The following is a 51,898-nucleotide window of genomic DNA, read 5'->3' on the forward strand; positions in this document are numbered from 1 at the left end:
GACGTAGACCTCTGGGTGGCCGAAGAACCAGAACAGGTGCTGCCACAGCAGCGCGCCGCCGTTGGCGGGGTCGAAGACGTGCGAGCCGAATTTGCGGTCCATTTCCAGGGCGAACAGGGCTGCCGCCAGGACGGGGAAGACCAGCAGGATGAGCAGCGCGGTCAGCAGCACGTTCCAGGTGAAGATCGGCATCCGGAACATGGTCATGCCGGGTGCGCGCATGCAGATGATCGTGGTGATGAAGTTGACGGCGCCCAGGATGGAACCGAAGCCGGACAGCGCCACACCCATGATCCACATGTCGGCGCCGACCCCGGGGGAGTGCACCGAGTCCGACAGCGGCGCGTACGCGAACCAGCCGAAGTCCGCCGCGCCCTGCGGGGTCAAAAATCCGCAGGCCGCTATCAGCGAGCCGAACAGGAACAGCCAGAAGGCCAGCATGTTCAGCCGGGGGAAGGCCACGTCGGGCGCGCCGATCTGCAGTGGCATGAGCCAGTTGGCGAATCCGGTGAACAGCGGCATCGCAAAGAGCAGCAGCATGATCGAGCCGTGCATCGTGAACGCCTGGTTGAACTGCTCGTTCGACATGATCTGCATGCCGGGACGGGCCAGTTCCGCCCGCATCAGCAGCGCCATGAGGCCACCGACGACGAAGAACACGAACGCCGCGACGAGGTAGAGCGTTCCGATCTTCTTGTGGTCGGTGGTCGTCAGCCACTCCACCACCGTGCTGCGGGGCGCCACGGCGGCCCCTTCGCCGGCCTGGGGGCGCCCCTGTGCGGGCTCCCTCCCCTTCGTACCCACCGTGTCCACTGCTGGGGGACCTCCGCTCGCATGGTGCTGAAGACAACGGCCGCGAAGGACTCGGTGAGGGGGAGCCATGACTCTTCCCGGCCGCCGTCACATGATCAACCGCGCCGGAAGGGGGCCGGATGAGGCGAAAAGTCCTTCGAGCAGGGGCCGATGGTCCCGGCCGGTCCCGCCCGGAGCAGGGAGGGCCGGTACGGCGAGGGCCTGGTCGTAGGGCAGTTTGGCCACCGAGAGGGCGGAGGCCGCCATGCCGTGGCGGTCCCGGCCGTTCATGGGGTTGGCGCCGGGCGCGAAGGGAGCACCCGCCCGCCGCCCGTCGGGGGTGTTGCCGGTGTGCTTGCCGTAGACGACGTTGGAGGTGATGGTGAGCACCGACTGGGTGTGCTCGGCACCGCGGTACGTGGGGTGCCGGCGGATTTTGGCCATGAACGAGGCGACGAGGTCGCAGGCGAGGCAATCCGCGCGCTCGTCGTTGTTGCCGTAGGCCGGGTACTCGCCTTCCACCTCGTAGTCGACCGCAAGGCCGGTACTGTCGCGGATCACCCGCACCCGCGCGTGCCTGACGGCCGAGAGGCTGTCGGCGGCCACCGACAGGCCGGCGATGCCGCAGGCCATGGTGCGCCGCACGGGGTGGTCGTGCAGGGCCATCTCCAGCCGCTCGTAGGCGTACTTGTCGTGCATGTAGTGGATGACGTTGAGCGCGTCGACGTACGTCCCCGTCAGCCAGTCCAGCATCCGGTCGTACGCCGCGCGCAGCTCCTCGTAGTCCAGGTACTCGCCGGTCAGAGGTGGGCAGGGCGGAGCGATCTGCTCGCCGGTCCTCTCGTCCCGGCCGCCGTTGATCGCGTACAGCAGTGCCTTGGCGAGGTTGACCCGCGCGCCGAAGAACTGCATCTGCTTGCCCACCGTCATGGCCGACACGCAGCAGGCGATGGCGGTGTCGTCGCCGGTGCGCGGCCGCATCAGGTCGTCCGACTCGTACTGGATGGAGCTGGTGTCGATGGAGACCTGGGCGCAGTAGCGCTTGAAGCCCTCGGGCAGCGCCGGCGACCACAGAACCGTCAGGTTCGGCTCGGGGGCCGGGCCGAGGTTGTACAGGGTGCGCAGGAAGCGGAAGGAGGTGCGGGTGACCAGGGGCCGGCCGTCGGTCCCGATGCCGCCGATCGTCTCCGTCACCCAGGTCGGGTCACCGGAGAACAGCTCGTCGTACTCCGGCGTGCGCAGGAAGCGCACGATCCGCAGCTTGATCACGAAGTCGTCGACGAGCTCCTGGGCGTGGCTCTCGTCGATGCGGCCTTCCGTCAGGTCGCGTTCGAGATACACGTCGAGGAACGTCGACGTGCGGCCCAGGGACATGGCCGCGCCGTTCTGCTCCTTGACCGCCGCCAGGTAGCCCAGGTACAGCCACTGCACGGCCTCGTGGGCGGTGACGGCGGGGCGGGAGACGTCGCAGCCGTAGCCGGCCGCCATGCCCTTCAGCTCCTGAAGCGCCCGCAGCTGCTCGGCGAGCTCCTCGCGGTCGCGGATGACGTCCTCGGTGGACGGCACGCCGTCCAGCCGTGCCCGCTCGGCCCGCTTGGCCTCGATGAGCCGGTCCACTCCGTACAGCGCCACCCGGCGGTAGTCCCCGATGATGCGTCCCCGCCCGTAGGCGTCCGGGAGCCCGGTGATGATGCCCGCCTTGCGGGCCCGGCGCATCTCGGGGGTGTAGGCGTCGAAGACGCCGTCGTTGTGGGTCCTGCGGTAGGTGCCGAAGACCTTGGTGATGAACGGGTCGGGCTCGTAGCCGTAGGCGCGCAGGCCGTTCTCCACCATCCGCAGGCCGCCGTTGGGCATGATCGCGCGCTTGAGCGGGGCGTCGGTCTGCAGGCCGACGATCAGCTCGCGGTCCCGGTCGATGTATCCGGGGCGGTGCGAGGTGATGGTCGAGGGCGTCGCGGAGTCGACGTCGAGGATTCCCTTGCGCCGTTCCTCCGGGAACAGCGCGGTGACGCGGCTCCACACGGCGCGGGTCCGTTCGGTCGGGCCCGCCAGGAAGGAGGCGTCCCCCCGGTAGGGGGTGACGTTCGCCTGGATGAAGTCCCGTACGTCGATCCGCTCGCGCCAGTCCTGTCCGGCGAACCCGTGCCAGGCGCCGGCGGCGGCGTCGGCTGCGGGCTCGGTCACCACGGTCATCACTCTCTCCGATCGTTCAGGACGTTTGCTCGCCGGTCGGTTCTGCGAGGGTCACGCGTGAGGGACCACGGCGACGGGGCACAGCGCGTGGTGCAGCGCCGCGTGGGCGACCGACCCGAGCCGCCGGAGGTCGTGACTGCCGGGCAGGCGGCGTCCGACGACCATGAGGGCGGCGCCGGAGCCGTTGGAGAGCAGGACCTCCGCTGCGCTGCCGATCTCCACGTGCTCGACGACCTCGACCTGCGGGTACTTCTCCCGCCAGGGGCGCAGGGCCTCGGCCAGCCGCTCGCGTTCGAGCGCCTCCAGGCCACCGGCCTCATCGGCCAGGTACATCGAGCCCGGGCTCCAGGCGAAGACCGGTGGAACGGTCCAGGCCCGTACGGCCCGGACGCGCGCGTCGCGGGCCGCCGCTGCGGCGAAGGCGAACTCCAGCACCGGCCCGCCGGTCTCCTCCGTCTCCTGCACGCCCACGACCACCTCGTCCCTCGTCGGCCGGGGCTCGTCCGGGCGCGCGGGGCGCACCACGACCACCGGCCGCACCGCCTGGCGCAGCACCTTCAGGGAGACGGAGCCCAGGAGGTGGCCGACCACTGCTCCATGGCCCGGGGAACCGAGGACGAGCAGATCGGCCCGGGCCGCCTCGGCCAGCAGCGCAGGCACGGGATCGGCCGGAACCAGCTCGCTCGTCACCGTCAGGTCGGGGAACGCGGCGCTCAGCCTCTCCTGCGCCTCGCGCAGTGCTCCGGCAGCCCACTGCTGCTGCACGTCCGCGTCCGCGGCGACGGCCGCATCCAGTGGTTGCCACGTCCATGCGTGGACGAGCCGCAGTGCCGCGCCGCGGCGCGCGGCCTCGGCCGCCGCCCAGTCCGCTGCGGCGAGGCTGTGGTCCGTTCCGTCCAGTCCGACGGTGATCGTGCCGGGCATGAGAGCCTCCGGGGAAAGAGCCGATAGGGCAGGGATGATGCGCACCCTTGCCGAGACCACTGTCTGCCGGCGCCCTGCCACGCGGCGAGGGACCGAAGGTCCCCGGCACGGGGGCGAGCGTCCCTGCCCGGCCCGGTGCCGTCACCTGTGCAGCCGCTTCGACCAGAGCGGTTCCACGACCCGCCACTCGGCGGCCCACTGCTCGTACCGCTTGCGGTCGATCGCAGCGACGAGCCCGGCCCGGGCAGCGAGGTAGGCGAGCAACAGCACCAGGGCCGCCACCATGCCGGTGAAACAACCCGTGGTCAGCGCCTCCTGCCGGGTCGTCGGAGGCGGGACGATCCTGTCCTTCCCGTCCACCCACACCTGGACCGCTGCGCCCTGCGCGGTGTCGCCGGGGACGTCGGCGAGGCCGAGGTGGGGGACACCCCGGGCGTCGGTCCAGCGGACCTGCGCCCACTGGCCGCCGAACCCGGAGGAGGTCCCCTGCACCTCGGTGGCCGCGTGCGCGGTGACCTGGTGCCTGGCGGCCGACTGCTCCACCGCCGTCCGTATCGCGGCGGCATGGGTGCTCCTGCCCACCAGGAACGGGACGACGGCCAGGGCGAGGACGAGAAGGATCAACAGACAGGCGCAGAGCCGGTCCTGGTACCGGTCGCAGGGGCGCCGCATCCGGTGGTGCCGGCGGGACGTGCGGTGCGTTGTCATGGTGTGCCTCCGCGAGCGGGAATCCGTACGGCTCAGCGCGTTCCTCCCACCGTCGGATCCCCGGCGAGCCGCAGTCACGGGGTCGAAGGTCCCGCGGATGCCGACGGACGCCGGGCCCGAGGGGGACCGAACGGCGGCGGTCGCCTCCCGGTGCCGTTCGGCCCTGGCGCCAGCCGCGGGAGAGAGCCAATGTCGGTGGCGTGGGCCCGGCGGACGGAACCGGGCCCGGGGAGGTCGTGATGACCGGATGCCTTCCACTGCCCCGGCGGGTACGGCGGGAGTGGGCCGCCCTGGCCGCCCCCACGGCGTCACCGGCCCGGTTCACCCCGGACATGACCGACGGTCTGCCGTCGCCCGTGCGGAGGTGGCTGGCCCGCGCCATCGCACCGGGCGCGCCCCTGCTGCAAGCGGTCGAGCTGGTCATGCACGGCGAGATCCGGATGGGCACCTGGCGGCGCTTCGGTGCCCACCAGGTGCTCGCGCCGCCGCGGGGGCTGATCTGGGCGGCCGGGTCGCGCCTCGCGGGACTGCCCGTCAGCGGCTTCGACCGCTACAGCAGCAGCACCGGCGAGATGCGATGGCGGCTGCTGCACGCCGTGCCCGTCATGTCCGGCTCCGGCCCCGACATCACCCGCAGTGCGGCCGGCCGCCTGGCCTGTGAATTCCCCCTCGTGCCGCCAGTGGCCCTGGGGCCGGCGGTGCGCTGGGAGCCGGTCGATGAGCAGCAGACGGTGGCGCACATCCGCATAGGTGTGGAGGAATACCAGCAGGACTTCGCCGTCACCCTGCGCGTGTCGCCTTCCGGCCGCCTGGAGTCGGTCGCCGTGCCCCGGTGGGGGAACCCCGATCGGCGCGGGTACGCGGAACACCCCTTCGGCGCCGTCTTCGAGGGGGAGACCCGCTTCGGTGCGTTCACGCTGCCGCGCACCATCCGTGCCGGCTGGTGGTTCGGCACCGACCGGTGGCCCGAAGGGGAGTTCATCCGCTTCACCCTCGACGAGGCCGCGCACCGCTGACGGCGGTAGGCGGCCGCGCACGGGGCCTTCACGCGGTGGCGTCGGCCAGCCACAGGTCGGGGCCGAAGACCTCGTACGTGATGTCACGCGCCGGCACCCCGACGCGGAGCAGCTCGTCGCGGACAGCGCGCATGAACGGCAGGGGGCCGCACAGGTAGACGCGCGCGTTCTTCGGCAGGTCGCCGTCGTCGAGGCTCATGAATCCGGTCGGGGCCGTCGGCTCCTCGGCGCCGGGACGCTCGTACGAACGGTTCCCGGCCAACTCCGTTCCGGCGGGACTGCAGCCCTGTCCGGTGGGGCACCCGGGAGTAACGTTCCCTTCCGCATTGATCGAACAGAACATCGACAGGAGGGCACATGAAAATCCGCTTCCGGGCCGCAACCGTGGGCATGGTGCTCGCCCTGGCGGGTGCGGGTGCCGTGACCGGCGCAGCGCCCGCTTCCGCCTCGACTTCCGGCACCACCGCCACGTCGTCCTTCTCCTGCGATGCGTGGCACTACCAGAGGGGCAGCCGTGGGCACGGCGCATCGATCACGTGCCACGGCAGTGCGTTCACCGGGTACGTCGTCTGTCACCAACCCGACGGCTTCGTCTACCTCGGCTTCGGCAACCGCGCGCGTTCCGGTGGCACCTCGACCGCCTGGTGCGAGCTGAATGCGGAGGTCGTGGAGGCGGGGGCCTTCCCGGTCTGACCGGGCAGGGTACGCGGCCGGACGGCGGGAGGCACGGGCCCTGTGGCCCATGGGCCACAGGGACGCCATGCCCTGTGATGGGTGCCGTCAGCGACTTGAGGAGGCAGCCGATGCGCCCGCTCGCCCGTGTACCCGACCACGCTTGCCCGGTCCTGCCCCCGCGCATCCGCGCGGTCGTCCTCGACGCCGACTCGGTCGTCACCGACCTCGTACACGTGCAGGCGGCCACCTGGACCTACGTCCTGGACGAGTACCTGTGCACGCACGCACCGGGTTCGGGGGCGGCGGGCCCCGATCCGCAGACGGAGGTGGCGCGGTTCCTGGACGGGAGCCACCTGCTGAGCGCGGTGACCTCGTTCCTCGAAGCACGGGGACTACCGGTGGGCGGTTACGACGCAGCCGCGCGGATCACGCACGGCCTCGCCGTCCACCAGCAGGAGATGCTCCGCAGGTACCTGCACCACTACGGCATCGGCATCCGGCGGGGAACCGTCGAACTCCTCACGGCGCTGCACGCCCGGGGCATCGCCTGCGCCGCCGTGTCGGGCACCGCCCGCGCCCGTGGTCTGCTCGCCGCACGAGGAGTGCTGCCCCTGCTGGACGTGGTGCTCGACGGGGACGACCGGACCCGCCTGCGCCTGCCCGCGCGACCGGACCCGGCACTGCTGCACCACGCCGCCCGGCTGCTGGGCGCCGGCCCCCATGGGACGGCCGTGGTGGACGCCTGCCCGTACGGGGTCGCAGCCGCCGCACGGGCGGGCTTCGGCCACGTCGTCGGGCTCACGCCCGCCGGGGACGTCCGGCGGATGACGCAGATGTTCCGCCACGGTGCCGACGTGGTGGTGCACGGTCTCGACGAGCTGGCCGCGATGTCCGCAGTGGCGGGCGCCGTGGCCTGACCTCCAGTGGTTCGGCGACCGCTCTACGACCAGGTCCAGTCGGTGATTTCGGGCATGTCGGTGCCGTGGGCCCGTGCCCAGGCGTGGTGGCGGGTGCGGGCGTCCGCCGGGGAAGGAGTCATGCCAGGCCCCCGAGCGGGGCGAGGGCCGCCCGGAAGCCGGTCCCGGGACCTTCGGCCCGTCATCCCACCGGCCGACCGGAAGCTTTGCCTCACATCAGGGCGCGTTGTGGCTCGGGAGAGGCCGGTGTGCGCTTCCGTGCGCCGGGGTTGCGCCTCTTCGCGCTGTAGCGGATGGCTCCCACCCTGATGCCCACCGAGCCAGGACATCAGCGGAAGGCAGCCTCTCATGACCTCGCCCACAGCTTGCTCCACAAGCCGGGTGGACCTGCCGGGCATTCACCAGGCCGTCGATGCCTGCCTGCGAGGTTTCCTCGACGACAAGGCGCGCGCTGCCACCGCCCAGTACCTGCCGACAGAAGTCGTGGCGATCCTCGGGGAGTTCGTCCTGGGCGGCGGCAAGCGGCTGCGCCCCTTGCTGTGCGCGTGCGGCTGGTATGCCGCCGGCGGTACGGGTGACGACACGGCGGTGATCAAAGTGGCCGCCTCACTGGAGGTGTTCCACGCCTTCACCCTCATCCACGACGACGTCATGGACCGCTCCGCCATCCGCCGCGGTCGCCCGACGGTGCACCGTGCCTTCACCCACCGCCTGCGCCCCGGCCGCTCCCGCGAGGTGGCCGAACGCCTGGGCTCCGCAGCCGCCGTGCTCCTGGGAGACCTCGCCCTGGCCTGGTCCGACGAAATCCTGCACACCGCCGCTCTGCCACCCGCCCGTCTGGCATTTCTCTGGCCGGTGATCGACGCGATGCGCACAGAGGTGATGTACGGCCAGTACCTCGACCTGATGACCACGGGGGATTTCAGCGGCGGCATCGAGGTCCCGCTGAAGGTGATCCGCTACAAGACCGCCAAATACACGGTGGAACGCCCCCTGCACATCGGCGCCACCGTCGCCGGTGCAGGACCCGGCACTCTGGACGTCCTGAGCGCCTACGCCGTGCCACTGGGCGAGGCGTTCCAGCTGCGCGACGACCTGCTCGGTGTCTTCGGAGCCACCGAGGCGACCGGCAAATCCCCCGTGGACGACCTGAGGGAGGGCAAGCACACCGTCCTGCTTGCCCTCGCGCTGCGCAATGCCGATGCGGCGCAGCGGGAAACACTGCGGCGACTGACCGGCAGCCCGCGCCTCGGCGAAGAGGGTGCCGAGCGCATCCGCGCCATCCTCACCGCCACCGGCGCGCGCCCAGGTCGAGGACCTGATCAAAGCCCGCCGCAGACAGGCATGCCAGGCCCTTCGCCGGGGCGGCTTGCCCGCGTCCGCGGTACGGGCCCTGCGCCGGCTCGCCGATGCCGCCACCGCCAGGGACTCGTGAAACGTCGCTCCACGATGCGAAAGGAGGAGACCGGATGTCAGCGAAGGCACCCGAGACCCGCTCGGCGATGTTGGTCGAGGTACCCGGAGCTCCTGTCGTCGGGCATGTACTGCAGTTGCTCCGGGACCCCCTGGGGTTCATCGGCAAGGTGCATCAGCAAGGCGATATCGCCCTCATCCGGCTCGGTCGGCGTCCGGTCTATGTGATCAACGCCCCCGCGCTGGTGACACGCGTGCTGTTGCAGGACGCCGGACTCTACGCGCCGGGGCGTCAGTACGAGAAGGCCATGCCCACCGTGGGCGCGGGACTCGGAACGTCGTACGGCGAAGCGCAGCGGCGGGAGCGCAAGAGGCTCCAGCCTCATCTGCGGCAGTCCCACGTCGGCCGCTACACGGAGGACCTGTATCAGGTGGCGCGGAAACGGACAGGGACGTGGCGGGACGGTCAGACCGTCGACGTGAACGCGGCTTTCCGCACCATCACGTTGGAGAACCTCAACCGGACGCTTTTCGGCGAGAAGTTCACGGCAGCCGATGCCCAGGAGTTCTCCGAGACCTTTCCGGTCGTGATGGGTGGACTCCTCCCGAGGGCGTTGCTCCCTGGATGGGCGGCCAGGCTGCCCTTGCCGCCGAATCGCCGTTACGACACGGCAGCCGCCCGGATGGACGCCACCGTCCATCGTCTGATCAGCGCGGCCCGGTCCGGCGGCGACGATGACGGGACATTGCTGTCCGCGCTGGTGGGACACAGGGATCCGCTCACTCGCCAACCCCTCTCCGACAAGGAAATCCGCGACTATGTGATGGCCCTGATCTGGGGTGGAAGTGAGAGCGTTGCCACCACCATGAGCTGGGCCGTCCATCTCCTGGGGCGGCACCAGGACGTCCAGGCCCGGCTGTGCCAAGAAGTCGATGGGGTCCTGGACGCAGGACAGGCGGACGACCGCCGTGTGCAGCAACTGGGTTATGTACGGCGGGTGATCGACGAAACCTTGAGGATGTACCCCCCGTTCTACCTCAACTCCAAGCGTGTGGTGGCCGACACCGAACTGGGCGGAGTGCCGCTTCCCGCCGGCGCCATGGTCCTGCTGCCCTATCACGCGCTGCACAACAACCCGCTGCTGTTCGCCGACCCGGACCGGTTCGATCCCGACCGCTGGCTGCCCACGTGCCCGCGTCCGGTCAAAGGCTCCTACCTCCCCTTCAGCGAAGGCGGACGACGGTGCATCGGAGAGCACTACGGCATTCATGAAATCGCGGTCGTGCTCGCCGTGATTGCCGAGCGGTGGACCGTGCATCCGGCCCCGGGCAGCTCCGTCGTACTGCGCCCCGGCGTGTCCCTCTTCCCCGACAGGCTCCGAATGATCGTCCGCCGCCGTCACACGGAGCAATAAACCGTCTGACCCCCAGGGGAAGGAGACGACGTTGCCGGCCACCACCCGTACCGACCACACCATAGAAGAGCTGCGCTTCCGCCACCCGGAGGCGGGGGAACTGCGGGTCCCCCGGATCCGGTATCCGTACCCGCTCGAATTCAACCGCCACTACTCCGAGGTCAAGGACCGGCACCAGGCGTGGTACCTGTCCTTCGGCACCAGCGAGACGGAAGATCGCGCGAAGGCGGACGTCGCGCAAGACCTTGCGGCCATGTGCGCCCTCGCCTACGCACACTGCCCCCCGGAAAAGCTGCGCGTCATCGCGGACTACTCAGCGGCGATCGCCCTGCGGGACGACCGGTTCGACGATGTGGTCAACGCGGAACGCACCCAGCTGCACGACGCCTGCATACGTTCGTTCCGTACTTCCTACGCGGGGGACGACACGGCCTGGGGCAGGATGTTCCGTGACATCGACACGCGGTTCACCTCGGAACTGACCCCCGTCCAGTACCGGCGTTGGAGAGGGAACTTCCAGAACTACATGGAAGGAGTGGTCGGAGTCCTCGACGACCAGGCCCATCGTTCGCTCGCCGATTATGTCGCCTATCGGCGCAAGTCGGTCGGGCAGCGCATCGACACCAGCTTCGTGGAGTACAGCATCACCGGGCTGGAACTCACGGAGGACGTCATGCGTGAACCCCTCGTCCAGGACCTGGTCGGCTGCCATGTGGACTGCGTATGGATCATGCAGGACCTCCTGTCCTGCGAGCCCGAGTTGTTCACCGGCGTGGAGCACAATATCGTGCGCCGGATTCAGGTTGAAGAACAGTCGTCGCTCCAGGAAGCGATCGACAAAGCCGCCGCCATTCTCCACAACACCATCGACCGATGGGTCGACCTGAGGGAACGGGCCCGCGTCCACACATCCGACCGGCGACAGCTGTCCCTCTTCATCGACGGACTGGACAATTTCACGGTGGGCTGGGGGGAATGGACCCGCTGGAGCCCTCGCTACCATTCCCGGTACGGGACGCGTCCGCACCGTGTGGACTGGGCGGCCCGATACGGCCACTTCGCACCCCGCACAGCACAGCCGCCTGCGATGAGAACGGGGGCCGGACGTGAACCCCGGCCCTGACGCCGGCATCCGAGCCGCCGGCTGGGCGGGACTGAGCATTGCGCCGCTGTGCCTGGCGATCCTGCCCCTGACCGGAAACTTCCCGCACCTGTTTCCCGTGGTCGCCCAGTCCGACGCGTCGATCGCAGCGTGGTACCACCGCCACGACATCGCGGACCTCGTACAAGTCATGGCCGTCGACATCGGCGTGATGTTGGCGATCCCCTTCTCCTTCGGGCTCGCCCGAGCCATCGGGATCCCACCCCGATCGGACAGAAAATGGCTGGTCGTCATCCCGTTCACGCTCATGGCCGGCAACTACGTCATGGCCAACTCCCTGTGGCTCACCGCCCACCGCATGGCGGCGGACCCGGCCCGGTGGGCAGCCATGCGAGCCTTCATGGAAGGCGCCATCGCGGTGCTCTTCGCCACGAGCGCTCCCCTTGCCTTCGCCCTGGGCTTCGCCGGACACCACATCCTGCGCAGCCGGCTGTTCCCCCGCTGGATCGCGTGGTACGCCTTCGTCGCAGGCGGGGTCAACTTGGCCGCTGATTTCCTGATCCTGGTGCGCCGCGGCTGGGCCGCCCCGATGGGACCCGCCGCCTGCCTGCCCTATGTCCTGCTGTTCTCCTGGGTCGTCACGACCAGCATCATGATGATCCGGTCGGCCCGGTTCGCGGACGGCAGCCGATGAAAGCCGCTCCCGGAGGCCTGCCCATGCTGGGGCACCTCATCCCGCTCAGCCGTCACCCCCTCGATCTCCTGGCATCCTTGAGCGGCTGCGGCGACGTGGCCGAGATCCGGCTCGGCCCGCACCGCGCCTATGTGGCCTGCCGGCCCGATTCCGCCAAAGAGGTGCTGTTCAACCCACGGACCTTCGACAAAGGCGGCCCACTGATCGAGACCTCTCGGCTGCTCGTCGGGAACGGCCTTGCTTCCTGCAGCTGGGACGAACACCGCGGACAGCGGCGGCTTTTGCAGCCGCTTTTTCACCCCGTCCACATAGCGGCCTATGCGCCGGTGATGCGTGACGAAATGGAGAGCATCACCGCATCCTGGGCGCCCGGCCGGACGGTGGACATCAGCGCTGAGATGTACGCCTACGCCGTCAAGGTCGCCGCCAGGACCCTCTGCGCCGGCCCCCTGGGGGCCGACGCCGTCGCGGAAATCCAGCATGCCCTGCCCGAAGTCCTGCGCGGCCTCTACTGGAGAATGCTCGTACCGTGGGGGCTGTCCTATCCGGGACACCGGCGCTTCGCCGCCGCACTGGGCACCTTGCGCCGCGTCATCAAGGACATCATCCGGATCTACCGTGCCTCCCCCCGGGAACACGGTGACCTGCTGTCGCTGCTGCTCGCCCACCGGGACCCGCAGACCGGACAGGGACTGACCGACCGCGGCATCCACGACCAGGTGATGACGCTCCTCGTCGCGGGAACCGAGACCTCGGCCAACACACTGGCCTGGGCCCTGTACCACGTGGGCCGGGACCCGACGGCGGAGTCCGCCTTGCACGAGGAGATCGACAGGGTCCTGGCCGGCACGCCGGCGGACGCGGCCGTCGTTCCCCGACTGGTCTGCACGCGACGCATCCTCACGGAGACCCTGCGCCTGCACCCGCCCGTCTGGGCGGTCACGCGCATCGCCACCACCGACACCCGGCTGGCAGGGCATCTTGTCGCCGCGGGCACCACCGTCGTGTGGAGCGCTCATGTGCTGCACCGCAACCCGCGGCTGTTCCCCGATCCGCACCGATTCGCCCCCGAACGCTGGCTGCCCGAGAACGCCGCCACCATCCCACGCGGTGCCTTCCTGCCCTTCGGCGCCGGCAGCCGCAAATGCATCGGGGAAGCCTTCGCCATGACCGAGACCACCCTCGCCCTCGCGACTCTCGCCGCGCGCTGGCGGCTGCGCCTGCCTCAGGGAGCGCCGGCACCGACCCCGCAGCCGAGAATCACGCTTGGCACGGGTCGGCTGCCCATGCGGTGCACTCCCCGCCGGCGCGGATGAGCAGGGCGACAACCTGCTCATCCATTCGAGTGAAGGTGGGCGGGCGGGTTCTTTGTCCCGTACGTGGAGTGGCCAGATCTGTCGGCGCCCCCGCGTCGTACGTCCCGAACGGAGAACCCCACCGTGCCCCTGCCCTCGGCCATCGACCACCGCTGCCGTGGCTACAGCCTCGAGGGCTTCGAGAAGGTGCGGCGCCACCGCACACGGTTCACGCCGCCCTTCCCGCTGGAGGACACCCAGGCGTACACCGTCGCCAGCCACCACATGATCGTCACCGCCTTCCGCGGCACGGAGCCGGCCCAGATCCGCGACTGGCTCTCCGACGCCACCACCCCGCCCCGGCGTTCCGCTTCGTCAACAACAACGACATCGTCCCGACACTGCCACCGGAGCCCGCCCACACCCACGTCGACACCCTGCGCTACATCGCCGCGCTGGAGAAGAACCTGGCCTGACATCGCGGCGTCGGTGCCGGGTGCCCGCCGGGGCACACAAGTGCGCTCGGACAGGTGACGGTGCGACGCCGCGCCCACCCTGCTTGATCACGATGCCCTAGCGTGACCGGGACGGGGCCGCCCCGGCGGTGTGTCCAGCGTGATGCGAGGTGTGGTGGGCGAGAACGAGCAGGAGCAGCAGCCGCGGGACGGCGTGCCCGGGCCGTCCCTGGACGAGGGCCTGGAAAGCATCGCCGAGCAGGTCGGCCAACTGGGCCGCGCCCAGGGAAGGATGCAGGCGCTGCTGGACGCAGTCCTTGCCGTCAGCCGCGAACTGGACCTGCCCGTGGTGCTCCGGCGCATCATCACCGCTGCGATGGAGCTGGTCGACGCCCGCTACGGCGCCCTGGGCGTGCTGAACGAGGAGCGCACCGCACTGGAGGAGTTCATCCCCCTCGGGCTGAACGACCAGGAGCGGGCGAATCTCGCGGGAGTGGACCTGCCGCACGGGCGCGGACTGCTCGGTCACCTCATCGAGCATCCCGAACCACTGCGCGTCGACGACCTCCCGCACCACCCCGGATCCGCGGGCTTCCCCCAGGGCCACCCCCCGATGCGGACCCTCCTCGGTGTCGCCATCGGCGTCCGCGGGCACGTCTACGGCAACCTCTACCTGTCCGACCGCCGCGACGGCAAACCCTTCGACGAGCAGGACGAGGCCGTCGTCCTCGCCCTGGCCGGCGCCGCCGGCGTGGCCATCGAGAACGCCCGGCTGTACGACCAGGTCCGCTCCGGCGCCGAGCAGTTCCAGCGCCTGCTCCTGCCCCGGCTGCCCGACCTGGCGCCCTTCGGCGCGGCCGCCGAGTACCGCCCCGCCACCGCACCGGGCCACCACCTGGGGGGCGACTGGTACGACACGCTGCTGCTGCCCGACGGCGCCTGTGCCGCCGTCATCGGGGACGTGGTCGGGCACGACCTGAAGGCCGCGGCCACCATGGCCCAGACCCGCAACATGCTCCGCGCCCTGCTCTACGACCGGCGCACCCCGCCCAGCTCCGTCCTCGGGCAGCTCGACGACACCCTCCTCGCCATCGCCGAGTCACCCGTGACCACGGCCTGCCTGGCCCGCATCGAGCCCGCCGCCGACGGGTGGACCCTCCACTGGTCGAGCGCCGGCCACCTGCCGCCCCTCGTCGTCGCCCCGGACGGCCGGACGCAGTTTCTGTACGCCGAGCCCGGGCTGCCGCTCGGCGTCGACGCCGATCTGCCGCGCCCCGACCACGTACATCCCCTGCGGCCGGGAAGCACCGTGGTGCTGTTCACGGACGGCCTGGTGGAGCATCCCCGGCACTCCATCGACACCGGCATGGAGCAACTGGCAGCCCTCGCCGCGCGCCATGCCCGGCTCCCCGTGGAGCAGCTGTGCCGCCTCCTGGCGGAGGAACACCCCAGCGACGGCCACGACGACCTGGCGATCCTTGCCGTCCGCACTCCCGGGGCAGGGGGACCGACGGGCCCATCGGCCCCCGCCCGTACCCCGTAGGCCCTGCCCGGCACCGGGGAACACCGGTCAGTGTGGGAGCGGCAGGCAGCCCTACGGGCGGGGCCTCGCGGAAGGAGAAGGCACCATGCAGCGAACCGGTGTACTGCAAGCCATCCCTCAGGGGCCGTGCAACCGACTCCTGCAGCGGGGCCGGGAGGTGACGTTCCCGGCGGGCACCCGCATCTTCGCGGAGGGCGCACGGGCGGACCGGTTCTGGGTGATCCGCGACGGCACGGTCGACCTCGACCTGCACGTCCCGGGCCGGCGTGCCGCCGTCGTCGAGACCGTCGGCGGGGGAGGGCTGCTCGGCTGGTCCTGGCTCTGCCCGCCCCGCCGGTGGCACCTGGGCGCCGAGGCGAGGAGCATCGTGCGGGCCTGGGAATTCGACGCCGCCGACGTGCTGGGCCTGTGCCGGCGCGACCCGGAGCTCGACCACGCGCTGCTCACCTACGTGATCGAGGTGATGGGCCACCGCCTGCGCTCGGCCCGGACACGGCTGCTCGACCTCTACGGCCCGTACGGCAGCGGCCCGGCGCGGTGACTCACGTGCGCGGCAGCAGGCCGCGGCCCGATTCGTCGCCGGCTCCGGCGATCCGCGGCTGAGGCGGCTGGGGGTTGCGGTCGGTGACTTCGACGGTGAGTTCGTCCGTGCGCAGCCGTACGCGCAACTGGACGGGACCGGCCGCGTGGCAGATGGCGTTGGTCAGGACCTCTGAGGTGAGCAGCTGGGCGTCGTCGAGGGCGTCGTGACACTTCCACGTGGTGAGGGCGGCCGTCAGGAACCGCCGGCCCGTGACGGCCGCCGAGGGCTCGGACGGCAGCTCGATGCCGGCGCAGGCCAGGGGCGCGGGCGGCAGCCGGACGAGGAGAAGGGTGACGTCGTCGTTGTGGCCCGCGGTGAGAACTGCAGGTTGCTCGTCCGCCACTCCAGCGCGTGCACGATCCGCAGCGGCGCGCCCCGTGCCACCGCGTCCTGCGCCGCCCAGGCAGCGGCGGCCAGGCTCTCCTCGGAACCGTCCACGCCCGCGACGACCGGTCGTACCACCGGGACCACCTCTCACCGCTGCCCGGGCAGCTCCTCGGTCGCGATGCTGCCGAGCAGGACGACGCCGGGAGCGGTACGCCCGGCCTCGTGAGCGAGCCGGGCGTACGCCTGGGCAAGCAGGGGCCGTTGACGGGAGGGCTCATCCGCTTCTCGCGGATCCTCATTGCGCGGTGCACGGCCGTCAGCCGCTTCCCCGCGTCTCCCGAACCCTGCAGCGGAGCGGGACCTTCGGGCCCGGCCGGGACCGTACGGCCCCGGGCGCGCCGCGGCGCGCGACGGAAGGCTGGACGCGGGCTCACTCGGTGACGGGCCCGGGGCCGGCGCCCTCGCCGGCCCCTTCCCGCCCGTCCGGGCCGGCCTCCTGTTCCAGCCCTTCCGCGCTTGGAGAAGACCATGGCTCTCACGGACGCCCCCACCGCCGACCGCGTCGTGGTCGGCTTCGACGGGTCGGATCCCGCGCTGCGGGCCCTCGACCACGCCGCCGGGGAAGCCCTGCGGCGCGACGCCGCCCTGGAAGTGGTCTGCGGCTGGCCGTGGGGCCTGCACACGCCGAAGACCGCGGCCGATCCGCACGAGACGACGCCCCCCGGCGAGGCGCAGACGCTCTACCGAGCCGGACGCGCCGTCACCGACGCCGCCGCCGAACGCATCGCCTCCCGCCACCCGGAGCTGCGGACCGTCCCGCACCTGACCACCGAACCCGCCGCCCGCGCCCTGCTGCGGGCCGGGCGGACCGCCGCGCTCACCGTCGTCGGCACCCGCGGCCACGGTGGCTTCACCGGCCTGCTGCTGGGCTCGGTCGGCCTGCGCGTGGCCGCCCACTGCACCCGCCCGATGACGGTGGTACGCGGTCAGGTGCGCGAGCCGCACGGCGTCGTCCTGGTCGGCATCGCCTCCGAGGCGGACGCCGACGCCGTCCGCTTCGGCTTCCAGGAGGCACGCCGGCGCGGCGCCTCCCTGACGGTGCTGCACGCCTGGCAGTACCCCTCCCTGCCGGGCGTGCTGCCGTCCGCGGAACTGTACTGGGAAGGCACCGACCAGCAGCGCAGGTGCGAGGCGGCCGTGCCCGCCTTCGCCACGGCGGTGCTGCGCGAGGAGTACCCGGACGTGGACGTCACCACCGAATCGACCTACGAGGGCGCCGCACGGGCGCTGGTCGAGGCGAGCACCCGGGCCGACGTCGTCGTCCTCGCCGCCCACCGCCCCCGCCACGCGCTCGGCCTGCAACTGGGCCCCGTCACCCACGCGGTGCTGCACCACGCCCACTGCCCCGTCACCCTCGTCCCCGTCGCCTGACCAGCGCGTCGCCCGACAAACACAAGGAGGCACCATGCCCGCCCCCATCACCGCCGGCATCGACGGCACCGACCACGGCCTCACCGCCGCCGACTGGGCGGCCGCCGAAGCGGCACGCCGCGGGGCCACGTTGCGCCTGGTGCACGCCTGGATGTGGCGGCCCTTGGACGTCCCGGTCGCCGGCGACGCCGAGATCCAGCAGAAATGGGCGGAGGACGTCCTCAAGGAGGCCGAGCAGCGGGTCACGGCCGCCCACCCCGAACTGGAGGTCGCCACCCGGCTCGTGCCCGACGACGCCGTGCCGGCCCTGGTGGCCGAGACCGCCCGGGCCGGTCTGCTCGTCCTCGGCTCACGTGGCCACAGCGTGCTCGTCGGCCATTTCATCGGCTCCGTCGCCCTGCGCGTGCTGCGGCAGGCCGTCGGCCCGGTCGTCCTCGTGCGCAGGCCGCGCGAGGACGACGCCGGGTGCCCCGGCAGCGGCGAGGTCGTCGTGGGCGTGCCGGACGTCGAGGTGGAAGCCGCCGCACCCGCCCTCGACCTCGCCTTCGAGACCGCCGCCGCGCGCGGGGCCCGCGTACGGGCCGTACGGGCCTGGACGATCCCACCGCTGTTCGCCTGGAGCGCGGGCTCGTACTACCTCGCCTCCGAGGCGGGCGGCCTGGAGCAGCTCGAACAGCAGCGCCTGGCCGACCTCGTGCGCCCCTGGCGCGAGCGCCACCCGCGGATCGACGTCGTCGAACACGTCGAGCTGGGCGGCGCGGCGGAGGTGCTCCTGACACAGAGCCGGCACGCGTCCCTGCTGGTTCTCGGCCGGCACGCCACGGGGGAGCACCACGCCGTCCGCCGCATCGGCTCGGTCACCCACGCCGCCCTGCACCACGCCCCGTGCCCGGTGGCCGTGGCCGCCCCCAGCTGACCGCCTCCCGGCCACCGGCCGCGCACCGTCCCGGACGTCATCCGGCGTCCGGGACGGTGCGCGTGCGGTCACCGGCCGACAGGCTCGCGCCCGGCCGTCACCGCGTTCCGCGCGGCCCTGGGCGGGGGAGCGCCGTCGGGCCCGTAGTCGAAGCGGATCAGGAACTGCGGCCAGCCGCGCCCCCCGGCCAGGGCACGGCGCAGGTCCGGCCATTCCAGCGCCTGGTACAGGGCCGAGGTGCGCACTGCGCGCACCGCCGCCAGCAGCAGCACCCGCTGCAGCCCCTGACCGGCACGCAGCCAGTCGCGCGGCCGGTCACGGCACGTCAGGCCCAGGGCCAGCTGGGCGGGGCACATCAAGGGCACCTCGGGCGGGTACTCGGGGTGGCCCGGGCCGAGGAAGTCGCGCACCGGGATGCGGCGCGTCGGCCCCGGGGGCCCGGACACGGGGGACGCCGCGCCGTAGCGGCGGGCTCCCGGCGGGGGCGACCACGTGCCGCCCTGCCGTGCGCGCAGCGTGGTGCGCCGGCTGCGCTCCTCGCCCTCGGCGGTCAGCGCCAGGATGCGGTGCGCCGCGGCGGCGTCCGGTACGTACAGGCGCGGGCCCTCCGCGCGGGCGGCGGCGGTCATCTCCGCCACCACCGGTTCGGGCGCCGGCCGGCCCGTGAAGGGCAGCCGGTGCGAGCGGCGTCGGGCGAGGGCCTCGTGCAGGGCGGGGTCGCCCAGGACGCCGGTGCCGACGGCGGGTGAGGCATGCAGGGCGACGAGGGCGAGCAGCCGGGGATCGTCCGGCTCCGGCAGCAGCCGTACGACCGGGTGCCATCCGAGGTGCGTGGCGGCCACCCGGAGGTTGAACACTGCGGCCCCGGCACACAGGTGCTGGGCCCGGCGGGCCGGGTCGTCCACCGGCGCCGCCCGGTCGCCGACCGCCCGCACCTCAAGGCTCCGGCACAGGGGGTCCGGCTGTAAGCGCCAGGGCCGGGAGCCGCGGATCGAGGGTGCGGCGAGCGCGGCGGTGACGAGTGTCTGCACGGCAACGGCATCCGGCTCGGGTACGTCCATGGGATCCGTCCTCTCTATCACCGGGCGCGAGCGCGGGATCAGCCGTCGAGGTTCAGGTCCACGTTCACGACGCCTTCGACGGCCCGTACGAGGCGGATCAGGAAGGGAGCCATCGCCGGATCTGACAGGCGGCCGGTCAGGGTGACCACGCCCTCCTCCACCCGGATGCCGAGGGGCGGTCGCCGGTGCGGGAAGAGGCGCGAGACGATCTGGTCGCGCACCTCCCGGGCGATCTCGTCGTCGCCGCGCAGGTAGACCTTGAGCAGGTCGCTGCGGCTGACGATGCCGGTGAGCCTGCCCTCGCCGTCGATCACGGGCAGGCGCTTGACGCCCTGAAGGGCCATGATGCGGGCGGCCTCGGGCAGGGTGGCGTCGGAGCGGACCGTCACCGCGGGGGCGCTCATCAGCTCTTCCGCGGTCCGCGCCCGCGCCTTGGCGAGGTCACCGGGTCGCCCGGGCAGGGGAACGTCCGCCGGGCCGCCGCCCTTGTACTCCTCCTTGGCCAGCAGGTCGGCCTCGGAGACGACGCCGACCACGCGGTCCTCGCCCGCCAGCACCGGCACGGCGCTGACCTCCCACTCGGCGAGGGTTTTGGCGATCTCCTTGTAGGGTGCGGCGCGGCTGACGGCGACGACGGTCCGCGTCATGACGTCACCGACGGTGCTCTGCTTGTCGTGCATCCTTCGTCTCCTCGCCGGTGCCGGTCGGGTCAGCGCACGCGAGCGCCGCTTGCGGTGTCCTGTGTCCTGCAGGTGATGTCCTGGCGGACGGAGACCACTCCGTCGACGGACCGGCTCAGGTGCTCGACCAGCGGGATCATCCCGGGGGAGGCGACGGTGCCGGTGAGCGTGACCTGGCCTTCGCAGACGGAGACGGCGACGTCCGAGGGCGCCAGGCCCAGCGTCTCCTCCAGCAGGTCGTGCCGGATCTCGGCGCCGATGGCGCTGTCCTCGCGCAGGAAGACCCGCAGGACGTCGGCGCGGCTGATGATGCCGACGAGTTTGTCGGTCCCGTCGACCACGGGCAGCCGCTTGATGCCCTGAACGGTCATCAGCCGGGCGGTCTCCACGACGTTCCAGTCGGGCCGGGCGCACACCGGGGGAGCGGACATCAGCTCCTCCGCCCGGGTGGCCTCGGACTTGGCGCGCTGCCAGGCCTCGAGGTGCGGTGCGGGGGCGCGGCCGCAGGGGTCGGGCCGGCCGGCCGGTTTGCGCATGAGGTCGGCCTCGGAGACGACGCCGACGACACGGCCGTCGTCGTCGACGACCGGCACGGCGGTGATGTCGTGCTCGGCGAGGGTCCGGGCGATCTCCTTGAAGGGCGTTGCGGGGCCCACCCGTACGACGTTCCAGGTCATCAGATCGCCGACGGTGCGGTGCTGCAGCATCGTGAGGACTCCTTCTGCGGCTTCCGGTGCCGCCGGCCGACCGGTCGGCGTCGTCCTCCTCAGAGTCCCGCCACCACCGCAGCGGGGCGAGGGCCGCTCGGGATCCGGTCCGGGGACCTTCGGCCCGTCATCCTCCGGCGGCACCCGGCGGTGAGCCGCGCAGGGTGGCCAGGCGCCTGGCGTACTCCTCCTCGTCGATCTCCCCGCGGGCGTAGCGCTCGGCGAGGATCTGCTCGGCGCTCGTGGCGGCCGGGCCCCGCTGCCACCCGGTGAACCGGTCGCCCTGCGGCGGGCGGGCGAGCGCGCGGAGGAGCAGGACGACGGCGGTGATGATCAAGGCCCAGAACAGGACCATGCTCACCGTCATCGCGAACAGCCCCCAGCCCCCGACGCCGTGGCCGTACCAGAACATGGCCGTCTCACTTCCCCAGGTCGTCCCGGTGCCGGGCAGGGGCGCCCGGCTGCCTCACTTCCAGGATCCCTCGCGCCGCGCGGCTCGCAGGGCGGCTGTGCTCATCCCGGTGCATGTTGCGTTCGCGGGAGACGCGGATGTGCTGTGGGCGGACGCCGCGGTGCAGCAGCTCGCGGGCGGTGGCGCGGATCATGGCCTCGGGGCCGCAGACGAAGGCCGTGGTGTCGTGCGCAGTGAGCGCCGCCTGGTCCAGCAAAGTGGTGACGACCCCGACGTTGCCGGTCCATCCGGGGCCGGCCCGGTCCACGGTCACGCCGCAGTACGGGCGGGCCCAGTGCGCAAGCTCGGTGCCGTAGAGCAGGTCCGCGGGGGTGCGGGTGCCGATGACGACGTTCAGGCGGCCGTACGCGGCGGACCCTTGTTCCTCCAGGCGGTGCACCATGGCCCGCCGGGCCTGGTCGGGGTCACACGGTCAGCAGACCCGCCGGGCCAGGACCTGTCCCGGCCAGGAGCCGGACAGGAAACGGTCGGTGGGGGTGAAACCGTTGCGCTCGTAGAACGCGACCAGTTCGCCCCCGCCGCCCGCCCAGCAGTCGACCCGCAGCAGTTCCACTCCGGCCCGCCGGGTCTCCTCGGCGGCATGGGCCAGCAGCGCCGCACCGATGCCCCGGCCGGCGTACCGCCGGTCGGAGACCAGCAGCCGGACGTACCGCTCGGGTTCCGCGGCCGGCGCTATCGGCATCTGCGGGCTGGGCCCGCGGTCCAGCACCATGGCTCCGACAGGCGTGCCGTCCCACTCGGCGATATACGGCACGTTCTCGGTCGTGTACCGCTCGACCCGCTCCACACCACCCGGCTTCTGCGAATACGGTGTCGTGCCCCACTGCTCGGTGTTGCCACGGCCGTTCATCCAGGCGACCGCGGAGTCGAGCATGTCCAAAATGGCGGGCGCGTCGGCCAAACCGCCCGGCCTGATCTTTATGCCATGCGTGGTGTCGTTCATGCCGGAAGCTTAAGCAGGCACCTGTCCGGCGGATCTTCGTTGCGGGACACCACAGCGCCCCGTCAGGGGCGCGGGGAACTGCGCGATCGGCCACCGACGGCCCGCAGTCGACGCGCCACCCCGAGGCCCGGGCGAAGCACGGCACCCTGTCTGCGGGCGCGTGGTGGCTTGTCGCGCAGTTCCTCGCGCCCCACGGGGCACCGCACGATCCGCTGGACAGGCCCTAGCGGGCCGACGCGCTCGGCATGTCGCCGTGCTGGGCCTGCTTGATGCGCTCCACCGTCATCCTGGTCACCGCCATGAGGCGGTCCGGGGGGACGTTCGTCCCCTGCTTCCAGGTGTACTTGACGCCGGCGATCACCGAGCCCTGGCGCACGTGGAATCCACGGCCTTGCCAGGAGCCGTCCGCCGGGACCTCGAAGCTGTCGATCTGGTCACCGGGAGGGTTCTTCCCCGCGTCGTCCACGGCCCCGCCGCCGACGAAGAGTGCCGCGGCCGCCTCGGCTGAAGGGAAGGAGATGAGCTGCACCGAAAGCTCTTGGTCGCGGGCATTGGTGTACGCGGCCAGCCCGAAGGCGACGGCCTTGGAACACCACGCGGACGGCCATTGCTCGGACCGGCAGACGGCGGTGTCGTGGGAGTCCCACGCCTTCCTGGTGCGGGACTGCGAGACGTCCGCAGGAACGCTGAACCGATCCGGCAGCGCGGTCTCGAGCCGGCCCGTGTCCAGGACCGTCTCGGCCGAGGGAAGAGGTTCGGGCCGCTTGGCGGGCCCCGCCACCGGACCGGAACCGGAACCGTTGCCGGAGCCGCAGCCGGTGGTCAGAGTCGCCGTCGCCAGGGACAACGCCAGGGAGGCGATCAGGGCCCGGGCAGCCGTTCTTTGTCGGTGTACATGCATGATCGCCAACCATAGCGAGCGGCCACGTCACCGCACCGGCGTCACCCTATGCGAGAGCCGCGGCCAGTCCGTTCAAGCGCAGCCGCGTGCCGCCCCGTACGTGCAGCAGATCGTCGCTCCCGTCGCCTGTCGGCGCGACGAACGCGACCTGCTCCGTCCACGTCAGCACGGTCTCGTCGGCACCGGTATTGGCACCGGCACCGGCAGCGGCATCCGCACCCGCATCGGTGCGCAACTCGACCGTGACGAGCGAGGTCCAGCGCAGCACCCCGTCCACGTGCGACTCGTAGGCGTACACGATGCGCCTATCGGCAACGATGTCGAGATACCGCGACCGGTACGCGAGTTGCTGCGGCTCCATGGCGAAGGTGGCGAACGTACTGGAGGCGGTCTCACCGCCGCCGACGCGGAAGTCGTGCTCGTACCTCGCCCCGCTGCCCGGCAGCTTGAACCACCGCCGCCGCACGTCGGAGTCGGCGAAGGCGCGGAACACGTCGGCGGGGGCTGCGGACAGGCGCAGGCTCACTGCGAACGTGTCGTGCAGGACGGGGCCGTCCTGCCGTATCGCATGGTCTCGGTTCTCGGTCATGGAGGCATCATCCCGCCTGCACCCGGCAGGCCCGCGGGCGCGTCCGGGCGTGCAGGGTCGCGCGCAGGGGAGTGGCCGGCTGGAGGAGGAGGCCGGGGTACGGGGTGACAGGGCCGGGGGCCACGTCGAGGCGGAAGCGCTGGGCCACGGTGGCCAGCACGAGGACCGCTTCCACCTGGGCGAACCGCGCCCCCAGGCAGGTGCGCTGGCCGCCGCCGAAGGGGAACCAGGCGTGATCGGGCACGGGCGCCGTGGCCGCCGGGTCCCAGCGTTCGGGGCGGAAGGCGGTGGGGTCGGGGAACCAGCGGGGATCCCGGTGGGTGGCCCACTGGCTGCACCACACGATCGTCCCGGGGCGTACGCGCGTACCGCCGAGCGCGGCGGACGGGCCGGCGACGGCCGGGATCAGCCAGGCGGGCGGGTACAGCCGCAGGGCCTCCTTGACCACCCATCGGGTCCACGTCAGCCGCTCGTGGTCGTCGATGGCCGGCGGCCGTCCGCCGAGCACCCGGTCGAGCTCCTCCTCCAGCCGCGCGCGGGCGGCCGGGTGGGTGGACAGCAGGTACCAGATCCAGGTCAGGGCGGTGGAGGTGGTCTCCTGGCCGGCGGCCCAGAGCGTGACCGCCTCGTCCCGCACCTCCCGGGCGCTCAGCGGCCGGCCCTGTTCGTCGCGAGCCCACAGCAGCCGGGTCAGCAGGTCGTCGCGGCGGGCGGCGCCGGTCCCCTCGGCGCGCCGGGCGGCGATGAGGCGGTGGACCTCGGCGTCGATGGCGGCGACGGCCCGCAGGACCCGGCGGCGCGTGGGGGTGGGCACCCATCCGGGCAGGAAGAGAGCGGGGCTGCGGATCTCGTCGCCCGCCGCGCGCTGGGCGACCCCCATGGCGTCGCCCAGCGTACGGGCCCGGCGGCCGAGATCGTTGCCGAACAGGGTGCGCAGGACGATCCGCTGGGTGATCAGCGACATCTCCCGGTGGACGTCCACCGACTGCCCGTCCCGCCAGCCGTCGGCCGCCGCGCCGGCGCAGTCCGTCATGACGGCGGCGTACGCGCGGACCTGGCGCGGGCGGACCGTGGGCTGGACGAGGGCCCGCTTGCGGCGCCACTCCGCGCCCCCGCTGAGGATGACGCTGTGCCCGGTCACCTGCCGGAACACCCAGCCGATCTCCAGCGTTTCGAACGTGACCTCGACCGCGCCGAGGAGCTCGGCGATGTGCTGCGGGTGGAAGAGGAACAGGCCGCGCCGCGGGCCGAGCGACCAGCTCACCACGTCGCCGTGGTCGTCGCGCAGGCGTTCCAGGAAGCCCAGCGGGTCCCGGCCGAATGCGGGCAGGTTCCCCAGCAGCGGCAGGCCCCGAGGGCCGGCGACGGGACGGACGGGCGGGACGGCGGGGGCGGCCATGGGTGGTGCCTTCCGGACAGCGCGAGGACATCACTGCGATCACCGCGCACGCCTGTTCGTCATTCCGGGCAAAACGCCGTGATCTATGCAAGTGATGACTACCCGTCCACCGCCGCACCTCATACCCGGCATTCCGCGCCGGGGAGCCGGGTCAGGGAAGCCGGCGCAGGAAGACGTCCCCGGTGCCATTGGTGTCGCCGGGAACCAGGTTCCCCGCCCAGCTCTCGAAGGCCACGCGACGCCCCGACCGGTCGACGGAGGTCCCGCCCGCGAGGCTGTCGGCCCCCGTGCCGTCCGCGGCGACGTCGATGCGCTCGACGGCGCCGGTGCGCAGGTCCCGCGCGTAGATCGCCGAGAACTCCCCGGCGCCGCCCGGCAGGAGATTGTGCGCCCAGGAGGTGAAGAACACCCGGCGGTGGTCGGCGCTCATCACCACCGCGAAGGTGTGGCCGTCGGCCGGAGCGCCGTCGGGGGCCAGGGTGACCATCCGGGTGACGCCCGTGTGCAGGTCCTTGGCGTAGCACTGCTGGATCGTGCCGGTGTGGCCGGGCACGATGCCGGGTGTGGAGGAGCAGAAGGTCGCGTACCGCCCGTCCGGAGTCAGGCCGCGCTCGGTCACCACGGACGCCGGCGTGCCGTCCTGCCGCTGGGCGGCGGGCCGGGTGCGCCCGGTGCGCAGGTCGTGCACGTAGAAGCTGCTCTCCCGCGGCGCCGGCCGCGGGCCGCCGGCCGTCCCCAGGTTGTCGGCCACCGACAGGAAGCCGACCTTGCTGCCGTCGGCACTGATGACCGGCATGTGGGAGAGGCCGTCGGCCACGGCGCCGTCGGAGGCGACGCTCACCCGCCGGGTCGTGTGCCGTGCGCGGTCGTGCACGTACACCTGAGACTCGCGCTTGCCTCCGCCGGGGACGAGGTCGGTCCGCAGGGAGTCGGAGGCGACGTAGCGGCCGTCGGCGCTGATGACGGGATGGCCGGCGCCGCCCGGTCGGCCGTCGTCCAGGAGCGCCTCGGTCCGGCCGGTGGCCCGGTCGCGGACGTGGAGGTGGGTGTCGACGACGTGCCCGGGGCCCATTTCCTCGGCGGCGGAGGCGAAGACGACGTACCGCCCGGTGGCGCTGAGGGAGTACGCGTACACCCACCGCAGATCCGGGTTGCCGTCCTCGGACACGTTCGCCCGCTCCAGAGCGCCGGTGCGCAAGTCCTTGAGGTAGAGATGGTTGCCGCGCGGGGTACCGGGCACGAGAACGGTCGCCCGCGTCAGGAAGGCGGCGTACCGGCCGTCGGCGGTGATCGCGGGGGTGTGGGAGGCGACTTGGGCCTGCGTGCCGTCCGCGGCCACGCTCACCCGCTCCGTCCGCGGGCGCGGCCGCTGCCCGCCGGAGGCGGCGGCCGGCACCGCGGCCGCCGCCCAGGTCGCCAGGACCGCCGTCAGGACCACCAGTCGTCTCGAACGCCGCATGATTCCCCCCACGCCCCGCGCCGGTCGTACGTTCCGGGGCGCAGCCAATCGGCTGCGGGCGGCGCGGGCAAGACGACAACGGGCCACGATGGCCCGGGCCTCGCCGCATCAGCGCAACCATCGCCCGTCGAGCGCCATGGTCTCGAGCCGCTCCGGGCTCAGCGGCGGCTCCGGGCGGGTCACCGGGCCGCTCTCGGCGTAGGAGTTGATCTCGCGGACCAGGACGCGGCGACCGTCCGGGCGCAGCGTGTCGGCGGACCGGACGACGGCGGAGCCACCCTTCTCCGAGGGCTCGCGGGCGACCTTGATCCGGGTGCCGTCGGGGAGGGTACGGCTGCGGCAGTCGGCGTCGCCGGAGCCCGACGGGCAGTCCATGTGCCCGGCCAGCGCGTCGGTCATGTTGCGCTGCACATCCACCTCGATCATGGCCTTGCCGTGGCCGTCGTCGTAGACCAGCTGGACGAGGCCGGGGCCGGAGTTGCGGTCCGTGATCCGGCCGCCCGGCGGCAGCAGCGACGTCAGGACCTCGGTCAGATGCTCGCCCGGGACGCCCTGCTGCCGGGGCGCGCCGGAGGCCGGGGCCGGCACGGCGTCGACGGCCTTGCGCCAGGCCGGACTGCGGACGATCGCGGCCAGCTGCTCCAGGCCGAGCACCGGTTCGGCGCCGTCGTCCGACCCCTTCTCCTCGCCGCCCCCGAACTCCTGCAGGAACAGCACCGCCCCGTCCGGGGTGACCAGTTCGGCGTACCAGCGCCGCTGGCCGGTGTTGCCACTGGGGTAGGTGAAGGACTTGGTGGTGTAGAGCACGGAGCCGTCGGGCAGTGTGCGGGCCTCGCACCGGTCGTACGGCCGTACCTGCACGGGAAGGCAGCCGTCCGGCCGGTCGCCGGGGGCCAACCGGTGGACGGCGATGTCGATGCCGGAGCTGCCGTGCGCATTCGTGTACGTGAGCTTGGCGGTCGGGGCCGTCTTCCCGGAGCCGCCCGAGCCGGTGCCCGAGGCGCCCGAGACCGTGCCGTCCTTCGGCAGCAGGCTCGTGAGCGTCGCGGCCATCTCCTCCCCGCTGACCGGCGTGGCGGCCGGCCGCGCGGTGCCGGACGCCGCGGGGGAGACGTCCCGGGGGGCCGGCGCCCCGCCGGCCCCGCCGGTGCCCAGGAGCGTGCCGCCGAGCGCGACCAGCGTCAGCGCGGCGCACCCCGCCCCGACCTGGAACGCGCGCACCCGGCGCAGCCGGCGGCCCCGCGCGCTCGCGCGGTCGACCAGGTCGGGGGAGTGCGGGGGACAGGCGCGGACCGCGTCCTCGAAGGCGGCGGTCAGCCGCCGCTCGAACGCGTCGTCGTGGTGGTCGAGTGACATGGGGGACAGCTCCGTTCGTACGTACGGCTCGTACAGCGGTGAGGGGGACGGCGGTGCGCGGCCTAGCGGGCCGCGAGCTCGGACAGCTCGTCGCCGAGCAGCTCGCGCAGGCGCTGCAACGCCCGCAGGCTGCGCACGCGCACCGCTCCCTGGGAGAGCTTCATGACCGCGGCGGTCTCCTCCACCGTGCGGTCCTCCCAGTAGCGCAGCACCAGCACGGCACGGTCCTTGGCGGCCAGTCGCGCCAGACCGTCCAGCAACGTCAGCCGCAGCGCCGCGTCGTCGCCGTGCCCGGCGGCGTCCGGGAACCAGTCGCTCGGCCGCTCGCCGGAGCTGCGCAGGCGCCGGTGCGAGAGGAACGTGCGCACCAGCACGGTGTGCGCGTAGGCGACGGGCGCATGATTGCGGTTGATCCGCCGCCACGACCGGAACATCTTGGCGAGGGTCTCCTGGACCAGGTCCTCCGCGAGGTGCCAGTCGCCACCGGTGAGCAGGCAGGCCGTACGGAACAGATAGCCGCTGCGCGCGGTCGCGAACTCCAGGTAGTCGCCGGGTGCTTCCCCCACCGTGTTTCCTTCCGTGATCTGACGTCACTCCATACACGCGGTGGGGAGCGGGCCGCGTTACACGCACATGTCACGCGACCCGCCGAGGACGTCACGACAGGAATCGTCCCGAGGGGCCGCCCTAGAGGATGACCTGGTCCGGCCCCGCCTCCAGTCGGGCGATCGCCGCACGGCAGGCGTCGGTGAAGCGGCGGAAGGCGTCGTTGGTGGTCCGCCCCCGCCCTTGGCGGGTGAAGGTGCCGAACAGGCTCTGCCGCAGCTCGGTGGTGAGCTCCAGCTGGGCGCCCTTGCCCAGCAGGGTGCGGTTGCAGATGTTCTGCGGGTCGTCGCCGTCGAGGGCGGAGATCTTCGTGCCGTCGACGGTCCGGAAGCCCGCGGCGCCCAGCTCCTGGTGCAGGTGGCGCCGGAAGTCGGCGTTGCGGCCGCCGACCACCACCGCCTCGGGGCGGGAGGCGGGGACGCCGGCCTGGGCGGCGGTGCAGCCGTGCAGGCTCAGCACGTTGAGGCTGCCGGCGGCCATGGCCAGGGCGACGCGGTCGTCGCAGTTGCGGGAGGTGACGTGCAGCTCGTCGTTGTCCTTGCTGCGCAGGCCCTCGAACATCCAGTAGTCGTGCACGGCCCCGTCGGCCTGCATCCGCTCCAGCGTGGCCGGGTGGTAGCCGGCGACGGCCAGGCACAGCTCGGACGTACCGGCCTCGATGCCGCCGCCGTGCAGGGCCATGACGGTCGTGCGGGTGAAGGGGAAGCGTCCCTCCAGGCTCGGGTCGGCCATCTCGTGCCGCTTGTAGCGGCGCGCGAAGTCGGTGCCCTCGCCGTCGGGGAGCCGGGTGTAGAGGTCGGTGTTGGACGCGAAGCGGTCGTCGGCGCCCGTGGCGTGGGCGGTTCCCGTGCCGAGCGCGGTGAGCAGGGGCGCTCCCGCGGTGGCCGCCGCGAGGGCGGTGAGGATCGTCCTCCGGCTGGCACGGGACGGGGGCGGCGTGGGCTGGGACATACGGCTCCATTGGTTTTGTTTGGCCGGTTATCAACCGTCGAGTTTGTCCCTGGCGATGACCCGGCGTCAAACAAATGTTCACCATCTGTCGTGCGCCCCGCTGCGGGGCCGCGAGCACGGCCCCGCACCCACCGGCGTGATCCACAATGGTTGCGGGAGAAGCGACCGACGAAAGGCAAGCCCCGTGTCCCCCGAAGAGATAGTCGACGGCCAGCTCGCCGCCTACAACGCCCGTGACCTGGAGGCGTTCCTGGGCTACTACGCCCCTGACGTCCCCGTGCACGCCTTCCCGTCCGGCGAGGTGCTGGCCGACCGTTCGGGCCCGGCGTTCCGGGAACGCTACGCCGCCCTCTTCGAGGCGAGCCCCCACCTGCACGCCGAACTCGTCTCGCGGGTCGTCCACGGCCGGCTCGTGATCGACCAGGAGGTCGTCACCGGCTTCCCGGGCGACGGCGTGCGCACCGCGGTCGCCCTGTACGAAGTCGGCGCCGACCGCATCGAGAAGGTGTGGTTCGCGGTCTGACCGCGCAGCCACCCCTGCCACCCCAACGCGTCGAAAGGACCCACCACCCGTGATCATCGTCGCCGGGGAAGCCCTCATCGACCTCGTCCCCGCCGGGCCCGCAGCCGACGACGAGCTGCCCGCCCTGCTGCCCCGGCGCGGCGGCGGCCCCTACAACACCGCCGTCGCCCTCGCCCGCCTCGGCTCCCCGACCGCCTTCTGCTCACGGCTGTCCACCGACCACTTCGGCGAGGCCCTCCTGCGCGCCCTGACCGCGGACGGCGTGGACACCTCCCTCGTCCAGCGCGGCCCCGAACCCACCACCCTGGCGGTGGCCCACGTCGGTGACGACGGCTCGGCCACGTACACCTTCCACGCGCAGGGCACAGCGGACCGCCTCTTCCAGCTCCCGGCCGCCCTGCCCGCCGCGGCGCGCGCCCTCGCCTTCGGCACCTGCTCCCTCGTCCTGGAGCCGGGGGCCACCGCCTACGAGGAGCTGATGCGCCGCGCTTTCGACAGCGGCCTGTTCACCGCGCTCGACCCGAACATCCGGCCCGGCCTCGTCCCCGACCCCGCCGCCCACCGCGCCCGCTTCCGCTCCTGGCTGCCCCGCACCACCCTGCTCAAGCTCTCCGAGGAGGACGCGGCCTGGCTGGCGGAGTCCACCGACACCGCCCGCGCCGTCGAGGAGTGGCTCGCCTCGGGCCCGTACGCCGTGGTCCTCACCCGGGGCGCCGCCGGCCTGACCGTGCGCACCCGCGACGGCCTCGAGGTGTCCGTCCCCGGGGCGGAGGTGGACGTCGTGGACACCATCGGGGCGGGCGACACCGTCAACGCCGCGCTGCTGCACCGCCTCGACCACCACGGCGCCCTCACGGGCGCACCCGCCCTGGACGCGGACCGGTGGCACGACGTCCTCGCCTTCGCCGCCCGCGCCGCCGCGCTGACCTGCTCCCGGGCCGGCGCCCGGCCGCCGTACGCCACCGAACTGACGGGCGGGCAGGCCCCGGTCGTGCGCTGAGCGCGCCCGCGCCTCGGCGGGATTGTCGGTGCCCCCTGCCATGCTGGGACCCGACGCGCTCCTGCAGCCGGAAGGACACCCCATGCTGACGTCCACCCATGTCCCCGGCGGGCCGGCCTGGCTCGACCTCGGCACCCCCGACCTCGACGCCGCCATCTCCTTCTACGGCGCGGTCCTCGGCTGGGAGTACGCCTCGGCAGGCCCCGCCGTCGGCTACGGCTTCTTCCGCCTGGACGGCAAAACGGTCGCCGGCATCGGACCACTGACGGAGGAGGGCGCCGGCCCCGCGTGGACGGTGTACTTCCGCACGCAGGACGCCGACGCCACGGCCAAGGCCGTCGAGCAGGCGGGCGGCGCGGTGCGCATCCCGCCGGGCGACGTCTTCACCGCCGGCCGCATGGCCGGCTTCACCGACCCCACCGGTGCCGAGTTCGCCGTCTGGCAGGCCGGTGACGTGGCCGGGATGGACCTGGTCAACGCCCCGGGCTCGGCCAGCTGGGTCGAGCTGTACACGACGGACCTGGCGGCGGCGAAGACGTTCTACCGCGCGGTCCTGCCGTGGGAGACCCGCGACCTGCCGGTGGGCGGCGACCTCGCCTACAGCATCGCCGGGCCCGCGGGCGGGGGAGTGGACACCATGCACGGCGGCCTCATGCAGCTGCCCGAGGAACACCTGGCCGCGGGTGCCCGCTCCGAATGGCACCCCTACTTCGAGGTCACCGACTGCGACGCCACGCTGGCGGCGGCCACGCAGCACGGCGCCACGGTCGTCATCGCGGCCATGGACGCCCCCGGCATCGGGCGCATGGCCATGTTCCTCGACCCCGCCGGAGCCCCGTTCGCGGTCATCACGAGCGCCGACGCCTGACGGGCCGCCCGTGCCGCAGCGCCCGGTCGGCGTAGGGTGGGACGCGTGTGCGGTCGATATGTGTCCACTCGCGCTCCGCAGGATCTCGCCGGCCTGTTCCGGGTGACCTCCTGGGAGCCGCAGGAAGCCCTGGCCCCGTCCTGGAACGTCGCGCCGACCGACGACGTGTGGTCCGTCCTGGAAAGGCCGGACCGGCAGACGGGCGAGGTGGTGCGACGGCTGCGGCCGCTGCGCTGGGGCCTGGTGCCGTCGTGGGCGAAGAGCCTGGACACCGGCGCGAAGATGATCAACGCCAGGGCCGAGACGGTGGCACAGAAGCCGGCCTACCGCAGCGCGTTCGCCAAACGCCGGTGCCTGCTGCCGGCCGACGGCTTCTACGAATGGGTGTCCGTGCCGGCCGAGGGGAAGAAAAAGGCGTACAAGCAGCCGTACTTCATCACCCCCACCGACGGCCAGGTCATGGCGATGGCCGGGCTGTACGCATGGTGGCGCGACCCCGGCCTCCCGGACGACGACCCGGCCGCATGGGTGGCGACGTGCACCGTCATCACCACCGAAGCCACCGACGCCGCCGGCCGGATCCACCCCCGCATGCCCCTGGCCGTCGCACCGGACGACTGGGACACCTGGCTCGACCCCGCCCACGACGAGCCCGCCGAGCTCCACACGCTGCTGACCCCACCGGCCGCCGGCCACCTCGACGCCCGCGCGGTGTCCACGGCCGTCAACAACGTCCGCAACAACGGCCCGCATCTGCTGGACCCTGCCGAGGAGACCTGAGAAGGACGTCGGCGAGGAAGGCCACTGCCTGACGGGCCGTGCGAGGATGCCCGCATGCACGATCTGCGCTTCCGCCTCGCCGACGACACCGACCTCGCCGCCCTCGTGCGCCTGCGCGACGACGCCGCCCGATGGATCCTGGCCCGGGGCGTCACCGACCAGTGGCGGCCCGGCGAGCTCGATACGGACCACTTCCGCCGGGTCATGGACGACGGGGAGGTATGGCTCGCCGAGATGGCCGGCCGCGTGGTCGGGGCCTGGGAGCTGTGGTGGCAGGACGAGGACGCCTGGGGCCCGCAGCCGCCGACGGCCGGCTATGTGCACCGGCTGATGGTCGACCACGGCAGTGTCGCAGCCGGGACGGGACGCCGGCTCCTGCAGGCCGCGGAGCACCGCGTGGCCGAGGCGGGCAGGACGCTGGTGCGTCTGGACTGCCTCGCCGGCAACGCGCGCCTGAACGCCTACTACCTCGGCGCCGGTTACCGGGCCGTCGGCCGCAAGGAGGGCAAGCCGCAGCCGGGCGGTGCGCCGAAGTCGTTCACGCTTCTCGAGAAGCCCGTGCCGGTGCACTCCGGCCGTCGATGAGCCCGGTCAGCCCGTCCAGCATCGCGGTCAGGCCGAGTTCGAAGACCTCGTCGAGGTCGAGATCGTAGCCCTCTTCACCGAAGGCGCCGATCACCTTGGTGAAGGTGGGGTAGGCGCCGGACGCCATGAGGGAGTCGAAGGCCGCCGACTGGGCGTCCATCCACTGGTCCTCCGACATTCCGGTGGTGCGCCGGGCCCGGTCCTCGCGCTCCAGGTGGACGGCCGTGCCCTGGACGTGGCTGTAGAGCAGCACGTTGATGTTGAACATGGCGGCCGGGCCCAGCCCGTGCCCGTCGAGGGCGCCGAGCATCCACTCCGAATAGGCGATCAGGTTCGGCACGGGCACCGGGCGGGTCAGGGGAGCGATCCGGGCCAGCCACGGGTGGGCGCGGTGCAGGGCCCACAGCGCCCGGGCGCCGGCTTCGAGACGGCCGCGCCAGTGCGGCGGCGCGTCGGCCGGGTAGGACGCCTCGGCCAGGACGGCGTCGGCCATGAGCAGGAGGAGATCCTCCTTGCCAGTGACGTGGCGGTACGGCGACATGGCCGCGACGCCCAGCCGGGCGGCGATCGTCCGCATCGACAGTGCGGCGATCCCGTCCTCGTCGGCGATCGCGATCGCCGCCCGCACGATGCGCTCCCGCGTCAGCTCGCCGTCCGCGGCGGGCACCGGGGACGGTGCACCCTGCGGTACGGGCGCGGCGGCGGCGCCTCCCGGTCGGGCCGCCACCACCGTGCCGGCCCGTGGCCGCGCCTCCACCAGACCTTCCTGGCGCAGGGCCGTCAGCACCTTGGTGGCGGTGGCCAGGGCGACGTTCCACTCCTTGGCGATCTGCCGGGTGGACGGTACGCGCTCCCCCGGGGCGAGTTCGCCTTCCGCGATGCGGCGGCGCAGCTCGGCGGCGATGCGCAGATACGGCGGCATCTCGTGAGCGACCATGGATCACACCCCTTCCTTCTGTCCTAGTACAGATTAGCGCGCAATCAGGGCCTCCCCTTGTCCTAGGCTGTGCGTACGCTGTACATTCAGTGCGTACGGCGTAGCCGCGCCGCCACGGCCCCGACGGCCACAACGGCCCCGACCCAGGAGCATCCCGTGAAGAACGTCCTCGTTTCCGGTGCGAGCATCGCCGGCCTCACCCTCGCCCACTGGCTGCGCCGCAGCGGATTCGCCGTCACCGTCGTCGAGCGCGCACCGGACGTCCGACCGGGCGGCCAGGCCATCGACGTACGCGGCGTCGCCCTGGACGTCCTGGACCGCACGGGCATCCTCGACGAGGCCCGCGACCTGCGGACCCGCATGCGCGGCATGTCGATGCTCGACGCCCGGGGAGTGGAGCAGTGGCGCTCCACCGAAATGACCTACAGCAGCGGCCGGCTGGACAGCGACGACATCGAGCTGCTGCGCGACGACCTCGTCGGACTCCTGTACCGGCAGGCGCGCGAGGCAGGCGTGCAGTTCCTCTTCGACGACTCCATAGCCGCCCTCGACGACCAGGACGGCACCGCCCTGCGGGTGGGCTTCGAGCGGGGCGCGGACCGCACGTTCGACCTCGTCCTCGGCGCCGACGGACTGCACTCGAAGGTCCGGCAGCTCGCCTTCGGGCCCGAGGAACGGTTCATCCGCCACCTCGGTGCCTACGTCACGGTCTTCAGCACCGACAACTTCCTCGACCTGGACGACTGGCAGGTCTGGCTCAACGACGAAGCCGCCACCTACTGCGTCTACCCGGTCCGCGGCAACCGCGAGATGCGGGCCACGCTGGGCTTCCGCTCCGAACAGCCCCTCGCCTACGACCACCGCGACACCGAGCAGCAGAAGGCCCTCATGACCGCCGGCCTCGCCGGCACCGGCTGGGAGACGCCGCGCCTGCTCCAGGCCATGCGGGAGGCGCCCGACTTCTTCTTCGACTCGATGGCCCAGATCCACATGGACCGCTGGTCCCGCGGACGCGTCGCGCTCGCAGGCGACGCCGGCTACTGCGCCTCCCCGCTCTCCGGCCAGGGCACGAGCCTGGCCCTGGTGGGCGGATACGTCCTCGCCGACGAACTCGCCCGGGCCCAGGGCGAGCACACCGTCGCCTTCGCCCGCTACGAGGAGCGCATGCGCCCCTTCGTCGCCCTCAACCAGGCCCTCGCCCTCGAGAACCAGGGCGGCACACCGGCCGACGAGTCCCTGGAGAAGGCCAAGAACGCCCTCACGCTCGACGCCTGATGCCGCCTGGCGCCTGTCCCGCGCCCCTTCGGGGCACCACGGCGCCCCGAAGGGGCGCGGGGAACTGCGCGATCGGCCAGCGACGGCCCGCAGTCGACGTGCCACCCCGAGGCCCCGGGCGAAGCACGGCACCCTGGCTGCGGGCACGTCGTGGCTTGTCGCGCCCACGCGGCGGCAGCCGCAGATCATGCACCGCCCCGCGCCCCTACGGGGCACTGCACGATCCGCCGGACACCGCCTAGGGTCGCAGCCAGGCGAGGACCTGCTCGGCGTGCTCGCCCGGAGGGAAGACGGGATGGAAGACGTGCTCGATCACGCCGTCGCGCACGATCAGCGTCAGCCGCTTGTACAGCGTCAGCCCGCCGGCCTCGAACGTGGGCAGCCCGAGTGCTTGGCCCAACCGCCGCTGGGGGTCGGAGAGCATCTCGAACGGCAGCCGCAGCCGCTCGACGACCTCGCGCTGATAGACGGTGTCCTGGCTCGACAGGCCGTACACCGCGTCCGCCCCCGCGGCGAGCAGGTCCTGGTGGTGGTCGCGGAACCCGCAGGCCTGCGGGGTGCAGCCGCGCGCTCCCGGAATGGAGTCCCAGCCCTCGGGCAGGTCGGCGTCGGGACGACCGGTGAGCGGGTAGACGTAGAGCACCGTCCGGCCCGCCCCGAGCGCGTCGAGCCTGATCGTTCTCCCGCCGGTCGCCTGCAGTTCCAGGCGTGGGATCCTCATGCCGGGCAGGTGCGCGGCCGCGCCGTCGTCCAGAGGGACGGGCGGGGCGGCGGGCGCATGCGCGTGGTCGGGCATTGGCTCGGGCATCGGCATCGGGTGCTCTCCTTCGTCGGCCGGGGGAACGCGGATCGGTGAAAGACGGCTGTTGCGGTGGGCGGCATCCCGCAGATGCGCCATCAGCAGCGCCCGGCGGGCGGTGAGTCCCTCGATCCTGCGCGTGAGGTCGTCGATGGCGTCCCGGTAGCCGGCCAGCGAGGCCGGGCAGTCGTCGGCGTGCCGATGGCCGGCCGTCAGGCAGTCCAGGAACGGCCGGGTGCCCTCGACGGGGATGCCGAGACCGCTGAGCGCCCGGATCTCCCGTACGAGGCGGACATCCTCCTGCGTGTAGTCCCGGTAGCCGTTGGCCAGCCGTTCGGGCGTGAGCAGTCCCAGCGATTCGTAGTACCGCACTGCCTTCGTCGTCACGCCCGCCCGGCGGGCCAGTTCACTGATGCGCATGCCTCTCACCTCGAAGGACGTTAAACCTTGCCCTTGAGGGCAAGGTCAACCCCGGGGGCGCAGGCCCGCACGCGGACCGCTCACACGTCGCGGCGTCCCACGACGAACACGGCCAGTGCGACCGTGACCAGCGGCCACAGCGCGTACACGAGCCACGAGCCGGGGACCGAGGCGGTGTACGCCTGGGAGTCGGGGCCCGGCCCCCAGGGCTCGACCAGGCGCTTCCAGGCGGATGACACCATGGCGTGCCTGATGCCCGCCGACCAGCGGTTGCTCTCCGAGAACATGGTGGGCAGCATCAGCAGGACGAAGACGCTGGTGACCATGGTCGCGGCGGTGTGCCGCAGCACAACGCCCAGGCCCAGACCGACCAGTGCGCAGACCGGGGCCAGCAGCGCGGAGGCCACCAGTGCCCGGAGCACTCCGGGGTGGGTGAGCGCGACGCCGGCGTGGCGTCCGTCCAGTACGGCCTGGGCCATCAGGAAGGAACCGAGGGAGGCGGCCGTGCCGACCGCGCCCCACACGGCGGCGGTGACGGTCGCCTTGGCCACGATGACCGAGCCGCGGGCGGGTACGGCCACCGTGGTGGTGCTGATCAGGCCGCTGCTGTACTCGCCGACCACGGTGAGGGCGCCGACGCAGCCGGCGACGAGCATCAGCGTCCAGTAGCCGGCCGGCGGAAAGGCGTCGAAGGGCAGGAACTCGGTGGGGCCGGATCCCGCGGCGCTGTCCGCCATCGCGGCCACCGCCGCGGACCCGACGACGAACAGGACGGTGAGCGCGATCGTCCACGGGGTGGAGCGCAGGGACCACACCTTGATCCACTCGGAGGCGAGCAGGTCACGGAAGCGGGCGGGCGGCCCGGCGACGGCAGTGGCGGCCGGGGGGAGGGAGGCGAGTGCGGTCATCGGTTCCGTCCTGCCAGGTATTCGGCGCTGTCGCCGGTGAGTTCCATGAAGGCCGCCTCCAGCGAGGCGGTGCGGGTGGTCAGTTCGTCCACCCGGATGCGGTGCTCGAAGGCGAGCGCGCCGATCCGCTGCGCCGGCAGCCCGGTCACCACGAGCCTCTCGGCACCGGCCGGGCCCTCCGGCCCGACCGAGGCGCCCGCCGCGGTCAGTACCGCCGCCAGCTCGGCGGCCTGCGGCGTCGCCACCACGACGCTGCGCCCGGTACCGCGGGCCGCGAAGTCCCCTACCGGCTCGGCGGCGATCAGACGGCCCCGGCCGATGACGACGAGCTCGTCGGCGGTGTTCTCCATCTCCGACATCAGATGGCTGGAGAGGAACACCGTGCGCCCCTCGGCGGCCAGGCGCCGGAAGAGCCGGCGTACCCACAGCACACCCTCCGGGTCCATGCCGTTGACCGGCTCGTCGAAGACGAGCACGGGCGGGTCGCCGAGCAGGGCGGTGGCGATGCCCAGCCGCTGCTTCATGCCGAGGGAGAAGCCGCCGATACGGCGGCCGGCCACCTCGGCCAGGCCCACCTCCTGCAGCACCTCTCCCACCCGGCGCCGCGGGATGCCGTTGCTGCGGGCCAGGGCGGACAGGTGGGCGAAGGCACTGCGGCCGCCGTGGACCCGACCGGCGTCGAGGAGGGCGCCGACGTGCCGCAGCCCGCGCGGGTGGCGGCGGAAGGGGACGCCGCCGACGGTGGCGGTGCCCGTGGTGGGCGCGTCCAGGCCGAGGATCATCCGCAGGGTGGTGGACTTGCCGGCTCCGTTGGGGCCGAGGAATCCGGTGACCCGGCCCGGCCGCACGGTGAAGGACAGATGGTCGACGGCCGTCCTGCGGCCGTAGCGCTTGGTGAGTTCGCTGACTTCGATCACGACGGCAACCCTGCCGGGAGGCACCCCGCCGGGGCTTGGGGCCGCGGGCGGCAATCGTGCGGCCGGATGCGCCCGGGGGCGTACGCCCCCGGGCTGATGCCGCGCAGGTGGCGGCCGGTTAGTCTCCCGGCGTGAACACGAGAACGAAGACCGTGGCCTGGGCCGGGGTCGCCGCCTACCTCCTCGCAGTGGGTCTGCTGGTGGGAGGCGCGCCGCGGGCGTCGGGCACGGTCCACGGTGTCGGGGCGCTGCTGGCCGCGAGCCTGCTGCAGGGAGCGGTACGACGGGCACCGCTGTCGGCCCTGGCCGTGGCACTCTTCGGGTCCACCGTCGTGGTGGCCGGCACCCCGGCTGCCGTTCACCCGGGCCTGGCGGGCCAGTTCCTGTCGTACCTGGCGGTGGACATCGTCCTGGGCTGCATCGTCGCCACCTGCGCACGGCGGGCCTCGACCGTCGCCGTCGCCGTGTCCTTCGTCGTGCAGTTCCTGATGATCGCGATCTTCACGCACGGCGACGCCCTGACCGTCAACGAGGTGATCGCCCTCCTGGCGATGGCCGCGTCCTGCACGGCCGGACTGCTCGGCCGTGAGCGCCGCCAGCACGCGGTGGCACTGCGGGCACAGGAGACGGCCGAGGCCGTGACCGCCGAACGGCTGCGGATCGCACGGGAACTGCACGACATGGTCGCGCACAGCATCGGCATCATCGCCATCCAGGCCGGCGTGGGCAGCCGGGTCATCGAGACCCAGCCGGCGGAGGCCCGCGAGGCCCTGCGCGCCATCGAGGCCACCAGCAGGGAGACCCTCTCGGGCCTTCGCCGCACCCTGGTGTCGCTCCGTCAGGTGGACGCGGATACGGCCGCCTCGCCGCGTACACCGCTCGCGCCCGCGCCGGGGCTGGCCGACATCGAGCGGCTGGCGGCGGCGACCGCGGACGCGGGGGTCCGCGTCGAGGTGCACCACGGCGGTCGGCAGCGTCCGCTGCCCGCCGACATCGAACTGTCCGCCTACCGCATCGTGCAGGAGGCGCTGACCAACGTGGTCCGCCACGCGGGCACCGGGCAGTGCCGGGTGACCGTGGACCACGGGGACGAGGAGCTGTCCGTGGAGGTCGTCGACGACGGGCGCGGTGCCCCGGGGAACGGCCCGGCCCACGGCTTCGGCATCGTCGGGATGCGCGAGCGCGTCGGCCTGCTCGGCGGGCACCTCAGCGCCGGTCCGCGCCCCGAAGGCGGCTTCCGGGTGGCGGCCCGGTTGCCGCTGCCCGCACCCGTCGGCGTACCGGCGGAGGCCGCCCGATGACCGTCCGCATCCTGCTCGCCGACGACCAGCCGCTCGTACGGTCCGGCCTGCGCGTGATCATGGCCGACCACCCCGACCTGGAGGTCGTCGGCGAGGCCGCCACCGGCGGCGAGGCGGTCCACCTGGCCGGCGAGGTCGACCCCGACGTCGTGGTGATGGACATCCGCATGCCCGGCATGGACGGCATCGAGGCCACCCGCCGGATCACGGCCGGCCCGACGAGCGCCCGCGTCCTGGTCCTGACCACCTTCGACGAGGACGACCACGTCTACGGCGCGCTGCGGGCCGGCGCGAGCGGCTTCGTGGTCAAGGACATGGCGCTGGACGACATCCTCGCGGCGATCCGCGTGGTCGCCGCCGGCGACGCGCTGATCGCCCCGAGCGTCACGCGCCGTCTGATCGCGGACTTCGCCGCGCGCCCCGAGGCCGTCGCCCCCGAGCGCTCCCCCCGGCCGGTCGAGGGCATCACCGAACGGGAGAGGGAAGTGCTGACCCTGGTCGGCCGCGGCCGGTCGAACACCGAGATCGCGCAGGACCTCTTCATCACCGTCGCCACCGCCAAGTCCCACGTCTCCCGGCTGCTCACCAAACTGGGCGCCCGCGACCGCGTCCAACTCGTCATCATCGCCTACGAAAGGGGGCTGGTCACGCCGACCGGCTGACGCCGCCGTACGAACGGGCCGGCCGGTCACTTCCAGCGCATCTCCCCTCCGGCGAAGAACTTCAAAATGGTCAGAACGGCAACGACCTGCATCAGGATGTAGGCCACCTGCGCCGAGAAGCCGCGGATCTGGTAGATGGACAGCAGGAGTGCCATGCGGTTGGGCCAGAACCGGCGTTCGGAGCGGAAGGTGTCCGCGTCCATCGCCAGGCTGGTGAGGCTGAGCACCAGGAGCATGAGGGAGATGGCCACGGCCACGTTGCCGATCTCCTGGTCGGTGATGAGGTTGCCGACGATGCCCAGCCCGACGAGCAGGGTGTAGGCGACCGTCAGCGCGAACGCCCGGGCGGGGCCTCGGCGGCCCGGCAGCAGGCGCCACAGCGCCCCGAGGACCAGGCCCGCACCGGCCCAGACCAACTCCCAGTAGACGAACATGAAGAGCATCTCGGGGGCGCCGAACATGTAGATGCCCCGCTGCTCCCATTGCGCCTCGGACCCGTAGGCCATCCACACCATGAGAATGCTGCCCGGGATGCCGAAGGCGGCCGCGAGGACGGCGGCATGGCGGGCGTTGTCCCACCACTTGGCGTGCGGCCCCCAGCTCAGCGCGACGTCGACGACGGTGACCTGGAACGGCAGCCAGGGCCGTGCGGCATCGGCGTCGGACGCCGGACGCCAGCGGTGGAGCCGGCTGAGCTCCTTTTCGAGCGCGTGCCGGCCGAGCGCGCCTTCGCCGCCCTGCTGATCCATGGTGCGCAGGGCCGCGGTCAGTTCGCGGTAGCGGCGGGCGCGGGCGATGAGCTCGTCGCGCTCGGCTTCGGTGATGGTCTCGCACAGTTGCGGGGAACCGTCGCCACTGCAGCCCTCGAAATGCTGGGTGAGCACCGAGCGGCGCTGGCCGACGGCGAGCAGGCCGTACAGCGCGGCGATGTCGAGCACGAGCCAGATCGCGGCGAACGCCTGGCTGCCGGCATAGGAGCCCTGTCGCCAGGCGACCACGACGGCGAAGAACACCGCCAGCAGGAGCCGGTCCAATGGTGTCGGGCTGGCGAAGGGCGTGGTGGGGGCGAGATCCCTGGCCCGCAGCAGGGCCACGATCGCCAGGCCGGTCAGGACCCAGGTGTGGGTGTAGTACCAGGCCGGGATCTGCGAGGCGAAGGAGACCACGTCACGGTCGAGGGCGGTGAAGTGCTGGGCGTGGTAGGTGGCCACGTGGTGAGCGACGAGCCAGGTGGTGCGCTGCCACTTGCGTTCCAGGACCCAGACCGCCCACACCAGGAGCAGCGCGATCACCGCCACCAGCGCGGGGCCGAGCCGGCGCAGGCGCCAGGGGCGGGCCGTCGGGCGCAGCAGCCCGCCCTGGTGCGCAAGGTGCCAGGCCCAGACGGCGACGCCGACCAGCCAGAGCCATTGGAGGGCTGCGGCCAGCACCACCACCACGACGAATCCGCCCGTGTCGGACGGGTGGCGGGGACCGGTCAGCTGCGGGGTCAGCCCGAGCAGGGGCGGTGCCACGGCCACCGCGACGGCGGCCGCCGCGACCGCCGAGGAGGCCACCAGCACGGACCTCCTCGGGCGTGCCGTGACGACCAGGAGCCACCCGGCCACGGCGCCGATGAGCACCGGCCAGCGCATGGTGAAGCCGAGCCAGTCCGGGGGCCGGTGGACGGCGGCGTGGACGGCGTCTTCGATCACCCTGTACAGCAGCAGGACCATCACGCCCAGGACCGCCTTGATCACGCCCCACCGCCACAGGGCGGTGCCGCTGCTGCGCTCCAGGTCGCTGAGCTGCGGTCCGGCGGGCTGGCGGCGGGCGCGCAGGGCGGCCAGGACCAGGACGATCGAGGTGCCCACCCACCAGGTGGTCATGCCGGCGGCGTTGGCCACCAGCCACGGTTCGCTGCTCGCGTTGATGGCCGTCCAGGCCCGCTGCCAGGGAGGGGTCACCTTCACCGTCACCACCGGGGCGTGGCCTGCCGCGCCGTGCAGCCCCGTCCACACCAGGTGCCCGCCGCCCGCGGTCGCCGGCATGGGGGTGACGGTGGAGGTGTCGAGGCCGCCGAGGTCGACCTCGACCCGGTCCCAGTGGGCGGCCGTGAGGGCGGGAGGGACGGAGAGCTGCAGGCCCCATGTGCTGTTGCGGACGTCCATCGCCCACGGGCCGATGTCGAAGTGCCCGCCGGAGTGGAAGCGGAAGAGCGTCTCGTAGCGGACCTCCACCCACGACGCCGCGGCCTGCACCCGCGGACCGTGTGGGCGCCACTCCTCCGGGCGCTGCATGGTTTTCGGTCCACGCAGCAGGCAGCGCATCGCACGCCGGTAGTCCTCGGATTCCTCGCTCAGCAGCAGGTCGTCGGCGTACGCCCAGCCGGCCGGTACGCGGACCGTCATCAGCCCCGTGGCCTGGGGCACGGAACGGGCCTGGTTCTCCAGCCGCAGCCGGACCTGCGTGTGGGCGGCGCCCAGCTGCGCCGTGTGGCAGTCGTCGGCCGCGGGGACCGGGGCGGGGGAGGAGGGGGAGGGGGAAGGGGAAGGGGCCCGAACGGCCCCGGCGGCCGGTGACGCACCGGGCAGGCCGCCCCACCAGCAGATCAGACAGGCGAGCAGCAGCGCGGCGCAGCGCTGCCACGCACCCCGCCGCGCGGGGCCGTGGCAGCGTCCGGTCAGCCGTCTTCGATGGGCCCGGGCGCCGGCCGTCACGGTGGCGTGCGCCGGCCTGTGCGGTGCAGGCCGTGCCGCCTGCCGTCGTAGGACGCCCGGGAGGGTCTCACGACGCGGTGCCCGTACTACCGGGGCAGCCGCTGACGGGAGTGCACTGGAGGATCACCTGGCAGGCCTGGCCCTCGGGCTCGCCGCCCGTACCACCGGTTTTGACGAAGCGCCACTGGGAGGGCTTGGTGTGGCCGGTGGTCGCGGCCTTCTCGACCTGGATGCTCAGGGTGCGTGCGGCGACATCGTGCGTTTCGACCAGCACCTCGTCGTCGGCGACGGGGAAGTGGTCGTGGAGCAGGCACAGGCCGAATCTGTCGAGGTTCCCGTGCTTCTCCAACACGGCCACCAGGTCGCGTACGAACTGGCTGTCCTGCGGTCCCAGGCCCTCGGCTTCCTCGAAAGAGGGAAGCGCTCGGTCAGGAGAGATTGTCGGGTTTCCCATGATCTCACCTCTCGATGGCATATCCAGCAGGCATTAGCAGCGTAGATATGCAGAGAAAGGGTTGCAATTCGACCTGCCGTGCTCCTCCAGCCTGGCGGCAATCGTGACCCTGTGCAATGCAGCGGCCCGAGCCGGTCGCAGGACCTCTCGGCCTGCGCCATTCGGGTGTTAGTCGTGCCGGAGGCCGGGCAGCCGTGTCGCGAAGCCCCCGAGGGGTCCGCACACATGGAGAGGAGTGGACATGACCACGGCGCGCGACATCATGACCCGGGGCGCCGAATGCATCGGTGCCCAGGACAGCGTCCTGGACGCGGCCCGGAAGATGACCGACCTGGGCGTCGGCGCCCTGCCCGTCTGCGGCACGGACAACAAGCTCAAGGGCGTGCTCACCGACCGGGACATCGTGGTGAAGGTCCTGGGCGCGGGCAAGGACCCGGCGAGCTGTACCGCCGGCGAACTGGCCCAGGGCGAGGCCGTCACCATCGGGGCCGACGACGGTGCCGAGGAGATCCTGCGCACGATGGGCGAGCACCAGGTCCGCCGGCTTCCCGTCATCGACGGACACGACCTCGTCGGCATGGTCGCCCTGGCCGACGTGGCCCACGCCCTGCCCGACGCGAAGGCCGCGGACCTCCTGCGGACGCTCTCGAGCGACTGACGCCCCGTGGCGTGGCGGGGGTTACGCGTCACACCCCGGGCGCCGGACGCACGGCGACCCCGCTGCCCTGGAGCAGCGCCCCCGTGCCCCCGTCCCCCACCACCAGCCCCCGGCGAACGCCCTGTCGTACACCGCGCCGCGTCCGCAGGAGGGACTGCGCGGCATCAGCAGTACTTCGGTGCAGTCCCCGTTCCGCGCTGCCGCCAGTGCACGGCGCGCACCGTCGAGGAACTCCGCCGTCACGGCGCTCCGCGGGACGCCGCGGCGTCACGAGTCCGCCCGCGACTTCCGGGCAGAACGGCACGACGCCGCCGACGGCCCGCAGACGGGGTGCTGCGGTACTGCGCATGGAGCGCCCCGTAAGGGGCGCGGGGAACTGCGCGATCGGCCACCGACGGCCCGCAGTCGACGCGCCACCCCGAAAGCGGGGCGAAGCACGGCACCCTGTCTGCGGGCGCGTGGTGGCTCGTCGCATAGTTCCCCGCGTCCCTTACGGGGCGCCGTCGTGCCCCGCGACGAAGACCCGCCGGACGGCCGCGGCAACCGGCAGGGCACGCATGGTGTTCTCACAGTGACAAGAACCGAGAACAAGGCGCCGCGCCCGGCGCCAAGTCGTCGTCCGCACTTCACCCTTGCCGGGGGCGTGCGCCGCATAAGGCGGAGGTGCCCTGCCCACCGCGCGGGCGCGGGCTGCATCGCCGCCCGGTGCCGGGGTAGGCGACACGGGCATGCCGGGGAGCGAGCGGGAGGGGTGGTCGTCATGTCACAGAAGCAGCAGGTACCCGGAATCGTCGAGGCGGAGGGCGCGGAAGCCGACCGCAGGGCGGCCGAAGGGGGCGCCGAAGGCCATCGGGCGGCGGAACGCCTGGCCGGGAAGGAATCGGACGACACGCTGGCCGACCTGCGCACGACCCGGGCAGAGCTTTCCCTGACCACTGCGGAGTCCGGCATCGTCACGCTCACCGCGCGCGGGGGCAACGGCATCCCGAAGGGGATCCGGGTCGTCGACGACTCCGGCACGCTGATCGCCGCCTACATCGGCTTCGCCCTGGACGACCTCAGCGTGGCCAAGTCGGCCCGTTCCGCGGTCGCCGGCGCGCTCGCATGCTCCCTCGACACCACCGACGAGGAGGACGAGGCCAAGGCGGAAGCACCGTCGGGCGTCATCGTCGGCCGGGTGGGGGACGACGTCCCCGTCCGGCTGACCCCCGAGGAGTTCCGCAAGCGTGCCGTCGACCTCTTCGCCGGTGAACTGATCGACCTGTCCCGCGAAATACGGGCCGCAACGTCCTGAAAGGCGGGGGCCGACCCGGTCGGCGCGCAGCCGGCCGGCCACCGTGGCGCGAACTTGCGTCACCTGCTGGACTGGTGACGCGCGCTGTGCGACAGTCGATCCCGCAGAAGCCGGTGCACCCGAACGCACGGAGTGATTCGCATGGTCGACAGTCGTGGTTTCACCAGGCGCGGCGTCAGCAGACGCAGCTTCGGCAGAGCCCTCGGGCTGGGCACGGGGGCGACCGCCGTGTCCCTGGCCGGTGCCGGCCTGCAGCGGCCGCAGACCGCATCCGCCGCACCGGCCGTCCCCGCGGCGGCGGCCTTGGGGTCGGCCACCGGCACCTTTCCGCAGGTGAAGCAGATCAGGGCCGGCCTGCTGAACGTCGGCTACGCCGAACTCGGGCCTGCCCACGGCCCGGTGGTCATCTGTCTGCACGGCTGGCCGTACGACATCCACAGCTACGTCGACGTCGCCCCGCTGCTGGCCGAGGAGGGCTACCGGGTGATCGTCCCGTACCTGCGCGGCCACGGCACGACGCGTTTCCTCTCCGAGCGGACCTTCCGCAATGCCCAGCAGTCTGCTCTGGCCCTCGACCTCATCGCCCTGATGGATACCCTGCGGATCGACAAGGCGGTGCTGGCCGGCTTCGACTGGGGCTCGCGCACGGCCGATATCGTCGCCGCGCTGTGGCCCGAACGCTGCAAGGCGCTGGTCTCGGTGGGCGGATACCTCGTCACCGATCGCCGGGCGAACCTGGAGCCGCTGGGCGCCCGCGCCGAATACGCCTGGTGGTACCAGTACTACTTCTCCACCGAGCGGGGTCGGCTCGCCATGGAGGACAGGACTTTGCGGCACGACCTGACCAGGCTCGTCTGGGACACCGTCTCCCCGACGTGGGACTTCGACGACGCCACCTTCGAGCGCACGGCGGCGGCCTTCGACAACCCCGACTACGCGGCCGTCGTCATTCACAACTACCGCTGGCGGCTCAGCCTGGCCGACGGCGAGCGCCGCTACGACGCGCTGGAGAAGCGGCTTGCCGCGAGGCCGGTCATCGAGGTGCCCGCCCTCACCCTCGACGCCGAACGGGACCCCTTCACGCCGGCCGGCAACGGCTCCTCGTACCGGGACAGGTTCACGGGCCCGTACGAGCACCGCACCCTGCCGGGAATCGGGCACAACCTGCCCCAGGAGGCCCCCACCGCCTTCGCCCGGGCCGTCGTCGACGCGGACCACTTCTGAAGCCGAGCCCAAGCTGACGCCGAAGCCGTCATCGCCGGACGCCGAACCGACATCGAACGGAGTTCACTCATGGAACAGCGCAGCACCACGGACAACGCCGCGGCGGCACGCCGGGCACGCTTCGGCCGGCTGCCCGCGCGCATACGCCACGAGGACATGGTCGAGGAGAAGGCCGCCACGACGAACGACCCGGCGCGCCACGCCCACGATCCCGAGAAGTCGTGGACGTCCTTCTCCTGCCTCGCCGTCGACCTCGGCCTGTGACCGTGCGGGCGGCGGATCTTGCCGCACCTCACCGTCACCTGCCAGGATGGTGACGTGAATCTCGACCACGTCTTCGTATGCGGAAACCCGGCGCTCGACTTCGCCGCGACCCTGCGCGCGCGCCGGTCCGTGCGCTTCGAGATGTTCACGACGCCCGAGAGGCTGAACGCCTGGTACGTGGAGTCCGGCCTCGTCGACGCGGTCTCTCCCGCCGGGCAGGCCGATGTCGAGCAGGCGAGGACCGTACGGGAGGCCGTCTACCAGCTGGTGACCGCCCGTCGGCTCGGGGAGGAGTACGACAGGGCGGCCCTGGCGGTGGTGAACAACGCGGCCCGCAAGCCCCCTGCGGTGCCGCAGCTCACCCCGTCCGGGCGATGGACGCAGGCCACACCGGAGGAGGCCCTGTCCATGGTGGCGCGGCACGCCGTCGAGCTGCTGAGCGGGGCGGACGTGCCCCTGCTCAAGGAATGCGGCAACCCGGAGTGCACCCGCACCTACATCGACCGCTCGCGGGGCATGCGCCGCCAGTGGTGCGGCATGGAGTCCTGCGGGAACAAAATCAAGGCAGCCGCCTACCGCGCCCGCAAGAAGTCCCCGCCCGCACCGGCGGCCTGAGGAGCGGTCGGCGCCGGGCCACGACCTCGCCGATGCCCGGCTCGACCGACGGCATCGCGTCCCGGCCGTCGTGCGGTGCTCCCGGTTACGCCCCGGGCTGAAGCAGCGCCCCCGGCTATATGCTCGCCGCACACGTTTCACGGTGAGCGGGGGCACAGTGACACAGGGGGCACAGGCGGGCGACGTCATCGGAGGCCGCTACCAGTTGGTGCAGGCGATCGCCTCGGGCGGCATGGGCCGCGTCTGGAAGGCGTACGACGCTCGTCTGCAGACCGATGTCGCCGTCAAGGAGCTCTGGCTCACCGGGCCCATGCCGCCCGAACAGCGGGCCGCTCTCCTCAAACGCGCCGAGCTGGAGGCGCTCAGCGCCGTCCGGCTGCGCGACCATCCGAACATCGTCACCGTTCACGATGTGGTCGTCGAGCGCGACATTCCCTGGATCGTGATGCAGCTGGTCGCCGGCGGCACGCTCCAAGAACGCCTGAGATCCGGCCCCTTGACGGTCGCCGACACCAGGAAGGTCGCCACGGCCCTGCTCGCCGCGCTCGATGCCGCCCACCGGCTCGGCATCGTGCACCGCGACGTCAAGCCGGCGAACGTCATGGTCACCGAGGACGACCAGGTCCTGCTCGGCGACTTCGGCATCGCCGCCCCCGAGTCCGGCACCGGCATCACCTCGACCGGGGTCGTCATCGGCTCGGCGCCCTACCTCGCCCCCGAGCGCGCCGCGGGCCTGCCCGGCAAGGCGAGCAGCGACCTGTTCTCGCTGGGGGTGACGCTGTACGAGGCGGTGGAGGGCATTTCCCCGTTTCTGCGCGACTCTTGGGTGGCCTCCGCACACGCCGTACGCTACGACGAGGCCCCGCCGATGCGCCGGGCCGGTCGTCTGAAGCCTCTGATATCCGCCCTCCTGGCCAAGGACCCGAAGGCCCGGCCGACGATCGCCGAGGCAGTGGCCCTGCTCAAGGCGAGCGGGAAGCCGCCGCAGCAGCAGACGCCGCAGCAAAGAACCCCTACCGAAGTCGTCCCCGCCTCCCCGGCAGCCGAGGAATCCGCCGGCAAGGCGACGCTGACGGTCACCAACCAGTGCGGGGAACCGGTCCACCTCTACCTCGGAGTGGACCACCTCGGCTGGATCGCCGACGGCGCGACCACCGTCTTCCGGACCGAGATCACCTTGGCCCGCAGGCTCCGGGTCAACGCCGGCGCACTGGGCAGCGTCTCCCGCGTGCTCCGGCTCGAACCCCGCCGCCCCACGACCCTCACGGTCCATCGCAAGGGCGACGCACTGACCCTGACCGGCGACGGCATCGTGGAGCGGCCTCAACGCAAACCCCCGACGCCCGCGCCCGCGAAACCCGCAAAGTCCGCGAAGCCCGCGCCCGCGAAACCCAACCACCCGAAGCCCAAGGCGTCACCGCAGCCGGCGCCGTCACCGCAGCCGCCATCGACGTCGTCCTCCGCCCAGAACTGGGGCTACGCGGCAGTCGCCCTCGTCGCCGCCCTCCTGCTGTACGCCTTCAACTCGGGCTTCTCCGGCTGGGTCAGCCACTACTTGCACGGCTCCGCGGCGTCGGCCAAGGCCGGCGACTGCCTCCACCGCGACAAACAGGACTGGATCAAGGTGCCCTGCTGGTCGCGCGCCGGCGAGTACAAGGTCCGCACGGCACCGTCCCGTGTGTTCACCTCGTGGGGGAGCTGCCCGCAGCAGTTGAGCCAGCTCTGGGTCGCCACGAGCACCTACGTGTGCGCGGAGCGGAAGTAGCTCTTCCCTGTCAGGGAGAGGTCGCGTACCGGGTGCCGACGTTGCCCGCGTGCCATTCGTGATTGCCGCTCATCCAGTTCGACAGCCCGGCCACGAAGCGGGCGACCAGCGGATTGGTGGCGGCGAGCCGGGCGGCCTCCTCCTCGAAGAGGTGGACGATCTCGTTGTGGACCGCGATCGCTTTCTGGAAGGCGTCCTCGATGGAGCACTCCTCCTCCGCGGCGATCACGGTGGGCAGGCTGTAGTGGAAGCGCCCGCTGGCCTGCTCCTTGCGCAGCGAATACAGGTCGTTGCAGATGGTCGAGGCGTTGGAGGACAGGGCCACGACCCGCTGGATCGCCGGCTCGGCGTAGACGTGCGCGGGCAGCTCGTAGCCGCCGATGGAGTCGGTGAGGGTCAGGCACGGACGGAAGCTGTTGTACTGCCGCTGCACCAGGTACTCCCACACCGCAGGGGTGCGCTCCTGGCTGATGCAGTCGCCCTCGGCGTTGTACCCGAGGTAGAGGTTGACGATGTCGTGCCGGAAGCGGTGCGCCTGTGCCGGGGTGGCCAGGGCGTAGAAGTAGTCCATGGCCGACCGCATCGAGCGCAGGGCGGGGTGCGATTCCACCCCGGTCCGCCAGTCCGCCTCATAACGCGGGGTGTTGTGGGCGGGGTCGATGGCCGACTGGGCCACGGCCAGTGCCGCGCCGCGGCGGTCCGCCGTGCCGCCGTATTGCACCTCGCAGAAGTAGTCGTCCACGGCGTTCTCGCCGATCAGCAGGCGTGCGGCGGCCATGAGGTGATCGATGCCGGGCGCGTCGGGGTGGCACAGGACCACCGACCGTCCCGCGTCGAAGCCGACGAGCGCCTCCCGCAGCTCGGTCTCCGGGTAGAGGCCGACCTCCTTCTCCGCCCACTCGACGAGCCGGTCGTTGACCTCGTCGGCCAGCGCGCGGTCGTCACGGACGGCCGGTGGGCAGTAGAGCCCCTCGATCCGCTGCGAGGAGGACGCTGGCGCGGGGGACGGTGGCACGGACGGCTGCGGCACCGACGGCTGGAGCGCGGACCGTTGGGGCACGGACGGCTGCGGCTGCACCGTGGTGGCCGGGACCGCCGCCGTTTCCGGCGCCGGCACGGAGGAGACGGCAGGCGTGAAGCGCAGGGAATCGGTCCCGATCCCGGTCGGACCGGACAGCAGCCGCGCCAGCAGACCGCGCGCGTCGGTAGTGCCGGGGATTGATGACGTCATCCGCAACTCCGTCCAAGGGGGCTTGATTTCACGCTGTCCTCGCCGAAGGGATAGCAGTCGCCGGCGGAGCGGCACAAGGTCGCCCACCCCCGGGGCACGCGCCCTGACGTGCGCCTTCGCCCGGGGTGATCTTCGTACACGGGCTCGGGTGGCAAGGGTCAGTTCGCGCGGTTCCGGCCGTCCTCAGGAGCGCGGATATCCGATCTTTGCGGGCATCTCCTCCCGCTGAACACGGCATTCGCGGTACGCGGCGGGCGCGGCGGGTGGCGAAAACAGGAGGGATGCCTTCCGGCCACCTCGCCCGCCCCCGTGACGCGCTGCTTCACTTGCGGCGCGCACTTCCGCGGCAGGTCGTCCGGCCTGCGTCGAGGCCGTGCTCGGCACGGCGCCCCCCAACTCCCGTGGAGAGGACCAGCGATGACGACCGCGGTGACGCCGGACAGTCCGGAACAGGAACAACCGAGCGCCGCCGCCCAGTTGAGCCTCGGCACCGCCGCTGCGCGCAACCTCGCCACCACGACCAAGAGCGTGCCGCAGATGCAGGGCATCAGCTCCCGCTGGCTGCTGCGGACGCTGCCCTGGGTGGAGGTCGCCGGCGGGACGTACCGGGTGAACCGACGCCTGGTCCACACGGTCGGCGACGGACGGGTGACCTTTGTGCAGGAAGGGGCGGCGGTCTCCGTCGTCCCGGCGGAGCTGGGCGAGCTGCCGCTGCTGCGCGGCTTCGCGGACGACGAGGTGCTGCGGGCCCTGGCGGGGCGCTTCCAGCAGCACGAGTACGAGCCGGGACAGGTCATCGCACAGGCCGGCCGGCCGGCGGACCGGGTCGTCCTCATCGCGCACGGCAAGGTGGAGAAGATCGGCGCCGGCAAGTACGGGGATGAGACGCGGCTGGGGATGCTCGCCGACGGCGGCTTCTTCGGCGGCCAGGTGGTCTCGGAGGAGCCCGGCACCTGGGAGTTCACCGCACGGGCGGTGACCACCTGCACGCTCCTGGTCCTGCCCCGCACCGCGTACGAGGAGGTGGCCGGGCGCAGCGAGCCCCTGCGCGCGCATGTGCGCGCCCGCCGCGCCGACAGCGGGCGCCCGCAGAACCGGCGCGGCGAGGCGGACATCGCGCTGGCCTCCGGCCACGCCGGGGAGCCCACGCTGCCGGGCACGTTCGTCGACTACGAGCTGGCGCCGCGCGAGTACGG

General features: G+C 72.4%; 51 protein-coding genes and 4 pseudogenes (1 of these 55 running past the window's edge). 27 read left to right on the forward strand and 28 right to left on the reverse strand.

Annotated elements, in window-relative coordinates:
* The 4 genes from ctaD to AC27L3_RS23800 all read right to left on the reverse strand — a co-directional run.
* Positions 1 to 813: the beginning of an aa3-type cytochrome oxidase subunit I gene (gene ctaD, locus AC27L3_RS23785; RefSeq protein WP_487236087.1), read on the reverse strand. The gene continues 870 nt to the left of window position 1, outside the view; 813 of the gene's 1,683 nt are visible here — the first part of the coding sequence; it begins with the start codon at positions 811 to 813; the stop codon falls past the left edge of the window.
* Positions 814 to 900: 87 nt separating this feature from the next.
* Positions 901 to 2,985, reverse strand: a complete 2,085-nt coding sequence (gene pflB / locus AC27L3_RS23790) for a formate C-acetyltransferase (protein ID WP_487236088.1) — start codon at positions 2,983 to 2,985, stop codon at positions 901 to 903.
* A gap of 51 nt (positions 2,986 to 3,036) precedes the next feature.
* Positions 3,037 to 3,909, reverse strand: coding sequence for a universal stress protein (locus AC27L3_RS23795; protein WP_487236089.1), 873 nt, complete (start codon positions 3,907 to 3,909; stop codon positions 3,037 to 3,039).
* A gap of 141 nt (positions 3,910 to 4,050) precedes the next feature.
* Positions 4,051 to 4,617 carry an Rv1733c family protein gene (locus AC27L3_RS23800; RefSeq protein WP_487236090.1) on the reverse strand — a complete coding sequence of 189 codons (567 nt, stop codon included), beginning with the start codon at positions 4,615 to 4,617 and terminating at the stop codon, positions 4,051 to 4,053.
* A gap of 239 nt (positions 4,618 to 4,856) precedes the next feature.
* On the opposite strand from AC27L3_RS23800, the gene AC27L3_RS23805 reads away from it, so the two are divergent.
* Positions 4,857 to 5,633, forward strand: a complete 777-nt coding sequence (locus tag AC27L3_RS23805; protein WP_487236091.1) for a DUF6544 family protein — start codon at positions 4,857 to 4,859, stop codon at positions 5,631 to 5,633.
* 28 nt (positions 5,634 to 5,661) lie between these two features.
* On the opposite strand, the pseudogene AC27L3_RS23810 reads toward AC27L3_RS23805, so the two are convergent.
* Positions 5,662 to 5,793, reverse strand: a pseudogene (locus AC27L3_RS23810) (hemin transporter); the annotation flags it as partial.
* Between the two features lie 197 nt (positions 5,794 to 5,990).
* Here AC27L3_RS23810 and AC27L3_RS23815 point away from each other — a divergent pair.
* From AC27L3_RS23815 to AC27L3_RS23855, 9 genes are all read left to right on the forward strand, one after another.
* A complete protein-coding gene (locus AC27L3_RS23815; protein ID WP_487236092.1) occupies positions 5,991 to 6,326 on the forward strand; it encodes a hypothetical protein in 336 nt (111 codons plus the stop codon).
* Positions 6,327 to 6,436: 110 nt separating this feature from the next.
* Positions 6,437 to 7,225 carry an HAD family hydrolase gene (locus tag AC27L3_RS23820; protein WP_487236093.1) on the forward strand — a complete coding sequence of 263 codons (789 nt, stop codon included), beginning with the start codon at positions 6,437 to 6,439 and terminating at the stop codon, positions 7,223 to 7,225.
* 348 nt (positions 7,226 to 7,573) lie between these two features.
* Positions 7,574 to 8,866 carry a polyprenyl synthetase family protein gene (locus tag AC27L3_RS23825; protein ID WP_487236094.1) on the forward strand — a complete coding sequence of 431 codons (1,293 nt, stop codon included), beginning with the start codon at positions 7,574 to 7,576 and terminating at the stop codon, positions 8,864 to 8,866.
* A complete protein-coding gene (locus tag AC27L3_RS23830) occupies positions 8,776 to 10,053 on the forward strand; it encodes a cytochrome P450 (RefSeq protein WP_487236138.1) in 1,278 nt (425 codons plus the stop codon). The genes AC27L3_RS23825 and AC27L3_RS23830 overlap by 91 nt, the downstream gene beginning before the upstream one ends.
* Positions 10,054 to 10,084: 31 nt before the next feature.
* Entirely contained in the window at positions 10,085 to 11,176 is a 1,092-nt protein-coding gene (locus AC27L3_RS23835; protein ID WP_487236095.1) for a terpene synthase family protein, read from the forward strand.
* The gene (locus tag AC27L3_RS23840) at positions 11,160 to 11,849 is read left to right on the forward strand and encodes a hypothetical protein (RefSeq protein WP_487236096.1); all 690 of its coding nucleotides are present in this window, start codon (positions 11,160 to 11,162) and stop codon (positions 11,847 to 11,849) included. Before AC27L3_RS23835 ends, AC27L3_RS23840 begins: the two co-directional genes overlap by 17 nt.
* Positions 11,846 to 13,165 (forward strand): cytochrome P450, encoded by a 1,320-nt coding sequence (locus tag AC27L3_RS23845; RefSeq protein WP_487236097.1) that lies wholly within the window; start codon positions 11,846 to 11,848, stop codon positions 13,163 to 13,165. Before AC27L3_RS23840 ends, AC27L3_RS23845 begins: the two co-directional genes overlap by 4 nt.
* Before the next feature lie 597 nt (positions 13,166 to 13,762).
* The gene (locus tag AC27L3_RS23850; protein ID WP_487236098.1) at positions 13,763 to 15,142 is read left to right on the forward strand and encodes a PP2C family protein-serine/threonine phosphatase; all 1,380 of its coding nucleotides are present in this window, start codon (positions 13,763 to 13,765) and stop codon (positions 15,140 to 15,142) included.
* A gap of 85 nt (positions 15,143 to 15,227) precedes the next feature.
* Positions 15,228 to 15,683 carry a Crp/Fnr family transcriptional regulator gene (locus tag AC27L3_RS23855; protein ID WP_487236099.1) on the forward strand — a complete coding sequence of 152 codons (456 nt, stop codon included), beginning with the start codon at positions 15,228 to 15,230 and terminating at the stop codon, positions 15,681 to 15,683.
* A 1-nt stretch (position 15,684) separates the two neighbouring features.
* On the opposite strand, the gene AC27L3_RS23860 is transcribed toward AC27L3_RS23855, so the two are convergent.
* Entirely contained in the window at positions 15,685 to 16,068 is a 384-nt protein-coding gene (locus tag AC27L3_RS23860; protein ID WP_487236100.1) for an ATP-binding protein, read from the reverse strand.
* Positions 16,062 to 16,187: pseudogene (locus tag AC27L3_RS23865) on the reverse strand (universal stress protein); the annotation flags it as partial. The pseudogene AC27L3_RS23865 and the gene AC27L3_RS23860, both read right to left, overlap by 7 nt.
* A gap of 393 nt (positions 16,188 to 16,580) precedes the next feature.
* On the opposite strand from AC27L3_RS23865, the gene AC27L3_RS23870 reads away from it, so the two are divergent.
* Together AC27L3_RS23870 and AC27L3_RS23875 are read left to right on the forward strand one after the other, a co-directional pair.
* Entirely contained in the window at positions 16,581 to 17,483 is a 903-nt protein-coding gene (locus tag AC27L3_RS23870; RefSeq protein WP_487236101.1) for a universal stress protein, read from the forward strand.
* A gap of 34 nt (positions 17,484 to 17,517) precedes the next feature.
* Positions 17,518 to 18,399, forward strand: a complete 882-nt coding sequence (locus tag AC27L3_RS23875; protein WP_487236102.1) for a universal stress protein — start codon at positions 17,518 to 17,520, stop codon at positions 18,397 to 18,399.
* 68 nt (positions 18,400 to 18,467) lie between these two features.
* Here AC27L3_RS23875 and AC27L3_RS23880 read toward each other — a convergent pair whose 3' ends face one another.
* The 13 genes and pseudogenes from AC27L3_RS23880 to AC27L3_RS23940 form a co-directional block, all read right to left on the reverse strand.
* Complete coding sequence (locus tag AC27L3_RS23880; RefSeq protein ID WP_487236103.1) at positions 18,468 to 19,460, reverse strand: hypothetical protein; 993 nt, start codon at positions 19,458 to 19,460, stop codon at positions 18,468 to 18,470.
* Positions 19,461 to 19,498: 38 nt separating this feature from the next.
* Complete coding sequence (locus AC27L3_RS23885; RefSeq protein ID WP_487236104.1) at positions 19,499 to 20,140, reverse strand: CBS domain-containing protein; 642 nt, start codon at positions 20,138 to 20,140, stop codon at positions 19,499 to 19,501.
* A gap of 29 nt (positions 20,141 to 20,169) precedes the next feature.
* On the reverse strand, positions 20,170 to 20,844 hold the full coding sequence (locus tag AC27L3_RS23890; RefSeq protein ID WP_487236139.1) for a CBS domain-containing protein: 675 nt from the start codon (positions 20,842 to 20,844) through the stop codon (positions 20,170 to 20,172).
* Positions 20,845 to 20,974: 130 nt separating this feature from the next.
* Positions 20,975 to 21,259 (reverse strand): SHOCT domain-containing protein, encoded by a 285-nt coding sequence (locus AC27L3_RS23895; protein ID WP_487236105.1) that lies wholly within the window; start codon positions 21,257 to 21,259, stop codon positions 20,975 to 20,977.
* Between the two features lie 112 nt (positions 21,260 to 21,371).
* A pseudogene (locus AC27L3_RS23900) lies at positions 21,372 to 21,689 on the reverse strand (ferredoxin reductase domain-containing protein); the annotation flags it as partial.
* Positions 21,690 to 21,731: 42 nt separating this feature from the next.
* On the reverse strand, positions 21,732 to 22,262 hold the full coding sequence (locus AC27L3_RS23905; protein WP_487236106.1) for a GNAT family N-acetyltransferase: 531 nt from the start codon (positions 22,260 to 22,262) through the stop codon (positions 21,732 to 21,734).
* Between the two features lie 223 nt (positions 22,263 to 22,485).
* Positions 22,486 to 23,163, reverse strand: a complete 678-nt coding sequence (locus AC27L3_RS23910) for a hypothetical protein (protein WP_487236107.1) — start codon at positions 23,161 to 23,163, stop codon at positions 22,486 to 22,488.
* Positions 23,164 to 23,209: 46 nt separating this feature from the next.
* A complete protein-coding gene (locus tag AC27L3_RS23915; RefSeq protein WP_487236108.1) occupies positions 23,210 to 23,752 on the reverse strand; it encodes an SRPBCC domain-containing protein in 543 nt (180 codons plus the stop codon).
* A 7-nt stretch (positions 23,753 to 23,759) separates the two neighbouring features.
* Positions 23,760 to 25,151, reverse strand: coding sequence for a cytochrome P450 (locus AC27L3_RS23920; protein ID WP_487236109.1), 1,392 nt, complete (start codon positions 25,149 to 25,151; stop codon positions 23,760 to 23,762).
* A gap of 151 nt (positions 25,152 to 25,302) precedes the next feature.
* On the reverse strand, positions 25,303 to 26,610 hold the full coding sequence (locus AC27L3_RS23925) for a TolB family protein (protein WP_487236110.1): 1,308 nt from the start codon (positions 26,608 to 26,610) through the stop codon (positions 25,303 to 25,305).
* 108 nt (positions 26,611 to 26,718) lie between these two features.
* The gene (locus AC27L3_RS23930; RefSeq protein WP_487236111.1) at positions 26,719 to 27,966 is read right to left on the reverse strand and encodes a hypothetical protein; all 1,248 of its coding nucleotides are present in this window, start codon (positions 27,964 to 27,966) and stop codon (positions 26,719 to 26,721) included.
* A 62-nt stretch (positions 27,967 to 28,028) separates the two neighbouring features.
* On the reverse strand, positions 28,029 to 28,532 hold the full coding sequence (locus AC27L3_RS23935; RefSeq protein ID WP_487236112.1) for a SigE family RNA polymerase sigma factor: 504 nt from the start codon (positions 28,530 to 28,532) through the stop codon (positions 28,029 to 28,031).
* Between the two features lie 121 nt (positions 28,533 to 28,653).
* Positions 28,654 to 29,523, reverse strand: coding sequence for a poly-gamma-glutamate hydrolase family protein (locus AC27L3_RS23940; protein ID WP_487236113.1), 870 nt, complete (start codon positions 29,521 to 29,523; stop codon positions 28,654 to 28,656).
* Positions 29,524 to 29,707: 184 nt separating this feature from the next.
* Here AC27L3_RS23940 and AC27L3_RS23945 point away from each other — a divergent pair, with 184 nt between their 5' ends.
* The 5 genes from AC27L3_RS23945 (at position 29,708) to AC27L3_RS23965 (ending at position 33,279) form a co-directional block, all read left to right on the forward strand.
* On the forward strand, positions 29,708 to 30,046 hold the full coding sequence (locus tag AC27L3_RS23945; RefSeq protein WP_487236114.1) for a nuclear transport factor 2 family protein: 339 nt from the start codon (positions 29,708 to 29,710) through the stop codon (positions 30,044 to 30,046).
* 49 nt (positions 30,047 to 30,095) lie between these two features.
* Positions 30,096 to 31,046, forward strand: a complete 951-nt coding sequence (locus AC27L3_RS23950) for a carbohydrate kinase family protein (protein WP_487236115.1) — start codon at positions 30,096 to 30,098, stop codon at positions 31,044 to 31,046.
* Between the two features lie 82 nt (positions 31,047 to 31,128).
* Positions 31,129 to 31,914, forward strand: coding sequence for a VOC family protein (locus AC27L3_RS23955; RefSeq protein ID WP_487236116.1), 786 nt, complete (start codon positions 31,129 to 31,131; stop codon positions 31,912 to 31,914).
* A 45-nt stretch (positions 31,915 to 31,959) separates the two neighbouring features.
* Positions 31,960 to 32,694 (forward strand): SOS response-associated peptidase, encoded by a 735-nt coding sequence (locus tag AC27L3_RS23960; RefSeq protein WP_487236117.1) that lies wholly within the window; start codon positions 31,960 to 31,962, stop codon positions 32,692 to 32,694.
* A gap of 54 nt (positions 32,695 to 32,748) precedes the next feature.
* Positions 32,749 to 33,279, forward strand: coding sequence for a GNAT family N-acetyltransferase (locus AC27L3_RS23965; RefSeq protein WP_487236118.1), 531 nt, complete (start codon positions 32,749 to 32,751; stop codon positions 33,277 to 33,279).
* Here AC27L3_RS23965 and AC27L3_RS23970 read toward each other — a convergent pair.
* Positions 33,233 to 34,216, reverse strand: a complete 984-nt coding sequence (locus AC27L3_RS23970; protein ID WP_487236119.1) for a TetR/AcrR family transcriptional regulator C-terminal domain-containing protein — start codon at positions 34,214 to 34,216, stop codon at positions 33,233 to 33,235. The genes AC27L3_RS23965 and AC27L3_RS23970 overlap by 47 nt on opposite strands.
* A 156-nt stretch (positions 34,217 to 34,372) precedes the next feature.
* Here AC27L3_RS23970 and AC27L3_RS23975 point away from each other — a divergent pair, with 156 nt between their 5' ends.
* Positions 34,373 to 35,491, forward strand: a complete 1,119-nt coding sequence (locus AC27L3_RS23975) for an FAD-dependent monooxygenase (RefSeq protein WP_487236120.1) — start codon at positions 34,373 to 34,375, stop codon at positions 35,489 to 35,491.
* Positions 35,492 to 35,729: 238 nt separating this feature from the next.
* Here the strand turns inward: AC27L3_RS23975 and AC27L3_RS23980 are convergent, their stop codons facing one another.
* The 3 genes from AC27L3_RS23980 to AC27L3_RS23990 form a co-directional block, all read right to left on the reverse strand.
* Positions 35,730 to 36,710: a MerR family transcriptional regulator gene (locus AC27L3_RS23980; protein WP_487236121.1), complete on the reverse strand. Its 981-nt coding sequence runs from the start codon at positions 36,708 to 36,710 to the stop codon at positions 35,730 to 35,732.
* A gap of 80 nt (positions 36,711 to 36,790) precedes the next feature.
* A complete protein-coding gene (locus tag AC27L3_RS23985; RefSeq protein ID WP_487236122.1) occupies positions 36,791 to 37,618 on the reverse strand; it encodes an ABC transporter permease in 828 nt (275 codons plus the stop codon).
* Positions 37,615 to 38,535: an ABC transporter ATP-binding protein gene (locus AC27L3_RS23990; protein ID WP_487236123.1), complete on the reverse strand. Its 921-nt coding sequence runs from the start codon at positions 38,533 to 38,535 to the stop codon at positions 37,615 to 37,617. Before AC27L3_RS23990 ends, AC27L3_RS23985 begins: the two co-directional genes overlap by 4 nt.
* Before the next feature lie 131 nt (positions 38,536 to 38,666).
* On the opposite strand from AC27L3_RS23990, the gene AC27L3_RS23995 reads away from it, so the two are divergent.
* Both AC27L3_RS23995 and AC27L3_RS24000 read left to right on the forward strand, forming a co-directional pair.
* Positions 38,667 to 39,836, forward strand: coding sequence for a sensor histidine kinase (locus AC27L3_RS23995; protein ID WP_487236124.1), 1,170 nt, complete (start codon positions 38,667 to 38,669; stop codon positions 39,834 to 39,836).
* Positions 39,833 to 40,498, forward strand: coding sequence for a response regulator (locus AC27L3_RS24000; protein WP_487236125.1), 666 nt, complete (start codon positions 39,833 to 39,835; stop codon positions 40,496 to 40,498). Before AC27L3_RS23995 ends, AC27L3_RS24000 begins: the two co-directional genes overlap by 4 nt.
* Before the next feature lie 26 nt (positions 40,499 to 40,524).
* Here the strand turns inward: AC27L3_RS24000 and AC27L3_RS24005 are convergent, their stop codons facing one another.
* Positions 40,525 to 43,197, reverse strand: a complete 2,673-nt coding sequence (locus AC27L3_RS24005; RefSeq protein WP_487236126.1) for a DUF6185 family protein — start codon at positions 43,195 to 43,197, stop codon at positions 40,525 to 40,527.
* A 67-nt stretch (positions 43,198 to 43,264) separates the two neighbouring features.
* The gene (locus AC27L3_RS24010; RefSeq protein WP_487236127.1) at positions 43,265 to 43,651 is read right to left on the reverse strand and encodes a hypothetical protein; all 387 of its coding nucleotides are present in this window, start codon (positions 43,649 to 43,651) and stop codon (positions 43,265 to 43,267) included.
* A 241-nt stretch (positions 43,652 to 43,892) separates the two neighbouring features.
* On the opposite strand from AC27L3_RS24010, the gene AC27L3_RS24015 reads away from it, so the two are divergent.
* A complete protein-coding gene (locus tag AC27L3_RS24015) occupies positions 43,893 to 44,309 on the forward strand; it encodes a CBS domain-containing protein (protein ID WP_487236128.1) in 417 nt (138 codons plus the stop codon).
* Between the two features lie 28 nt (positions 44,310 to 44,337).
* Here the strand turns inward: AC27L3_RS24015 and AC27L3_RS24020 are convergent.
* A pseudogene (locus AC27L3_RS24020) lies at positions 44,338 to 44,658 on the reverse strand (2-thiouracil desulfurase family protein).
* Between the two features lie 411 nt (positions 44,659 to 45,069).
* Here AC27L3_RS24020 and AC27L3_RS24025 point away from each other — a divergent pair.
* The 5 genes from AC27L3_RS24025 to AC27L3_RS24045 all read left to right on the forward strand — a co-directional run bounded on the left by AC27L3_RS24025 (position 45,070) and on the right by AC27L3_RS24045 (position 49,471).
* Positions 45,070 to 45,603, forward strand: a complete 534-nt coding sequence (locus AC27L3_RS24025; protein WP_487236129.1) for a hypothetical protein — start codon at positions 45,070 to 45,072, stop codon at positions 45,601 to 45,603.
* Between the two features lie 141 nt (positions 45,604 to 45,744).
* Positions 45,745 to 46,827 carry an alpha/beta fold hydrolase gene (locus tag AC27L3_RS24030; protein WP_487236130.1) on the forward strand — a complete coding sequence of 361 codons (1,083 nt, stop codon included), beginning with the start codon at positions 45,745 to 45,747 and terminating at the stop codon, positions 46,825 to 46,827.
* A 69-nt stretch (positions 46,828 to 46,896) separates the two neighbouring features.
* Positions 46,897 to 47,091, forward strand: a complete 195-nt coding sequence (locus AC27L3_RS24035) for a hypothetical protein (protein WP_487236131.1) — start codon at positions 46,897 to 46,899, stop codon at positions 47,089 to 47,091.
* Positions 47,092 to 47,145: 54 nt separating this feature from the next.
* Positions 47,146 to 47,706 (forward strand): CGNR zinc finger domain-containing protein, encoded by a 561-nt coding sequence (locus AC27L3_RS24040; RefSeq protein ID WP_487236132.1) that lies wholly within the window; start codon positions 47,146 to 47,148, stop codon positions 47,704 to 47,706.
* 157 nt (positions 47,707 to 47,863) lie between these two features.
* Entirely contained in the window at positions 47,864 to 49,471 is a 1,608-nt protein-coding gene (locus tag AC27L3_RS24045; protein WP_487236133.1) for a serine/threonine-protein kinase, read from the forward strand.
* Positions 49,472 to 49,481: 10 nt separating this feature from the next.
* On the opposite strand, the gene AC27L3_RS24050 is transcribed toward AC27L3_RS24045, so the two are convergent.
* A complete protein-coding gene (locus AC27L3_RS24050; RefSeq protein ID WP_487236134.1) occupies positions 49,482 to 50,702 on the reverse strand; it encodes a family 2 encapsulin nanocompartment cargo protein terpene cyclase in 1,221 nt (406 codons plus the stop codon).
* A 417-nt stretch (positions 50,703 to 51,119) separates the two neighbouring features.
* On the opposite strand from AC27L3_RS24050, the gene AC27L3_RS24055 reads away from it, so the two are divergent.
* Positions 51,120 to 51,898: cyclic nucleotide-binding domain-containing protein (locus AC27L3_RS24055; protein WP_487236135.1), on the forward strand; the 779-nt coding region annotated here is incomplete at its 3' end.

The organism is Streptomyces sp. PKA51, from assembly GCF_057552455.1.

Coding starts and splice junctions, on each gene's coding strand:
- pflB (WP_487236088.1), bottom strand. CDS start 2,985: ATGACCGTGGTGACCGAGCCCGCAGCCGACGCCGCCGCCGGCGCCTGG.
- AC27L3_RS23795 (WP_487236089.1), bottom strand. CDS start 3,909: ATGCCCGGCACGATCACCGTCGGACTGGACGGAACGGACCACAGCCTC.
- AC27L3_RS23800 (WP_487236090.1), bottom strand. CDS start 4,617: ATGACAACGCACCGCACGTCCCGCCGGCACCACCGGATGCGGCGCCCC.
- AC27L3_RS23805 (WP_487236091.1), top strand. CDS start 4,857: ATGACCGGATGCCTTCCACTGCCCCGGCGGGTACGGCGGGAGTGGGCC.
- AC27L3_RS23815 (WP_487236092.1), top strand. CDS start 5,991: ATGAAAATCCGCTTCCGGGCCGCAACCGTGGGCATGGTGCTCGCCCTG.
- AC27L3_RS23820 (WP_487236093.1), top strand. CDS start 6,437: ATGCGCCCGCTCGCCCGTGTACCCGACCACGCTTGCCCGGTCCTGCCC.
- AC27L3_RS23825 (WP_487236094.1), top strand. CDS start 7,574: ATGACCTCGCCCACAGCTTGCTCCACAAGCCGGGTGGACCTGCCGGGC.
- AC27L3_RS23845 (WP_487236097.1), top strand. CDS start 11,846: ATGAAAGCCGCTCCCGGAGGCCTGCCCATGCTGGGGCACCTCATCCCG.
- AC27L3_RS23850 (WP_487236098.1), top strand. CDS start 13,763: ATGCGAGGTGTGGTGGGCGAGAACGAGCAGGAGCAGCAGCCGCGGGAC.
- AC27L3_RS23855 (WP_487236099.1), top strand. CDS start 15,228: ATGCAGCGAACCGGTGTACTGCAAGCCATCCCTCAGGGGCCGTGCAAC.
- AC27L3_RS23870 (WP_487236101.1), top strand. CDS start 16,581: ATGGCTCTCACGGACGCCCCCACCGCCGACCGCGTCGTGGTCGGCTTC.
- AC27L3_RS23875 (WP_487236102.1), top strand. CDS start 17,518: ATGCCCGCCCCCATCACCGCCGGCATCGACGGCACCGACCACGGCCTC.
- AC27L3_RS23880 (WP_487236103.1), bottom strand. CDS start 19,460: ATGGACGTACCCGAGCCGGATGCCGTTGCCGTGCAGACACTCGTCACC.
- AC27L3_RS23885 (WP_487236104.1), bottom strand. CDS start 20,140: ATGCACGACAAGCAGAGCACCGTCGGTGACGTCATGACGCGGACCGTC.
- AC27L3_RS23895 (WP_487236105.1), bottom strand. CDS start 21,259: ATGTTCTGGTACGGCCACGGCGTCGGGGGCTGGGGGCTGTTCGCGATG.
- AC27L3_RS23905 (WP_487236106.1), bottom strand. CDS start 22,262: ATGAACGACACCACGCATGGCATAAAGATCAGGCCGGGCGGTTTGGCC.
- AC27L3_RS23910 (WP_487236107.1), bottom strand. CDS start 23,163: ATGCATGTACACCGACAAAGAACGGCTGCCCGGGCCCTGATCGCCTCC.
- AC27L3_RS23915 (WP_487236108.1), bottom strand. CDS start 23,752: ATGACCGAGAACCGAGACCATGCGATACGGCAGGACGGCCCCGTCCTG.
- AC27L3_RS23920 (WP_487236109.1), bottom strand. CDS start 25,151: ATGGCCGCCCCCGCCGTCCCGCCCGTCCGTCCCGTCGCCGGCCCTCGG.
- AC27L3_RS23925 (WP_487236110.1), bottom strand. CDS start 26,610: ATGCGGCGTTCGAGACGACTGGTGGTCCTGACGGCGGTCCTGGCGACC.
- AC27L3_RS23930 (WP_487236111.1), bottom strand. CDS start 27,966: ATGTCACTCGACCACCACGACGACGCGTTCGAGCGGCGGCTGACCGCC.
- AC27L3_RS23940 (WP_487236113.1), bottom strand. CDS start 29,523: ATGTCCCAGCCCACGCCGCCCCCGTCCCGTGCCAGCCGGAGGACGATC.
- AC27L3_RS23955 (WP_487236116.1), top strand. CDS start 31,129: ATGCTGACGTCCACCCATGTCCCCGGCGGGCCGGCCTGGCTCGACCTC.
- AC27L3_RS23965 (WP_487236118.1), top strand. CDS start 32,749: ATGCACGATCTGCGCTTCCGCCTCGCCGACGACACCGACCTCGCCGCC.
- AC27L3_RS23970 (WP_487236119.1), bottom strand. CDS start 34,216: ATGGTCGCTCACGAGATGCCGCCGTATCTGCGCATCGCCGCCGAGCTG.
- AC27L3_RS23980 (WP_487236121.1), bottom strand. CDS start 36,710: ATGCGCATCAGTGAACTGGCCCGCCGGGCGGGCGTGACGACGAAGGCA.
- AC27L3_RS23985 (WP_487236122.1), bottom strand. CDS start 37,618: ATGACCGCACTCGCCTCCCTCCCCCCGGCCGCCACTGCCGTCGCCGGG.
- AC27L3_RS24000 (WP_487236125.1), top strand. CDS start 39,833: ATGACCGTCCGCATCCTGCTCGCCGACGACCAGCCGCTCGTACGGTCC.
- AC27L3_RS24010 (WP_487236127.1), bottom strand. CDS start 43,651: ATGGGAAACCCGACAATCTCTCCTGACCGAGCGCTTCCCTCTTTCGAG.
- AC27L3_RS24015 (WP_487236128.1), top strand. CDS start 43,893: ATGACCACGGCGCGCGACATCATGACCCGGGGCGCCGAATGCATCGGT.
- AC27L3_RS24025 (WP_487236129.1), top strand. CDS start 45,070: ATGTCACAGAAGCAGCAGGTACCCGGAATCGTCGAGGCGGAGGGCGCG.
- AC27L3_RS24030 (WP_487236130.1), top strand. CDS start 45,745: ATGGTCGACAGTCGTGGTTTCACCAGGCGCGGCGTCAGCAGACGCAGC.
- AC27L3_RS24035 (WP_487236131.1), top strand. CDS start 46,897: ATGGAACAGCGCAGCACCACGGACAACGCCGCGGCGGCACGCCGGGCA.
- AC27L3_RS24050 (WP_487236134.1), bottom strand. CDS start 50,702: ATGACGTCATCAATCCCCGGCACTACCGACGCGCGCGGTCTGCTGGCG.